Below are 56,409 nucleotides of genomic sequence, written 5' to 3'. Positions count from 1 at the left end.
GGGCGCACACCAGCAGGCCGATCGCGACGATCCATGCCGACTGCCGCACGATCGCGCCGTTCACGTCGCTCGCCGGATAGGCCGCGACCAGGGTGAAGCCCCAACCCGGGACCGCCTGGCTGCGGATCACCCAGTCGCCAGGCCGCTCCTTCACGATGCGATCGATGTCGGCAGGGCGCGTGGTGGCGCCGGTTCGCGAATGGAAACGCAGCGTGCCGCGGGCATCGAACAGCGCGACGAAGCCGGAATCGAGCAGCCGACTGTTGCCGATCACCCGGTCCAGCGCTTCCAGGTCGGTCTTGTAGCCGACGTACCAGATGCCGATCGCGCGGCCGCCATCGCCCGGCACGATCGGTTCGTAGCCGGTCACGTACGGATTGCCGAGGATGTCGACGACACCGTAGTAGCTCTCGTTCCGGCGGATCCGTTCGATCACCGGTCCATGCGGATCGAGCACGGTGCCGATGGCGCGGCTGCCGTCCTCCCGGCGCACGTTGGTGGCGATGCGGACGAACTCGTCGCCGCTGCGCGAGAAGATCGTCGCGGTGCCTTCCATGATGGACGTGACGCTGTCCACCAGCGCGAAGCGGTCGCCCTGCGGGGTGCTGCCCAGCAGCAGGTCGTTCGCCGGTTGCGATCGCCCCGGCAGGGCGATCGGGCCACCGGGATGCGGTGCGCCGAGCGCGGCGCCCTAGCTTCGCAGCAGCCGCATGCCGTCGTGCACGCGGTCGAGCATGACCGTGCGGGTGACGGCCAGCAGGCTCTGCAGCGCGCCGGTTTCGCGATCCATGGCGATGGTCGCATCGCGGCGCACGCGTCCGGCTTCGACCGTGGCCAGCACGACGGTGACCGCCACGGTGGCCAGCAGCACGAGCGCCAGGACGGGAAGCAGCAGGCGGACCCGCAGCGAGTGTCGAAGCATGGCGTCCCCCCGGGTCGCAGCGTCGGACCGGCTGCCGCAGCATACCCACGACGTGCCCCGGTGCGAAGCGCGCGCACTGGCCTGGTCCGGCCATACGGCGTAAGGTGCGGGGCTCCGGCAGGAAGGCCTCGACGACAGGAGTCTCCGCGCATGGCTTCCCACTCATTCCCGAGATTTCTTGCGTTTGCGTGCCTCATGCCACTGGCGGCGGTTGGCCAGACCAGCCTGCCCGGGGTGACGGTCACCGCACCCTATACGCGCACCCACGGCGGCTATCTCATCTCCGGCAATTTCCGGGTGGATCCACGGATGCCCACCGTGGTGTTCCCGGCCAAGGCGCTGGTGAAGGACGACATCCTGAGCGTGCAGCCGGTGCACCTGAACGACGACGAGTACCTGGTGCTGCAGGAGTGCGCCACGGCGGACTGCCGCACCGCACATGTGGTGCGGGTATGGAACGCCGATGGCGCGGTGGGCCCGATCCGGCACAGCGAGTCGCGCGTGTGGATACGGCACGAGAACAAGTACTTCATCTGGATGCAGCGGATGCCGGTGATCCAGGGGGGCTGCATGGGCTGCGCCTCGCACTTCGTCGCGTTCAAGCCGTTCAGTCCACCGATGACGCTGGTGCCGGTCGGCCTGGAAGTGGCCAACAACCGCACCACGCTCGACTCCACGCCACCGCAGGCCGTGCCGGTGGTCAAGGAGGTGCACGAGGGGGCGACGTTCGTCGTGCGTTTCAAGGGCGGGTCCGCGGTGCGCATCAAGCGCATGCACGCAGCCAATTGAGTCGGCGGCCCACGACAGATCGGACGAGGCAGTGGCCGGTGCGCTTGCGTAGACTGCACGGCTGAACGGAGTGGCGAGGGCCGCTCCGGCCCACTCCGTTTGCTGCGAGTTTCCTGCATGTCTGCCAAGTGCCACGTCACCCGTCGTCGGGCCTTTCACCTGTGGAGCCGGAAGGCATGACGGCGGAGCAGGGCGGGCCGGGCGACGCCGACAACGGCTGCGTGCGTGTGCGCGGCGCGCGCGAGCACAACCTGAAGAACCTCAGCGTGGACATCCCGCGCGATGCGTTGGTGGTGTTCACCGGCGTGTCCGGCTCGGGCAAGTCATCGCTGGCCTTCGGCACCATCTATGCGGAGGCGCAGCGGCGCTATTTCGAGTCGGTGGCGCCGTACGCGCGGCGGTTGATCGAGCAGGCCGGTGTGCCCGCGGTGGACCGCATCGACGGCCTGCCGCCGGCGGTCGCCCTGCAGCAGAGCCGCGGCGGCACCAGCACGCGCTCCACCGTCGGCAGCCTGAGCACGCTCTCCAACGCGCTGCGCATGCTGTACTCGCGCGCCGGCGATTACCCGCCGGGGCTGGCGCTGCTGGAGTCCGATGCGTTCTCGCCGAACACACCGGCCGGTGCGTGCCCGGACTGCCACGGCCTGGGCCGGGTGTTCGAAGCCACCGAGGACTCGATGGTGCCGGACCCGTCATTGACCATCCGCGAGCGCGCCGTCGCCTGCTGGCCGCAGGGCTGGCAGGGCAAGAACTACCGCGACATCCTCACCACGCTGGGCTACGACGTGGACCGGCCGTGGCGCGAGCTGCCGCAGGACCAGCGCGACTGGATCCTGTTCACCGACGAGCAGCCGGTGGTGCCGGTCTACCGCGACGTGGCGCCGGAGGTGGCGCAGGCCGCCTATGCGCGCGGCGAACCGGGCAACTACAAGGGCACCTACGTCAGCGCGCGCGCCTACGTGATGCACAGCTTCGCGCAGAGCGAGAGCGCGGCGATCAAGCAGCGCGTGGCGCGTTACATGGTGGCGCATCCGTGCCCGGCCTGCGGCGGCCGGCGGCTGCGGCCCGAGGCGTTGTCGGTCACCTTCGGCGGACACGACATCGCCCACGCCTCCGGCCTGCCGCTGCGCGAGCTGGCGCGGCACCTGCGCGCCACGCAGGACGCGCTGTCCTCGCGCGACGACGGGCATCCGGAACGGGTGCTGGTCGCCGGACGCATCGTCGCCGACGTCGGTGCGCGCATCGACACCCTGGTCGAGCTCGGCCTCGGTTATCTCTCGCTGGAGCGCAGCACGCCCACGCTGTCGCCGGGCGAGCTGCAGCGGCTGCGGCTGGCCACGCAGCTGCAGGCGCAGTTGTTCGGCGTGGTCTACGTGCTGGACGAGCCGTCGGCCGGCCTGCACCCGGCCGATACCGAAGCCCTGCTGCGCGCGCTGGCGCGGCTGAAGGCGGGCGGCAATTCGGTGTTCGTGGTGGAGCACGAGCTGGACGTGATCCGCGCGGCGGACTGGGTGATCGACATCGGTCCCGGCGCCGGCACCCAGGGCGGCGAGGTGCTGCATGCCGGTCCGCTGGCGGGGCTGGCCGAGTGCGCGGCCTCGGCGACACGCCGCTACGTGTTCGAGGACGCCGACCTGCCGCCCCGCACGCCGCGCGAGCCGTCCGGCTGGCTGCGGCTGGAGGCGATCACGCGCAACAACGTCGACGCGCTGGACGTGGCGTTCCCGCTGGGCGTGATGACCGCGGTCACCGGCGTCTCCGGCGCGGGCAAGTCCAGCCTGGTGAGCCAGGCGCTGGTCGAACTGGTCGGTCGTGCGCTGGGCACGGCGCCGACAGTGGAAGAAGAGGGCGACGAGCTGCCCGGCGATACCCCCGCGCCGGCCGGCGGCCGCATCGTCGAGGGCATGGACACGCTGACCCGCCTGGTCACCGTCGACCAGCGTCCGATCGGCCGCACGCCGCGCTCCAACCTGGCGACCTACACCGGCCTGTTCGACCAGGTGCGCAAGCTGTTCGCCGCCACGCCGGAAGCGCGCAAGCGCAAGTTCGACGCCGGCCGCTTCTCCTTCAACGTGGCGAAAGGGCGTTGTGCCACCTGCGAGGGCGAGGGCTTCGTCTCGGTCGGCCTGCTGTTCCTGCCGTCGGTCTACGCGCCTTGCCCCACCTGCCACGGCAGCCGCTACAACGAGGACACGCTGGCGGTGCGCTGGAACGGCCGCCACATCGCCGAGGTGCTGGCGCTGACCGTGGACGACGCGGTGGCGTTCTTCGGCGACGCCGTGCCGGCGCTGACGCGTTCGCTCGCCACGTTGCGCGACGTCGGCCTGGGCTACCTGCGACTCGGCCAGCCGGCGACGGAACTCTCCGGCGGCGAGGCACAGCGCATCAAGCTGGCCACCGAGCTGCAGCGCCAGGCGCGCGGCCACACGCTGTACGTGCTGGACGAACCCACCACCGGCCTGCACCCGGCCGACGTCGACCGCCTGATGACGCAGTTGCACGGGCTGGTCGAGACCGGCCACAGCGTGATCGTGGTCGAGCACGATCGCCGTGTGATCACCGCCTGCGACTGGATGATCGACCTCGGTCCCGGCGCGGGCGACGAGGGCGGTCGCATCGTGGCGCAGGGTACGCCAGTCGCGGTGGCGTCCGCGGGCATCGGCGTCACCGCGCGTCATCTCGCCGGCTGACGCCCGACGTTTTCGCTCCATCGGGGCCCGGTTTCGTCGCCGATGCGGTGTGTCCGTCGCGCAGCGCTCGCGCCCGGCGTGTGGTGCGCACAGGATCAGCCTCGTGCCCCGCACCGGCGTTGCCGGGCCGGCACGGGACCCGGCCGTATCGTCGCCGGGTGATTCATGACGTCATCCACGCATGCCCGCAGGCGCGGGCGTGACGGGCGCCTGCACGCCATGCGCGGATGGCCGAGCGGAGGGAACGAGCCATGTGGGACATGCGTCGGGCGATCAAGCTGGGTGTGCTGGTGTGGGCGGTACTGCTGCCCTGGCAGGTGCGGGCGGAAGCGCCGGTGGTGGTGGCCCATGCCACGGTGCACGGGCACGACGTGCCGGTGTATCGGATCGGTGAACTGCATGCGCCGGACACATCGGCCGGCATGGATGGCTTTGCCGTGCGCGTCGCCTACGTGCTTCGCGCGTGGACGCGCGAGCACGGTGTGGAGGCGATCGGCAATCTCTGTCGCACGCCCGATGGCTCCGCATGGGGCACGGTGCTGCTGACCGTCGGTGCGCATGTCGCCAGCCCGGTGACCAACGCGTGTCCGCCCGGCATGCTCGCCACCGGCGTGGACATCCACAGCCACCCGCAGCGCCAGCATTACCGTGCCAATGCGGTGGACCAGATTTTCCTCGGACGCCTGCCGTGCCGCGAGGTGACGACGCAGCCGGACACCTTCGGTCCGGACGACTATGGGCGTCCCGGTTACATGGTCGGCCGCCTCGGCCTGCACTTCCAGCACGGACTGGACCGGGTGCGCCTGGTGCGCGACATGCGCCTGTCGCCACCTGTCACGCCGTCCGACGAGTCGCGTCGCATCGCTGCGGTGGCATCGCCGAATGCGCTGCCCGGCACGGCATCGCACCCGGGCTCCTGACCGGAGCGGGTTCCACGCGCGCCACGACGGTGGCCGTTCTGGCAGGCTGTCGGTTCCCGTCCCCAGGAGAGCCCCATGTCGCGCCTCGCCGAATTCCCGATCACCCGACGTTGGCCCGCGCAGCACCCGGATCGACTGCAGCTGTATTCGCTGGCCACGCCGAATGGCGTGAAGGTGTCGATCATGCTGGAGGAGACCGGTCTGCCGTACGAGGCGCACCGCATCGACATCATGAAGAACGAGAGCCAGCTGCCGGAGTTCCTCGCGCTCAATCCGAACGGCAAGATCCCGGCGATCCTCGATCCGGACGGCCCGGGCGGCGAGCCGCTGGCATTGTTCGAGTCCGGCGCGATCCTGCTGTATCTCGCCGAGAAAAGCGGCCGTTTCCTGCCCGCCGATCCGGCGCGCCGCTGGGAGACGATCCAGTGGGTGTTCTTCCAGATGGCGGCGATCGGGCCGATGTTCGGCCAGGTGGGGTTCTTCCACAAATTCGCCGGGCGCGAGTACGAGGACAAGCGGCCGCTCGAGCGCTACGTGGCCGAGTCGCAGCGCCTGCTCGGCGTGCTCGACGCGCGACTGGACGACCGCACCTGGCTGATGGGCGACGACTACACCATCGCCGACATCGCCACGGCCGGCTGGGTGCGCAACCTGATCGGTTTCTACGAGGCGCGCGAGCTGGTGCAGTTCCATCGCTATGCCCACGTGGCAGCGTGGCTGGACCGGGTGCTGGCGCGGCCGGCGGTGCAGCGCGGGCTGGCGATCCCCGCCTAGGCGGGCGCACGGGCGTAGGAACCTCGTAGGATGGGAGCCTTCGCGCCCGGGGGAGGCGCGTCCGCCGAGGGATCCGCCATGTCCAGCTCCGTCCGTCTCCGCGCCGCGTGCTTTCGCGCGCCGGCCATCGTCGCGTGCCTCCTGTGCTGTGCCGCACCGGCCGCCGCGACGGTATCGACGCTTTCGCGCGCCACGCAGGCTTTTGTCAGCGTGCCGGCGGGTGACATCGCCATCGAGCACGTGCGCGTGATCGACGGCACCGGCGCCGCGCCGCGCGAGAACCAGACCGTGCTGCTGCATGACGACCGCATCGTGGCCCTGGGGGCCCATGTCGAAACACCGAAGGGCACGAAAGTGATCGACGGCCGCGGCATGAGCCTGATCCCCGGCCTGGTCGGCATGCACGACCACATGTTCTACCCGGCGCCGAAGGTGAACCCGGCGGCCAAGGACGCGCTGTATCCGGAGCAGGGCTCGAGCTTTCCCAAGTTCTACCTGGCCGGCGGCGTCACCACCATCCGCACCACCGGCAGCACCGAGCCGTACACCGATCTCGAGTTGAAGAAGGCGATCGACGCCGGCCTGATTCCGGGTCCGAAGATGCACACCACCGGGCCGTACCTGGAGGGCAAGGGCAGCTTCACCTCGCAGATGCACGAGCTCACCGGCGCCGACGACGCGCGCGCCACGGTGGAGTACTGGATGGACGAGGGCGCCACCTCGTTCAAGGCCTACATGCACATCACCCGCGCCGAGCTGTCGGCGGCGATCGCCGTGGCGCATGCGCGGCACATCATCGTCACCGGGCATCTGTGCTCGATCGGTTTCACCGAGGCGGCCGACCTGGGCATCGACGACCTCGAGCACGGCCTGGTGGTGGATACCGAATTCACCCCGGGCAAGCAGCCCGACGTGTGCCCCGACACCCGCAAGGCCACCGCCAACCTGGCAAAGATGCGGATCGGCGATACGCGGATCCAGGCGCTGATCCGTCACCTGGTCGACAGGCACGTGGCGGTGACCTCCACCCTGCCGGTGTTCGAGACCTTCGTGCCGGGGCGCGCCCCGGTCGATACCCGCGTGCTCGATGCGATGCTGCCGCAGACCCGGGTGGAATACCTGAAGACCCGCGAGCGCATCGCCGCGCAGAAGGACTCGCCGTGGCCGGCGCTGTTCGCGCTGGAGATGCAGTTCGAGCGCGCCTTCGTGAAGGCCGGCGGCACCCTGCTGGCCGGACTGGACCCGACCGGCTTCGGCGGCGTGATCGCCGGCTATGGCGACCAGCGCGAGGTGGAGCTGCTGGTCGAGGCCGGCTTCACTCCGGTGGAGGCGATCCGCATCGCCACGCTCAACGGCGCGCGCTACCTCGGCGAGGGCGACCGTATCGGTTCCATCGAGCCGGGCAAGGTGGCCGACCTGGTGCTGGTCAACGGCAATCCTGCCGCCGACATCAAGGCGATCGAGAACGTGGTGACCGTGTTCAAGGACGGCGTCGGCTACGACCCCGCCAGGCTGGTGAAGGCCGCCAACGGCACCGTCGGCGTGCGCTGAACGCGATGCCCTGATCGCGCCCGCGACCGGTCATGGTTTTGCCATGGCCGGTCGCGTCATGCTGGCGTCTTTACCCGCACGGAAAGGACGCCCATGCAACGACTCCCCGGCCTGGACACGCTGCGCGCGTTGGCCATCGTCTCGGTGATGCTGTTCCACTCCTGGGTGGTCGGCGGCATGGGACCGCACTTCGATCCGCTGGTGCGTTACGGCTGGGTCGGCGTGGACATCTTCTTCGTGCTCAGCGGTTTCCTCATCGGTGGCCAGGTGCTGGCGCCGCTGGCACGCGGCGAGCGCCTTGCGCTGGGCGAGTTCTACCGGCGCCGGGCCTATCGCATCCTGCCGGCATTCGCGGTGGTGCTGGCGCTGTACCAGTGCGCGCCGGCGCTGCGCGAATTGCCCGGCATCGCGCCGTGGTGGCAGTTCGCCACCTTCACCGTGAACCTCTTGATCGACTACCGCAGCCAGCCGGCGTTCTCGCACGCGTGGTCGCTGTGCGTGGAGGAGCATTTCTACCTGCTGTTCCCGCTGCTGGCGATCGGCCTGGCGCGGTGGCATTCGGGCCGTGCGGTGGCCGCGGTCGCGCTGCTGGTGGTGCTCGGCGGCGTCGTGCTGCGCGCCGGGGTGTGGTGGCACGACACGGCGCTGCAGCCGGACCGCAACTGGTACATCGAGGATCTCTATTTCCCGACCTGGTGCCGGCTGGACGGGTTGTTCGTCGGCGTGATGCTGGCCGCGTTGAAGACCTTCCGGTTGAAGCTCTGGATCCGTGCCCAGGCCCACGCACAGGCGGCGATGTGGCTGGGCGTTCTGGTAACCGGCGCGGCCCTGCTGCTGTTCCGCGACCGGGCCGGGCTGTGGGCCAACGCGATCGGCTGGCCGCTGCTGTCCGCGGGCCTCGGCCTGCTGGTGTTCGCCGCGGCCGGGCAGAACAGCACGCTCGGCCGCTGGCGTGTGCCCGGCGCCGGCTGGCTGGCGGGCATCTCCTACAGCCTGTATCTCAGCCACAAGATCGCCTATCACCTGGTGCAGGTGACTTTGGGCGAACGCCTGCACGGGGTGGCGATCTTCGTGGTCTACGCCGCCGCGGCGCTGGCCCTCGGCAGCGTGCTGCACCTGGCGGTGGAGCGGCCGTTCCTGCGGCTGCGCGAGCGGCGTGCGACGCGCAGGGAGTTGCCCGCCGCCGCCTGAGTATCAGGCCCGCATGCTGCCGGTATCGAGGAAGCGCTGGTGCCAGGACAGCGCCTCGGGCAGCAGATGCGGCGTGTGCAGCGCCTTGCTGTGCACCCAGGCGCGGTCGACGTAGTCCTGCAGCATCGGGCGGAAGTCCGGGTGCGCGCAGTGCTCGATGATGGCGTGCGCACGCTGGCGCGGAGACAGTCCACGCAGGTCCGCCAGCCCCTGTTCGGTGACCACCACCGACACGTCGTGCTCGGTGTGGTCGACGTGGCTGACCATCGGCACGATCGCCGAGATGGCGCCGCCCTTGGCGGTGCTCGGGGTGAGGAAGCAGGCGAGGTGGCCGTTGCGGGCGAAGTCGCCGGAGCCGCCGATGCCGTTGATGATGCGGGTGCCGGCGACGTGGGTGGAATTGACGTTGCCGTAGATGTCCGCCTCCACCATGCCGTTGAGCGCGATGCAGCCGAGCCGGCGAATCAGCTCGGCATGGTTGGAGATCTCCTGCGGGCGCAGCACGATGCGGTGGCGGTAGGCGTCGATGTGCTTCACGAAGTCGGCCACGCCGTCCGGGCTGAGCGACAGGGCGGTGGCCGAGGCGATGGTGATCAGGCCGTCGCGCACCAGGCCGAGCATCGCGTCCTGGATCACCTCGGTGTAGGCGGTCATCTGCTCGAAGCCGCCCTCGCGCAGGCCGTCCAGCACCGCGTTGGCGATGTTGCCGACGCCGGACTGCAGCGGCAGCAGGTTCGTCGGCAGCCGCCCGCGAGCCACCTCGTGGCGGAAGAACTCCACCAGATGGCCGGCAATGCGGCGACTGGTTTCATCCGGCGGCGCGAACGGGCTGAGCCGGTCGGGGCCACGGGTCTCGACCACCGCCACCACCCTGGCCGGATCCACCCGCAGCGTCGCCTCGCCGATGCGCTGGCCGGGTTCGACCAGCGGCAGCGGCGCGCGGTGCGGTGGCGCGGCGCAGGAATGGATGTCGTGCATGCCCTCCAGCCCGGCCGGCTGTTCGGCGTTGACCTCCAGGATCACCGTGTCGGCCAGTTCCAGCCAGGTGGCGTTGTTGCCCACCGAGGTGGATGGCACCAGCCGCCCGTCGGGCAGGATCGCGGTGACCTCGACCACCGCCACGTCGATCCTGCCGAAGAAGCCCGAGCGCGCGTACTGCGCCACATGCCCCAGATGGATGTCCATGTAGTCGATCTCGCCGCGATTGATGCGTTCGCGCAGCTCGGGATCGGACTGGTAGGGCAGGCGGAAGTCGATGCCGCCGGTGCGGGCCAGCACGCCGTCCAGTTCCGGAGCCGTGGACGCGCCGGTGAGCATGCGGATGCCGAAGCGCTCGCCGCGCTCGTGCGCCGCGCCGATGCGTGCGGCCAGTGCCTGCGGCACCTGCTTGGGATAGCCTGCGCCGGTGAAGCCGCTCATGCCCACGGTCATGCCGGGGCGGATGTGCGTGGCCGCCTGTTCGGCGGTGGTGACGCGGGCGGCGAGGGTCGGGCAGGCGATACGGGATGTCATGGTGGTTCCGGGGGGAGGGGGTGCCTCGCGATGATGCGAGCCGTCCCCGGGGCTGTCGACCGGGCGCGGCAGCGCACCGCAGCCCCGCCCGACCTGCGAACGGGTTTATGGGGGGAGTACGTGATGAACGGGATGATTCGCCATGCGTTGCTGCTGCTTGGCCTGCTGCTGGCGGGGGTGCCGGGTCGCGTCGACGCGATGCCGGCGCCGGCGCAGGTCGAGGTGCTCGATACCTGGCCACAGGGCGATGACATAGCGCTCGGCCAAAGCGGGCACTTCTACCTGCGGCTGGCGTATCGCACCGACCACCCCGTGGGCATCTGGGTGCAGGGCTATTTCCACGGCAAGCCGGCACCGGTCGGCACCAGCCCGTCGATTCGCTACGACGGCAAGGGCGAGGCGCTGGGCTGGCTGTTCTTCCTGAAACCGGACGCGCAGGTGGACGAGATCCGCATCACCGCCGGTGACGGCAGCCTGGGCGGCACTCCGGTGGTGGCGACGCTGCCGGTGCACCTGTCCGCCGGCGCCGATGCGGCGGGCAACGAGACCGGCAAGCCGGCCTGGGTGGACGATCTGCTGGCCAGGCAGCGCGACGCGCAGCGTGCCGCCGCGGCGCGGAACGCCGCCACGCCGGTGAGCGCAGGCGAGACGATACTGTTCAGCGGCTTCATGCTGCTGATGTTCGCCATCGCGCTCGGCGGCCTGGCGCTGCCGGCCTGGGCGTGCTGGCGCTGGCGCGGCGGCTGGCGCCTGGCTGCCGCGGTGCCGGCGGCGCTGATGGTGCTGGTGGTGGGGCGGATCGTGACGGGGGTGGCCGCCGATCCCACCTCGCACAACCTGTGGCCGTTCGAACTGCTGCAGGCCGGCGTGCCGGCCATGCTGGCGATCGGCGTGATGGCGCTGCTGCGCCGTTCGCGCGGGACGCGCGGCTAGGCGTCGTCCCGCGTGCTGCCGGGGCTCACTGGCCCGGGTGGTAGACGCGTTCGGTGTGGCCCTTCAGCTGCTCCGGCCAGAAATACACCTCGCGCAGGTTGCCGGTGGTGTAGCGCTCGGCCTCGTCGTTGAAGTGCTTTGAGCCCGGGTGGCCACTCTCGCCGCCGGCGGTGATCGCGCGGGCGCTCACCTTCGGTCCGAACTCCACCACCGCGACGAAGCTGTTGCCGCTGGTGCCGTAGTAGCGCTTGGTGCCCGGCCAGCGGTGCGCACCGAACGAGGCCAGCGAGCCCCAGCGCGAGGAGGTGAACGGCACCGGGATGCTCGGCTTGTTGTCGTCGAACGGCTGCTCGATGGCGCCGTTGATGCGCTGGAAGCGGTTCACCTCGCCCCACGGCACGCCCCAGTGGCCGAAGTCCTGCTGCAGCCGGTCCACTGCTTCCGAAAGCGCGTGCAGGCGCTCCTTTGATCCGGCCTTCTCGGCCATCACGTCGTAGATCGACAGGCCTTCGGCGGTGTCCGCCTTGCTCACCTCGTCCCACAGCGTGTCGCCCCAGAACACCGCCAGCGTGGTCGGCATCGAGGCGATGCCCCAGCGGTAGTCCCAGCCGCGCAGCAGGGCGATCGGGCCGCGCAGTTTGCCTTTCAGCGGATCGCCGGCGGGCAGCGCGTCGTAGTCGTGGATCAGCACCGGCAGCTGGCGCGCGAAGGCCGGCAGATACGAGTCGAAGGCCATGGTGATCAGCGAGGCGCGCGTGACCTCCTTCGCGCCGGTGAGCAGGCGGGTGGCGTGCAGGCCGCGCGGGTTCTCGCCGAAGGTGTCCATGTAGCGCGGAAAGTCGGCCTGCTTCGGGCTGTACGGGCCGGCGGCGGAGTACGGCCAGTCGTTGGTGTTGAAGGCCCAGCCGTTCGGCGGGTTCACCACCTGCGGCAGCTGGTTCAGCGGGGTGAGGCCGTGCCAGTCGGTGGCCGGGTTCGCGCCGTCCACCGGTTGGGTGTAGTCGAAACGGTTGTCGCGCTTGGGCACGAACTGCGGCATCAGGAAGGCGATCTCACCCTTGTCGTCGGCGAACAGCGTGTTGTTGGACGAGTTGGCCTTCAGCTCGGCCACCTTCATGTAGCTGGCGTAGTCGTGCGTTTTCGTGCGCAGCCAGCTCTGCTCCAGCGCCGGGATCGGCGTGTTCATCAGCGCCTCGGCGATCCACTTGTCGCCGTCCCTGCGCACGATCGGGCCGTGGTGGGTGAAGTACGCGGTGAAGGTGCGGCGAGCCATCGTGCCGTCCTGGGTCTTGTACGGCACGGTGATCTGGCGCGAGGTCACGGGCCGCAGCGCCTTGCCGTAGCGGTAATAGAGCTTGCCGACCTTGCGCACGATCGTCTCGGCGAACTCGTCCACCGCGTCGACGCCGGTGGAGGTGTGCATCCAGCCGACGTGCCGGTTGAAGCCCTGGTAGATGAAGAACTGGCCCCAGGTCACCGCACCGTAGGCGTCCAGCCCCTGGTCGCTGGACATCTGCAGCTCGGAGCGGAAGAAGAACGAGGTGTGCGGGTTGATCAGCAGCAGCGCGTGGCCGTCGGCGGTGAGCTTCGGCGCGAGCGCGATGCCATTGGAGCCGGTCGGCTCGACCCAGCTCGGCTTCATCTCCACCGTCGCCAGCGGCGCGTCGCCGGGCTCGCCGTAGAAGGCCTTCAGCTGCTCGAGGTCGACCCGCTCGATGTCGCCGCCGATGCTGCCCTCGGTGAAGGACAGCGCCATCCACGGTTCGAAATGGGTGATCACCTCCGGGTGCACGTCCGGATGGGTGGCGAGGTAGTAGTTCAGGCCGTCCGCCCAGGCGTCCATCAGCTGGCGCAGCCAGCCCGGGCTCTGCGCGTAGAGCTGCTTGAGCTTCACCGGGTCGATGAACAGCTTCTGCCGCAGGTCCAGCCAGATCGACGATTCGCCCTTGGCCTCGGCCATGCGGCCGAGCGAGAGCAGGTAGTTGGTCTCGACGCGGTGGAAGTCGTCCTCGGCCTGCGCGTAGGCCATGCCGAACACCGCACCGGCGTCGGTCTTGCCGTGCACGTGGGCGATGCCCCAGTCGTCGCGGGTGATCGTCACCGCCTGCGCCTCGCGCTCGAGACGTGGCGGGAGGTTGGTCGTTGACGCCGCAACGGGTGCGGCCAGTCCCGGCAGGAGCAGGGCGGATACGGCAAGCGACTTGAGCATGTTCCTGGCCTCGATGCGGCGGTGACGATGGGCGGTCCGGCGCACCACGCCCCGTGCAACGCTGGCCCCGGTGCCGACTCGCCGGCCAGCATAGCGGCTCCGGCGATGGCGTCGGCATGCGCTGCGGAAATCGTCAGGGGGCCGCGTGGCGTGTCGTCCGGGCACGCGGGCTTCGCGGGCGCTTCACGCGACTTTGCGCGGCGTCTGCCTAGGGTCGTGCGGCGATGCCGCGCCTTGCCGCGGTTTCGGCAAGGCGACCTTCGGCGGCGGCCCGACTCGCCGTCGATCCAGCGAGGAACTCAGGTGCAGCACACAGCGACGGAAGGCCACGCGAAGCGCAGCGCGTCGCGCGTCGGGCTGGCGGCGATGCCGGCCCGGGCAGCGATCTTCGCGGTCGCTGCCGGGCCCGTCGCCGCCGCCGAACGGCAGCTGCTGGTCCAGGCAGCCGTGTTGATGCTCTTCGTGGTCGTCCCGGTGATCGTGCTCACGCCCTGGGTCGCCTGGCGGTTCCGTCGCCGCAACCGGCGCAGTGCCTATCGACCCGGCTGGGACTTTTCCCGGGTGCTGGAAGTGCTGATCTGGGGCGTGCCCGCGCTGCTGGTGGCGTTTCTGGCGGTGCGGGTCTGGACGCAGTCGCGCGCGCTCGACCCGTATCGGGCGATCGACGCCGGGCAGGCCTCGGCCGCCGCGCCGCTGGACGTGCAGGTGGTGGGCCTGGACTGGAAATGGCTCTTCATCTATCCCGACCAGCACATCGCCACGCTGAACACCCTGGTGCTGCCGGTGGGAAGGGCGGTACACCTGCACCTGACCAGCGACACGGTGATGGAGTCGCTGCTGGTGCCGCGCCTTGCCGGACAGATCTACGCGATGCCCGGGATGATCACGCAACTGTGGCTGCGTGCCGATCGACCGGGAGACTTCGTCGGGGAGAACACCCAGTACAACGGCAGCGGCTTCGCGCAGCAGAAGTTCGTGGTGCACGCGGTCGACGCCGGCGACTTCAACCGCTGGATCGGCAAGGTGCGTGCAGACGGGGACGTGCTCGATGCGCGTCGTTACCGCGAGCTCGCACGGCGCGGCGTGCCGGCCGCGCCCGAACGCTTCGGGCAAGTCGACGCCGACCTGTTCGGACGCATCGTGGCGAAGTACCACGCATCGGCACAGGTGCGCGCATCCACCATGGCCTCACGCGCCACCGGGAGGACGAACGATGCGCATTGAGGCGCTCGCGGGGCCGTGGCTGGGCCGGCTGAGCCTGTCGGCGCTGCCGACCGACAGCCCGGTGGCCATGGGCGCTGCACTGGTTGCGGTTCTCGGCGTACTCGGCGTGGCCGGCTACATCACCGGCAAGGGCAAGTGGCGCTACCTGTGGCGGGAGTGGTTCACCAGCGTGGACCACAAGCGCATCGGCATCATGTACGTGGTGCTGGCGCTGGTGATGCTGGCCCGCGCCGTGATCGAGGCGCTGGTGATGCGGCTGCAGCAGGCCGATGCGGTCAACCGGTCCGGTTTCATCTCGGCCGAGCACTTCGGCCAGCTGTTCTCCACCCACGGCAGCATCATGATCTTCTTCATGGCGATGCCGTTCCTCACCGGGGTGATCAACTACGTCATGCCGCTGCAGATCGGTGCGCGCGACGTGTCGTTCCCGGTGCTCAACTCGATCAGCCTGATGCTGACCGCCGCCGGCGCCGCGCTGGTGATGATCTCGCTGGTGCTGGCGCCGTTCTCAACCGGCGGCTGGTCCGGCTACGCACCGTTCACCGAGCTGCGCTTCAGTCCCGGCGTCGGCGTGGACTACTGGATCTGGGCGGTGACGCTGAGCTCGATCGGCTCCACCCTCACCGGCATCAACTTCGCGGTGACGATCTACAAGAAGCGCGCACCAGGCATGCACCTGTTCCGCATGCCGCTGTTCTGCTGGACGGCATTGTGCACCAGCATCCTGATGATCTTTGCGATGCCGGCGCTCACCGTGGCGACGGCCCTGCTGGCGCTGGACCGCTACCTGGGCATGCATTTCTTCACCAGCGGCGGTGGCGGCAACATGATGGTCTACGCCAACCTGTTCTGGCTGTTCGGCCACCCCGAGGTGTACATCGTGGTGCTGCCCTCGTTCGGCGTGTTCTCGGAGCTGTTCTCCACCTTCTCGGCGAAAAAGCTGTACGGCTACACCTCGCTGGTGCTCGCGACCATGACCATCGCGGTGCTGTCGTTCACCGTATGGCTGCACCACTTCTTCACCATGGGGCAATCGGCGAACATCAACGCGGCGTTCGGCATCGCCACCATGCTGATCGGCATCCCCACCGGCGTGAAGGTGTACGACTGGATCCTCACCATGTTCCGCGGCCGCGTGCGCTTCACCACGCCGCTGCTGTGGGGGCTGGCGTTCCTGGTCACTTTCGTGATCGGCGGCCTGTCCGGCATCCTGCTGGCGATCCCGCCGGTGGATTTCCTGGTCCACAACACCACGTTCCTGGTGGCGCACTTCCACAACATGCTGATCCCCGGCACGTTGTTCGGCATGATCGCGGCGTACCAGTTCTGGTTTCCGAAGGCGTTCGGGTTCCGGCTGGAAGAGCGCTGGGGGCGCGTGGCATTCGGGTGCTGGGTGATCGGTTTCTATCTCGCCTTCATGCCGCTGTACGTGCTCGGCCTGGAGGGCATGCCGCGGCGCAGTGCCGAGGTGTTCGACGAGGCGTTCCGGCCCTGGCTGCTGGTGGCTGCCGGCGGCGCGGTGCTGATCGTGCTGGGGATGGCCGCGCTGGCGATGCAGCTGGCCATGAGCATCCGGCACCGCGACCGCAACCGGGTGCGGGCGGGCGACCCCTGGGATGGCCGCAGCCTGGAGTGGTCGACTTCCTCGCCGCCGCCGGAATACAACTTCGCGAAGCTGCCGGCGGTTCAGGGGCGCGACGCGTTCTGGACGATGAAACGGTCCGGTCGCGCCTATCCGCCGCTGGAGCGCTATGCGCCGATCATGCTGCCGGAGAACAGCGCGATCGGTCCGCTGCTGGGGGCGCTCGGCCTGGCCACTGCGTTCGGCCTGGTCTGGCGGATCGGCTGGATGGCCGGGCTGGGCACGGCCGGCGTGCTGGTCGCGGTGATCGGCTGGAGTTTCGTGCGCCGGCCGGGTCGCACCGTCGACGAACGACAGGTCGAGCGCACGGAGACGCGCTGGCACGCGGTGCTGGTCGCCGCCGTGCCGGTATCGCGCGAGCATGAATGCGATCCACGCAATCGCGGCCTGGCGGACGTGGCGGCATGAGCGCCGGATCGGCCAGCGAAAGACGCCGGCACCCCGGGCTCAACCTGCACGAGTCCGATGCGCATCCCTCCGACGGCGAGGTGGTGTTCGGCTTCTGGGTCTTCATGATGATCGACGCGGTGCTGTTCGCGCTGCTGTTCGCCGTGTATGCCAGCCTGGGAGCCAATACCGCGGGCGGCCCCGGGCCGCACGAGGTGTTCGAGCTGCGTCCGGCGGCGATGGAGACGCTGCTGCTGCTGCTGAGCAGCTTCACCTTCGGCATCGCCTCGCTGGCCATGAAGTACCAGCGGGGCATGGCCCTGCTGCAGGGCATGCTCGCGCTGACCCTGCTGCTGGGACTGGGCTTTCTCGGGCTGGAGGTTCACGACTTCGTCGGCATGGCGGACAAGGGCGCGCTGCCGCAGGTCAGCGCGTTTCTCTCGGCGTTCTACGCGCTGGTGCCGACCCATTTCCTGCACGTATCGCTGGGTTGCGTGTGGATCGTGGTGATGATGGTGCAGCTGCGCATGTCCGGCCTGGACCGCATCACCCGCACGCGGCTGCTGCGGTTGGGCCTGTTCTGGCATTTCCTGGACATCGTGTGGGTGATGATCTTTTCCTTCGTCTTTCTGCGGGGACTGCTGTGATGGGCGGCGATGGCGGCTTCCGTCGCGAGCTTCGCGACTACGTGGTCGGGCTGGTGCTGGCGCTCGGACTGAGCGGCGCGGCGTTCGCACTGGTCGCCTGGGACCCGTGGGCCGCCCGCACGATGCTCGGCGTGGTCGCTGCGCTGGCAGTGCTGCAGCTGGTGGCGCATTTCCGATGCTTCCTGCATATCGACCTGAAGCAGTCGCATCGCGACGACCTGCAGCTGATCCTGTTCACGGCGGTGATCATCGGCCTGATGGTCGCCGGCTCGCTGTGGATCATCCTCAACCAGAACCAGCGCATGATGTGACCGGCCCGGTGGTGCAGGGATCTGCGCGGCGAGGTGCGGCTTCTTCACGCGACGGCGCGATCGACTCTCCTAGGCTGCATGGTCGTGGCAGATGCCGGACCCAACCCGCAGATCCCGGAGGCACGTGATGACTGACCAGCACGACGAGTCGATCCAGCATGAAGGCCCGGCCGGTGGCTGGGGATCGCTCAAGGGCATCGGGGACGTTTTCGCCCGCGAGCTGTCCACGCCCGCCGTGCTCGAAACGCTGATGCGCCAGAACAAGGCCGGCGGCTACATGTGCAGCTCCTGCGCGTGGGGCAAGCCGACCCATCCGCATGCGTTCGAGTTCTGCGAAAACGGCGCAAAGGCGACGTTGTGGGATCTCACCCGCGATCGCTGCACGCCCGAGTTCTTCGCCGAGCATACGGTCACCGAGCTGCTCGGTTGGTCCGATTACGACCTGGAAATGCAGGGCCGCCTGACCGCGCCCCTGCGCTACGACCCGGCCACCGATCGCTACGTGGCCTGCAGTTGGGAAGAGGCGTTCACCGGCATTGCCCGCGAGCTCAACGCGCTCGATCCCAAGTCGGTGGTGTTCTACGCCTCGGGCAAGGCGTCGCTGGAAACCTCCTATCTGTACGGGCTGTTTGCGCGGATGTACGGCAACAACAACCTGCCGGACAGCTCCAACATGTGCCACGAGACCACCTCGGTGGGCCTGAAGAAGGTGATTGGTTCGCCGGTCGGCACCTGCGTGATGGAAGATTTCGAGCACTGCGACGCGATCTTCTACTTCGGCCAGAACCCGGGCACCAACAGCCCGCGCTTCCTGCATCCGTTGCAGGCGGCTGTGAAACGCGGCTGCAGGATCATCGTGTTCAATCCGGTGCGCGAGCAGGGGCTGGTGCGCTTCATCAATCCGCAGAACCCGCTGCAGATGCTCACCGGCGACGCCACCGAGCTGGCGCACATGTACCTGCAGGTGAAGCCCGGCGGCGACATCGCCGCATTGACCGGCCTGTGCAAGCGCGTGCTGGAAGCCGACGATGCGGCGCGCGCGGCGGGCCAGGTCGACGTGCTGGATCGCGACTTCATCAAGCAGCACACACACGGATTCGAGGCATTTGTCGAAACGGCGCGCTACACCGGCTGGGACGAGATCGAGCGCGTCAGCGGCCTGGCGCGTGCCGACCTGGAGGCGGCCGCCGACGTCTACGTGGAGGCGAAGAACGTGATCGGCGTGTACGGCATGGGGCTGACCCAGCACGTGCACGGCTCGCAGAGCATCGGCATGCTGGTGAACCTGATGCTGATGCGCGGGAACATCGGTCGGCCGGGGGCCGGCATGTCGCCGGTGCGCGGGCACTCCAACGTGCAGGGCCAGCGCACGGTGGGCATCTCCGAGAAGCCCGAGCTGGTGCCGCTGGACAAGCTGGCGGCGATGTTCGATTTCGAGCCGCCGCGCGAGAAGGGGCTGACCACGGTCGATGCCTGCGAAGGCATCCGCAACGGCACGGTGAAAGGCTTCGTCAGCCTGGGCGGCAATTTCGTGCGGGCGATTCCCGATCGCGACGTGATGGAGCCGGCCTGGCGCGAGCAGGCGCTCACCGTCTACATCGCCACCAGGCTCAACCGCAGTCATCTGGTGCACGGGCGCGCCTCGTACCTGCTGCCGTGCCTGGTGCGCGCGGAGGAGGACATGCAGGCCAGCGGGCCGCAGTCGGTGTCGATCGAGGACAGCTTCAGCCACATCTACGGCTCGATCGGCAAACGCAAGCCGGCCGACGAGGGGTTGCTGTCCGAACTGGCGATCGTCGCCGGCATCGCCAAGGCGACCCTGCCGGCGCATCCGAAATGGCGCTGGGACGAGTGGACCGCCGACTACGGCATCGTGCGCGACCTGATCGCCGAGACCTATCCGCACGACTTCCACGACTTCAACGCCCGCATGTTCCAGCCGGGCGGCTTCTACCGTGGCAATCCGGCGCACGAGCGGATCTGGAAGACCGACAGCGGCAAGGCCGAGTTCACCAACCCGACCGTGATGTCGGCGCTCGGCATCGGCGATGCCCCGGGTCGCTATCACCTGATCACCATGCGCTCGAACGACCAGTTCAACACCACCATCTACGGCCACAGCGATCGTCTGCGAGGACTGGAAGGCTCGCGCGAGATCCTGCTGATCAATCCCGCCGAGATGGAGCGCGCCGGGCTGAAGGAGGGCGACGTGGTCAGCCTGGTGGGCGATGCCGGCGACGATGTGGTGCGCGAAGTGAAGGGCCTCACGGTCACCCCGTTCAACCTGCCCGATGGCTGCCTGGGCGGCTACTACCCGGAAATGAACGCGCTGGTGCCGCTGTGGTACCACGACGAGGCATCGAAGACGCCGGCATCCAAGGGGGTGCCGGTGCGCATCCGCAGATAGTCCCGCAGGGCGATGGGCAGGAGCGGCTAGGATGATGCGACTCCCGCTGCCCATGGACTCCTGCCGATGCCGCCTCCCGTCGCCATGCCGCTGCCGCCGCGTCCCGCCTGCACCGACGCGCAGCGTATCGCCGCAGCCACGGCATTCGCGCAGGACATGGCCAGCCGCCGCACGGTGCGCGACTTCGCCGATACGCCGGTGCCGCGCGCGGTGATCGAGCAGGCGCTGCGCGCGGCGGGCAGCGCGCCCAGTGGAGCCAACCAGCAGCCATGGCGGTTCGTGGCGGTGGGGCGGGGGCCGCTGCGCCAGCGTATCCGCGAGGCGGCCGAGGCGGAGGAGCGCGAGTTCTACGAACGGCGCGCGCCGGACGAATGGCTTGAGGCGCTCGCACCGCTGGGCACCGACGCGGACAAGCCGTTCCTGGAGACCGCGCCGTGGCTGATCGGCATCTTCTACGAACGCTTCGGCCTCGATGCCGAGGGCAACAAGCACAAGCGCTACTACCCGCAGGAGTCGGTCGGTATCGCCACCGGCCTGCTGATCGCCGCGCTGCACCGCGCGGGGCTGGCCACGCTCACCCACACACCAAGCCCGATGGGCTTCCTCAACGAGCTGCTGGAGCGTCCGCGCAACGAGATGCCGTTCCTGCTGCTGGTGGTGGGGCATCCGGCCGAGGGCTGCCAGGTGCCGGCGATCGAGCGGCTGCCGCTGGAGGCCTACGCGAACTTCATCGACTGAGCGGGGCGGTCATGGTGTGTCCGCCGCGCGCACCGGCTCGACCACGGTGGCCAGCTCTTCCAGCAGGGTGCGCAGCCGCTTCATCCTGGCCACCCCCAGTCGCGCGGCGAGCCGTTGCTCGAAGTCTGCGCTGAGCTCGAGCAGGGCGGTCATCGCCTGCTCGCCGCGGCGGGTCAGCCGCACGCGCCGGGCCCGGCCATCGTGCGGATCGGGCGTGGTGGCGAGGTAGCCGGCCTGGGAGAGCGCATCCACCAGGTAGGCCATGCTCTGCTTGGTCATGCCCGCACGCTCGGCGAGCACGGTCAGCCGGGTGCCGTCGGCGTCGATGTGGCGGAACACGGCGCTGTGCGCGGCGCGGATGTCGTCGAAGCCGCGTTCGGCAAGGGCTCCGTACACGGTGTCCTGCATTGCCTGGTAGGGCAGCCGCAGCAGGCTGCCGAGCGTACGCTGACGATCGGGAAAGGTCGTGGCCATAAGTCATGTTGACGCATGGTCAGATTGTCTGTCCAATTTAGTCAGCAAGACTGACTAACTGGAGATGTCCATGAACGCCCAGCTTCACCCCGTTTCCGACCCGATCGCCCGCAACCTGGAGGTGGTCGACCGGCACATGCGCGACGAGGCGCGCGATCCGGACAGCGTGCTCGCGCTGTATACCGAGGACGCCGTGCTGGAGATCCCCGGCCGCGGCCAGCGCTTCGATTCGCTCGAGGCGATCCGCGGCAACTACGTGCGCATGTTCGCCTCGATGGCCGAGATCGAGATCCAGCCGCTGGACCGTTTCGCCACCGCCGACCGGGTGGTGGACGAGTGCCTGGTGCGCCTGCGCGTCACGGGCGACGGGCTGGTCAACGTGCCGGTGCCGATCGGCTCACGCGCCGAGCTTCGCCTGCTGCACGTGTTCCACATGCGCGACGGCCGCATTGCGCGCGAGGAAGTCTTCGAGGGCTGGCGCCGCCTCGACGGCTGACCGGGCGGCGCCGGGCATGCCGCCGGCGGCCGGTTTGTGCGACAGTCGTCCCCTGCCGTCCGAACGGCAAGTCCGCTGCGCCGGCTGCCCGGTGCCGGCGCAAGTGACAGGGGACGCTGATGGTCGAGCTGGAAGTGCAGATCCTTGCCCTCGAACGCGAGGGTCTGCTGTTGGATATCGGTCGGATCGTTGCTGCGAACGGGTTCGTGTTGCAGCGGCACCGGCTGGTCGACGACCGCAACGGCGTGCTGCTTTCCCTGCTGGTGCGCGGGCACCGGCGCTCCCGGCGGGCGCTCGATGCGGCCCTGGGCAAGCTCGAGCGCGTGGTGAGCTTCACGATCGAGCCCGCCGACGGCGAGGACATGCGCCCCCACTTCGCCGCTGCGCGCCAGTTCGACTACGTGCCGCCGCCACCCCCGGCCCCACCGCCCGTGCCGGGCAAGCGCTCGCTGACCGGGCCGCCGATGCCGCCACCACCGCGCGTGCCCGACGCCGAGGCGATGGCGTTTTTCGACCGGGCCCCCGAGCGCACCGCCCAAGCCGAAGCCATCGAGCCACTGCCCGTGCTGGATATCGATGCCGATCCCCCGTGGGCAGCCTGGCCGGCGGAGATGACCCGAATCCCGTCGGCGCGCGAGGTTCGGGATGAGGCCGCGCTGGCGCCGCCCGCGCCCGCGCCCGCACCGGTCCCCGCGGCAGCGCCGATGTCCGACGCGGCCACGCCGCTGGATGCCGACCCGGTGGCGGTGGAGCGCCTGATGCGGGCGCTGCCCGGGGCCTATCCGGCGATGCTGCCGCTGGTCAGGGCGATGGAGCAGGCCGTGGTTCCCGGGGCCCGGGTGGCGACGCTGGAGCTGGCCGGTGTCCATGTGGGGCGCTGGATCGCCACCCGGCAGGGAACCCGCGGCCTGCCGTTGAGTCCGGACGAGGCATTGGCCAGGCGTGGTCTGCCCGCGCTGGGCGAGCTGCTCGACGTGAAGCTGCAGGGCGGCCAGGTGCACCTCGGGGCCAGCCCGTTGTGCGGCAAGACGGACCATTCCGGCTGCACCTTCTTCGCCGGCCTGCTGCAGGGCGCGATGGAGCCGATGAAGGGAGATGGCTCCGCACACGTGATCGGCCTGTGCTGTCGGGCACTGGGGGCCGACGAGTGCGTGCTGATGGTGGTCGACTGAGCCGGTCGCCCCGGCGCAGCGGCTATGCTTCGTGTCCCGCCGGAACGACGCGCTCGGCCGGGCTGCCGAACTAGCGCGTCCGGGCCGGGCAGGGGGAGCCCCATCGCATGTGCGGGATAGCAGGATTCGTCGGAGGGCAGGACACGCCGGAAGCGGCGCGCGGAACGCTGGAGCGGATGATCCGGACGTTGCGCCATCGCGGTCCGGACGGGTTCGGCTATCACCTGGGCGAGGGCGTCGGGCTGGCCCACGCGCGACTGGCGATCATCGACCTGGCCACCGGCCAGCAGCCGATCCGCAATGAGCGCGGCACCGTGTGGACGGTGCTCAACGGCGAGATCTTCAACTACCGCGAGCTGCGCCGGACGCTGGAGGCGCAGGGGCACGCGTTCTACACGCACTCCGACACCGAGGTCATCGTCCACCTGTACGAGCAGTACGGGGACGATTTCGTCGATCACCTCAACGGTCAGTTCGCCATCGCGCTGTGGGACGCCGAGCGCCGACGGCTGCTGCTGGCACGCGATCGCACCGGCATCCGCCCGCTGTTCCATGCCAGCGAGGGGGGGCGGTTGTGGTTCGGCTCGGAGGTGAAGGCGCTGCTGGCCGTGCAGCCGCAACTGGGCGTACTCGATCCGCACGGCGTGGCGCAGGCGCTGACCTACTGGGGGGCGATCGATCCCGGTACGGTGTTCCGCGATGTCTCGAGCGTGCCGCCGGGGCATGTGCTGGCGCTGGAGGCTGACGGTCGCCGCACACTGCGGCGCTACTGGGACTGGGAGTTTCCCGAGCTCCAGGATGGCCGCCAGCAGCGACCGTTCGGCTCCATCGACGAGGCCGCCGGCGCGCTGCGCGAACTGCTGGTGGACGCCGTGCGGCTGCAACTGCGGGCCGACGTGCCGGTGGGCGCCTACCTCAGCGGCGGGCTGGATTCCTCCGGCGTGGTCGCCCTGATCCGCCACTACACGAACAACCCGCTGCGCACCTTCTCGGTGGCCTTCGAGGACGCCGAGTTCGACGAGAGCGATTTCCAGGCGCGGATGGTCGCCCACCTGGGCACCGAGCACACCACGCTGCGTTGCACCCGACGCGACATCGGCGAAGCGTTCCCGCAGCTGATCGAGCACACCGAGGCGCCGGTGCTGCGCACCGCCGGCGTGCCGCTGATGCTGCTGGCCGGCGACGTGCAGCGGCATGGCTTCCGGGTGGTGCTGACCGGCGAGGGAGCGGACGAGGTATTCGGCGGCTACGACCTGTTCAAGGAGGCCAAGGTGCGTCGGTTCTGGGCGCGCCAGCCCGGATCGACCTGGCGCCCGCGCCTGTTCGAGCGTCTGTACGGCTATCTGGCACATTCGCCGGTGGCGAATGCGGCGATGGCCCAGTCGTTCTTCGGTCGCGGCATGGAGCATCGCGATCGTGCGGTGTTCGCTCACCTGCCGCGCTGGACCACCTCGCAGCGCGCGCTGGCCTTTTTCTCGCCGGAGTGGCGGGCCCAGGTGGACGGCTGGGACCCGCTGGCCACCTTCGAGGCCACGCTGCCGCCGGCGATCGGGCACTGGAGCCCGCTGGCCCGCGACCAGTACGTGGAGGCGCATTCGCTGCTGGCGTCCTACCTGCTGCCGATGCAGGGCGACCGGCCGGCCATGGCGCACTCGGTCGAGGGGCGCTACCCGTTCCTCGACCATCGCGTGGTGGAGTTCGGCAACCGCCTGCCGGACCACTGGAAGATCCGCGGCCTGACCGAGAAGGACGTGCTGCGCCGCGCCCTGGCCGGCCTGCTGCCGGAGGATATCCGCCGGCGCACCAAGCAGCCCTATCGGGCGCCGGACCACGGCAGCTTTTTCTTCGACGGCGAGCCGCTGGACTATGTGGCCGATGTGTTGAGCGGCGACAGCCTGCGCGAGGCCGGCTATTTCGACCCGGACCGGGTCGGGCGGCTGTTCGACAAGTGCCGCCGTGGCCAGGCGATCGGTTTCGCCGACAACCAGGCCTTCGTCGGCATCCTGTCGACCATGCTGGTGCATCGCCAGCGGGTCAGGTACGGATCGGGGGCCTGACCGCCGGTCGAGCAGACAAGCCGAAAATGTGATGCAATTCACAAAACAGGGGGTGGTGAGTGAGTGCAGAACTGGCACGGATTACGACCGATATCCGGGCGTACATCCTGGAGAACCTGATGTTCAGCGATGACGGTTCCGTCCTCGCCAACGACGCGTCGCTGCTCGAGAAGGGCGTGATCGACTCCACCGGCGTGCTGGAGCTGGCGATGTTCCTGGAGACGCAGTTCGGCATCTCGGTGAAGGCGGACGACCTGCTGCCGCAGAACTTCGACTCGGTGGACAGCATGGCCGGATTCGTCCATCGCGCCATCAACGGCAAGGTCGCGGCTGCGGCCGCGATATGACGGCGCGCGAGATCCGCCGGCTGCACGACAGCCTGCTGCAGCACGCCGCCGATCCGGCCACGGCGGACAAGCCGGTGGTGATCGCCGAGGGCCAGCGGTACAGCTACCGCGAACTGTTCGAGGCGGCACGGCGCCTGGCCGGGACCCTGCAGGCGCGCGGCGTCCGCCGCGGCGACCGGGTGGCGATCTACCTCGACAACGGCTGGCCCGCGGTGGTGGCGATCTACGCGGTGCTGATCGCCGGTGGCGTGTTCCTGGTCGTCAACCCGCAGACCAAGTCGGACAAGCTCGCCTTCATCCTCGATGACTGCAGCGCGCGGGTGCTGGTCACCGACGCGCACATCGGCGAGCAGTTCCTGCCGCTGCTGGACGGCTCGCGCCTGCCCGGCGGGGTGATCTGCTCCGGCGAATGCCCGGAGCACCGGGCGATATCGCCCTTCGATGCGGCCACCTGCGCCGCCGCGCCGGAGCCGGTGGAGCCGACCGTGATCGGCCCGGACCTGGCCGCGCTGATCTATACCTCGGGCAGTACCGGCACGCCGAAGGGCGTGATGCAGACGCACCAGTCGATGGTGTTCGCCGGCGGCAGCCTGGTCGAATACCTGCGGCTGTCGTCCGACGACCGCATCCTGTGCGCGCTGCCGCTGGCCTTCGACTACGGCCTGTACCAGCTGCTGATGGCGGTGAGGCTCGGCGCCACGCTGGTGCTCGAGCGTTCGTTCACCTTCCCGGCGCAGGTCTTCGCGCGGATGCAGGCCGAGGGCGTCACGGTGTTCCCGGGCGTACCGACCATGTTCGCCATGCTGCTGGCCGCGCACCGCAAGTCGCCGCTGCGTTTCGACGGCGTGACGCGGGTGACCAACACCGCCGCGGCGCTGTCCGACGACAGTGCCGCGCGCCTGCGCGAAATCTTCCCCCAGGCGCTGGTCTACAAGATGTACGGCCTGACCGAGTGCAAGCGGGTCAGCTACCTGGAGCCGGAGCTGGTCGACCAGCGCCCCGGCTCGGTGGGCAAGGCGATACCGGGGACCGAGGTGTACCTGCTCTCACCCTCCGGCGAGCCGACCCCGGCGGGCGAGATCGGCGTGCTGCACGTGCGCGGCCCGCACGTGATGCTCGGCTACTGGAACCGTCCGGACCTGTCCGAGCACATGCTGCGTCCGGGACGGCTGCCGGGCGAGCGGGTGCTGTGCACGCACGACCTGTTCCGCATGGACGAGGATGGCTTTCTCTACTTCGTCGGTCGCAGCGACGACATCATCAAGACCCGCGGCGAGAAGGTCAGTCCGGTCGAGGTGGAGAACGCGATGAGCGCCATCGACGGTATCCGCGAGGTGGCGGTGGTCGGTGTCGAGGACGAGCTGCTCGGCCAGGCGATCCGTGCCTACGTGGTGCTGCAGGACGATGCCTGCCTCAGCGTCGGGCAGATCCGTGCGCTGTGCCTGCGGCGACTGGAGAGCTTCATGGTGCCGCAGCAGGTGGTTTTCGTGCAGGAGTTGCCGCGCACGCCTTCGGGCAAGGTCAGCAAGCGCGCGCTGCTGGAGTCGCTCGCATCGTGAGGTCGCATCGATGAGTGTGTTGTTCGAGGGCATGCTGTCCCGTCTCACCGACGGCCTGCAGGTGCTGCCCGACAAGCCGGAAGAAACGCCCGAGAGCGCCCTGCGCGCGCTTTGGCACACCGCGGCGGGGCGTCCGTGTTCCGCACACGTGGCGATGCGCCGGCCGCTGCCCGCGATCGAGGCCAGCCCGGCCGCGGTCACCGTGCTGGAGCGACTGGTGCAGCGTCGACTGCTCGGCGAGCCGCTGGCCTATATCACCGGGCGGCAGAACTTCATGGGCCTGGAGATGCTCAGCGCGCCGGGTGCGTTGATTCCCCGCGCCGAAACCGAGTTGATGGCGCGGGCGGCGGTCGACCTGCTCGACGGTGTGCCCGGCGAACCGCTGGCGCTGGATGTCTGCACCGGGTCGGGCAACGTGGCCTATGCGATGGCCTGGGGCGTGCCGCGGGCGCGCGTGATGGGGGGCGACATCAGTGAAGAGGCGCTGGCACTGGCCGGGGAGAACGGGCGCCTGCTCGGCATGCAGGAGCGGCTGGAGTTCCGCCGCGGCGACCTGCTGGCGCCATTCGACGAGCCGGACCTGACCGGCCGGGTCGACCTGATCACCTCCGCGCCGCCGTACATCCAGAGCGGCAAGGTGGGCGTGATGGCCCCGGAGATCGCCAGCCACGAACCGCGCGAAGCGTTCGATGGCGGCCCGCTCGGGGTGACCCTGCTGATACGCCTGGTGGAGGAGTCCCCGCGCATGCTGCGACCCGGCGGCTGGCTGGCATTCGAGGTCGGCAAGGGGCAGGGGCCGGCGATGTCGCGCCGGTTGCAGCGCGACACGAACTACGCCGAGGTGCGCGAACTGCCCGATGCCGAGGGCGTGGTGCGCGCGCTGCTGGCGCGCCGGGCGTGAACGGGCGGATGGCGGGGGAGGCGACGGCATGACGGCCACGCTGGACTGGAACGTGCTGGACATCGACCCGGCCGCCGAGGTGGAGCGCATCGTCGCGTGGATCCGCGCCGCGCTGGCGCAGACGCTGCATCGGCGCGGGCTGGTGGTGGCCATCTCCGGGGGCGTGGACAGCTCGGTCTGCGCCGCGCTGGCAGTGCGTGCGGTGGGGGCGGCCCGCGTGTACTCGCTGATCCTGCCCGAGCGGGATTCATCCGGACGCAGCGCACGCGATGCCGGCGAGCTGGCCGCGCATCTGGGCGTGCGGGTCCAGACGCAGGACATCGCGCCGGCGCTGGAGGCGATCGGCTGCTACCGCTCGCGCGACGAGGCGGTGCGCCGCGTGCTGCCGGACTACCGCGAGGACTGGCGCATCAAGGTGGTGATCGCCGGCGGGCGCGAAGGCGGCATCAACCACTTCCGGCTGGTCGCCGAGGCGCCGGACGGGCGCCACTTCGACGTGCCGATGGCGCTGCCGGAATACCTGCAGATCGTCGCCGCCACCAACTACAAGCAGCGCCTGCGCAAGACCATCGAATACCACCACGCCGACCGCCTGAACTACGCCGTGGTCGGCACGCCGAACCGGCTGGAATACGACCAGGGCTTCTTCGTGAAGAACGGCGACGGCTCGGCCGATCTCAAGCCGATCGCGCATCTGTACAAGTCGCAGGTCTACGCACTGGCACGCTACCTCGAGTTGCCCGAGTGCGTGGCCACGGCCGAGCCGACCACCGATACCTACAGCCTGGCCCAGGGCCAGGACGAGTTCTATTTCGCCTTGCCCTGGCGCTCGATGGACCTGGCGCTGTGGGCGCTGGAGCACGACCTGCCATCGGCCGCGCTGTGCGGGCCGTTGGGCCTGTCGCCCGGGGCCGCCGAAGCGGTGTACGCCGATATCCGCGCCAAGCGGCGCACCACGCGCTATCTTCATCTGCCCCCGCTGAGCCTGACCTCGCCCCCCGCCATGCCATGAACGCCGCGCCGTCCTCCCCCGCGTACACGATCGAGCCGGCACGGCTGCCGGGCGATGCGGCGGATATCGTCCGGATCTGGGGTGTCAGCCGGCTGGGTCGGCCGGAGGCGCACCGTCCCAAGATCGACTGGTTCTACCAGCAGTGTCCGTTCGGCGAGCCGACGGTGTGCCTGCTGCGCGACCAGGCCAGCGGTGAGCGGGTGGGGGTCAGTTCGGCGGGACCGCGACGCATGGTGGCTGGTGGACGGGTGCTGGAAGCCGGCGTGCTGGTCGATTTCGCGGTACATCCGAAACACCGCAGCCTCGGGCCGGCGATGATCCTGCAGGCGGCCCTGATGGAGGCATCCGCCGGGCGGTTCGATCTTCTTTACGGCGTGCCCAATCCGAAGTCGCTCGCCGTGGTGAAGCGACTCGGCTACGCGGTGCTCGGCGAGATGCGCCGGCACGCGCGGGTGTTGCGCAGTCGTCGCTACCTGGCGCGGCGCATGCCCGGCTGGCTGGCGGCGCTCGCCGCGCTGCCGGTCGATGCGGCCGTCGCCTTGACGCTGTTCGCGCGCAGTGCGTGGACGCGGTCGCTCACGGCCGGATGGAGCGACCGGGTCGATCCCCGGATGGACGTCCTGTGGCAGGCATCCCGGCTCGGCGATACGGCCCTGGCCGCGCGCGACTGCGTCTTCCTGCGGTGGCGTTTCGACGCGTGGCCGATGGTGGCGACGCGCTACCTGCTGGTGTCCGCCCGCGACGGCACGCTGCACGCATGGTTCGCCTGCCAGGTCGAGGGCGGCGTCCTGCACGTGCGCGACTTCTGGTCGGCCGGCGCGATCGACGGCGTGCCGCGCGCTTGCCTGGACCTGCTGCTCCATGCGGCGTGGCGCGAGGGCCTGGCCGCGGTCTCGATGGAGTGCATGGCCACCGCGGCCTGCCATGCGGCCTGGCAGCAGGCCGGGTTCCGCGAACGCGGCCGCCGTCCGGTCATCGGTCGCTGGCAGCGAGGCTTCGCGGCGGGGACACCGCCGGCTCTGCACCTGACCGCCGCCGACGAAGACCAGTAGCCGGGAACCGCTCAGCGCAAGGCCAGCATGCCTTCGCTGCGCATCCATGCCAGCGTGTCGCCGAGCAGGGCATCCAGCGGCGTCTCCACGTAGTCCAGCTCGCGAATGGCCCTGGACGAATCCACCCGCAGGTGATGCGAGGTCAGCGCCGCGCCTTCCGGTGTCACGTCCGGCTCGCGCCCGCTGAACCGGGCGATCGTGTCCAGCACGCGGGCGTAGGCCATCAGCGCCCAGGCCGGCGAGGCGCCCCGCGGCGTGCGGCGTCCGAGGGCGGCGCCGACGCGGTGCACGAAGTCGACGAAACTGGCCTGCTCGCCGCCGAGCAGGTAGCACTGGCCGTAACGCTGTCGCTGCCATGCCCGCAGCTGTGCACGTGCGATCTCGCGCACGTCGGCGAAGGCACCGATGCCGGGCGGGATGCCGGGGAGTTTCTGCGCATCGACCAGGCGAATCAGTCGCGACCAGTTGTGCCGGTCGCCGGGCCCGAGGATGTGCGAGGGATTGAACACGATCCACGGCAGTGCGCTGTCGCGTACCGCCTGTTCGGCGAGGTACTTGCTGCGCTCGTAGTTGATCCAGCTCTCGCCGCCGCGCTGCGGTGTGGTCTCGGTGATCGTGCCGTGCACGAGATGCGAGTACGCCGAGACCGAGGAGGTGTGCAGGAAGGCACCGATGCCCGCGCGTTCGGCGGCGGCCAGCAGGTGCCGGGTACCGTCGACATTGGTGGCCGTCTGCCGCGCGGCGTTCCGCCGCCACATGCTGGTGTCGGCCGCGGCATGGAAAACCGCATCGCAGCCGGCGAGTGCGGCGGCGAGCGCATCCGCATCGTCCAGCCTGGCCCGCACCGGCCGACCACCCAGCGCGGCGATCGCCGCATCGGACGCTTCGCTGCGCGACAGCGCGCGGACGTCATGGCCGGCATCGACCAGTTCATGCAGCAGGTGGCTGCCGAGGAAACCGCTGGCGCCGGTGAGGAAGATCGTGCTCACGCGTGCACCGCGCGATGGTCGGGGGATGGCATCATCGTCGAACCGCTCCTCGGGATCATGGGGTGGCGGGCGGAACGGCAAGGACCGCGTCGCACCCGCTGCGACGTTCGCGCGCCAGCATGCCGGAGGCGGCAGCGCGCCGCCATGGACACGACCGGAAACGGAGGCATCCTCTCATGCTCGGCACGCTGGCGATCGCCAATTACCGCTCGCTGCGCTCGCTGGTGCTGCCACTGGGGGCGCTGACCCTGGTGACCGGCGCCAACGGCAGCGGCAAGTCCAATCTCTATCGCGCGCTGCGCCTGCTTGCCGATACGGCGCAGGGGCGCGTGGTGCATGCGCTGGCCCGCGAGGGCGGGCTGGGTTCCACGCTGTGGGCCGGGCCGGAGGAGATCACCCGGGCGATGCGTCGGGGTGAGGTGCCGGTGCAGGGCGGGCCGCGACGCGAGGTGGTGGCGCTGCGCATGGGCTTCGCCGGGGACGATTTCGGCTATGCGATCGACCTCGGGCTGCCCGAGCCGTCCTCATCACGGTTCGCCTCCGATCCGCAGATCAAGGCCGAGGCGATCTGGGCCGGACCGTTCCTGCGCCCGGCCAACCTGCTGGTGTCTCGCCGCGGCGCGCTGGTGCGCATCCGCGAGGGGCGCAACTGGCGGGTGCTGGCCGACGACCTCGACCCGTTCGACAGCCTGTTCACCCAGGTCGCCGATCCCGAGCGCGCGCCGGAGGTGCTGCGCCTTCGAGAGACGGTGCGCGGCTGGCGCTTCTACGACCATTTCCGTTCCGATGCCGAAGCGCCGGCACGCTGGCCCCAACTCGGTACGCGCACGCCGGTGCTGAGCCATGACGGGCATGACCTGGCCGCGGCATGGCAGACGATCCGCGAGATCGGCGATCCGCGCGCGCTGGATGCCGCGGTCGAGGATGCCTTTCCCGGCGCCAGCGTCGAGGTGACGGTGAGCGATGGCCGCTTCGGTCTGGCCTTCCGCCAGCACGGCCTGTTGCGTCCGTTGTCGGCCGCCGAACTGTCCGACGGCACGCTGCGCTACCTGCTGTGGATCGCTGCCCTGCACACGCCGCGACCGCCGCCGCTGATGGTGCTCAACGAGCCGGAGACCAGCCTGCATCCCGACCTGCTGCCGGCGCTGGCACGGCTGATCGTGCAGGCTTCCGCGCGCAGCCAGGTGTGGGTGGTCTCGCACGCCGCCCGGCTGATCGCCGCACTGGAACAGACGCCGGCCTGCCACATGCTGCGGCTGGAGAAGGAACTCAGCGAGACCCGCGTGGTGGGGCAGGGCATGCTCGACGAACCGCCCTGGCACTGGCCGGAACGCTGAAGTAACGCCCACCTCGCACGACCGCCGGCTCATGCGGCGGCCGTGTCGAAGTACAGCATCGTCATGCCTTCGCCGGGCACGGTCTGCCGTCCGGTCAGCGTGGCGATGCCGTTGGTGGACAGGCGCAGGATCCAGGCCATCACCCAGGGCGGCCGGTCCTGCTGCAGGCCGAGCATGCAGCGCACTTCGCCGAACAACGGCTGGCCGGTCTGCGGATGCGTGCCGATCGGTGTCTGGCGGAAGCGGTTCTGCACGATCCACTGGCGCGGCGTGGGCAGGGCGGCGAGCTGCTCGGGGGTCGGTGCCAGCAGCAGGCCGCTGCCGGAGTGGCCGCCCACGGCCTTGGCCACCCAGCGGTCGGCCGCCTGCCAGCCGTTGGCGCACAGCGGGCTGGTTTCCACCCAGTGGCAGGCCTCGTGCTCGGCCAGCGTCACGTCGGCCAGGCTGCCCTTGTGGATGCCCTCGTACCACGCCGGGTGGCTGTGCCAGCTCACCCGGTCGGCGGCCATCAGCGTGCCCTCGGCACGACGCCGGTCGAAGCGGTCCAGGTCGGACAGGATCAGCCGGTTCCAGACGTGGCCGAAGTGGCGCGCGGTGCCCGGGTGGTAGAGCAGCCCGTGCGCGGGCAGCAGCTCGCTCCAGTCGTGCACGGCCACCTGCCACCAGTGCCGCGCCGCGTCGAGGTCGGGCCAGGTGGGGCGCTGCCGCGGGCGATCCTCGATCAGCACCGTCGCCGGTTTCGGCGCGACCCAGCGGCGCAGGTGTCCGACCCAGTCGTTGCCCGGCGGCACCGGATCGTGCGGCAGCCAGCGGCGGTCCAGTCCGTGCAGGCGACGCTGCGCCTGGTGCAGGGTGTGGAAGGTCGGCAGCATCGAGGTGAAGGCCTGGATCTCCACCCAGGCCAGCTCGAACGGCTGCCGGGGGTGTTCGACGAAGGCCAGGTCCAGCGCCAGCACGTCCGCCTTCGCACCGTGCCAGTGCGGGCGCGGCGTGCGCAGCTGCGGGCCGAGCGCTTCGACCAGATGGGACACCTTCGCCTGCAGCGTGTCGTGCAGGGCGCGGTTGCCGATCGCGTACTGGTCGGACATCTGGCTCTGCGGCAGGTGCGGGGCTCGCACGTCGGCCAGCGCCTGGCGCAGCGGCTCGGCTCCCATCGGATGCAGGGCGATCTGCGGATGCTCGCTCATGACCAGCCCTCCGCGCGGGCCAGCAGCATCTCGTCGTCCTCGCCCTGAGCGATCATCCAGGCCAGCGTGCTGGACCAGCGCGCGTCGTGTTCGGCGCGCTGGCGCACGCGGTCGGCGAAGCTGCCTTTGGCCAGTGCGTCGGCCAGCTCGCGTTCCCAGTAGTGCCGCTCGGCGGCGTGGGCCGCGCGCGGGGCGATGCGCGACCACCAGCGTTCGAAACGGGTGGGCGTGTCGATCACCTCGTCGCGGTCCCAGTCGATCCAGCGGGCGGCCATGCCGTGGCGGCGGGCGCGCCACTTGTTCTCGTCGATGCACGCGCGTTCCCACGGTGGCCCGGCGCGGCCGTGGCGCAGTTCGATCTGCAGCGTCTCGGCCTCCCACTTGAGCAGGGTGGCGATCAGCCCGATGCGTGCCAGGTCCGGATGGGTGTCCATGATGCGCACTTCCAGCGTGCCGTAGCGGTGGTGCAGGCGCAGGTCCTGCCACAGGCCTTGCTCGGGGCCGATGCAGCCGGTGCGGCGCAGCCGCTGCACGTGCGCGGTGTAGTCGTCCTCGCTGGCCCATACGTCGGGCGTGCCCATGCGCGGGTAGCGATCGAGCAGGCTGTGCCGCCACGACTGCAGGCCGGTGTCGCGGCCTTCGAAGAACGGCGAACTGGCCGACAGCGCCAGCGCTTCGGGCAGCACGTGGCGCAGCCGGTTCATGATCGCCATGCGTGGCGCGTCCGGCTCGAATCCCAGGTGCAGGTGCATGCCGAAGCTGAAGGCGCTGCGGGCGATGTCCTGGTACTCGTCGACCAACGCGGTGTAGTGCGGGAACGCCGGCCCCAGGTGCATGGCCTGATCCTGCCAGCGCGCGGTGGGATGCACGCCGGCGATCAGGATCTGCTGGCCCTGCAGCGCGGCGCGATGCCGGGCCTGTCCGCGCAGCGTGGCCAGGGCGGCGACCAGGTCCGGCACGCTGTGGCAGATCCGGGTCTTCAGCTCGATCACGCAGCGGTGGATCTCCCGGTCCATCGCCCCGTCGCCGCCGTGGGCGGCCATCTCCCCGGTGAAGTCGTGCGGCACCAGCTGGCCGCGTGCATCCACTACCTGTACTTCCTCTTCCAGACCCAAAGTGATCATGGCGGCTCTCCTGTGTTGGGAAAGCGCATCAGACACCTTTGCAAGGGCCGGCGTCGCGGTCTCCGTCATGCGGCGCCGCGGAGTTCCTGGTGGATGGATCGGTTTCGGCCGTCTGGACGGCCGCTGCAGATCGGTCAGGCCGTGGCGGCGGCTTGCTCCGTGGCGCGCGAGGCGAGCCAGGCGTGAATCTGCGCCACCACGGTGGCGCCCTCGCCGATGGCGCCGCCCACGCGCTTGACCGACCCGGCGCGCACGTCGCCGATGGCAAATACGCCCGGCCGGCTGGTGGCCAGCGGATAGGCGGGATCGCCGCCGCACAGCACGAAGCCGTTGCGGTCGGTGTCCAGCCTGCAGCTGTGCAGCCACCCGGTCGCCGGTTCGGCGCCGATGAACAGGAACACGTGACGGATCGGCGCGCGCGCTTCGGACTGGTCCGCGCGCCGACGCCAGCGCACCGACTGCAGGCCGCGCGCATCGCCCTCCAGCGCCACCAGCTCGGTTCCGGTCATCAGCTCGATCGCCGGGTTCGCCTCGATGCGGTCGATCAGGTAGCGCGACATGGTCGCGGCCAGCCCGGCACCGCGCACCATCATCCGCACCCGGCAGCCGTGGCTGGCCAGGTAGACCGCGGCCTGGCCGGCGGAATTGCCGCCGCCGACCAGCGCCACCTCCTGCCCCTGGCACAGCTGGATCTCCATCGGCGAGGCCCAGTACCACACGCCGCGGCCCTCGAAGCGGGCCAGATCGTCCAGCGGCGGCCGGCGATAACGGGCGCCGCTGGCGATCACCACGGTGCGCGCGCACCAGCTGCGGCCGTCCTCGGTGCGTAGCCGGTGGATGCCGTCGGCGGCCTCGCAGTCGAGCGATTCCACGCAGGCGGGAATCGCGATTTCCGCACCGAACTTCTGCGCCTGCACGAAGCCGCGCGCGGTCAGTGCCTGGCCGGTGATGCCGGTGGGGAAGCCGAAGTAGTTCTCGATGCGCGCGCTGGCGCCGGCCTGGCCACCGAAGCCGCGCGCGTCCAGCACCAGCACGCTCAGGCCTTCGGAAGCGGCGTAGACGGCGGCGGACAGCCCGGCCGGTCCGGCGCCGACCACGGCCACGTCGTAGACGCGGTCCGAGGCGGTCTCGCCGATCATGCCCAGCGCGTGCGCCACGTCGGTGTCGCTGGGGTTGCGCAGCAGGCGGCCGTCGGCCAACAGCAGCAACGGCCAGCTGTTCGGGCACTCGCGGTAGGCAGCGACCATCTCGGCCACGGCGGGGTCTTCGGTCGGGGTGAGGGCGCGGAACGGAAAGCCGTTGCGGCGCAGAAAATTGCCGATGCGCGCGCGGCCGCTGTCGTCCGGCTCGGCGATCAGCAGCGGGCCGGCCGCGCAGGATTCGATCAGGCTGGCCCGGCGCAGGATCAGCGCGCGCATCAGGCGTTCGCCGAGATCGGCTTCGGCGACGATCAGCCGGCGCAGTTGTTCGGGAGAGAGGAACACCGCCTCGACATCTTCCGCGGCGACGCCGTCGACCAGCGCGGGTTTGCCGCTGAGGCCGCTCACCTCGCCGATGAACTGGCCCGGACCGTGATGGGCCACGCCCACCGCGTGGCCGGTACCGTCGTGCTGGTGGATGTCCACCGCACCGGACAGCACCAGGATCAGCCCGATGTCGCGCTCGCCGGTGTGGAACAACACTTCGCCGGCGACGTAACGGCGGGGTTCGCCGAACTGCCGCACGCGTGCGACATCGCCGGGATCCAGCACCGGGAACATCTGGTCGGCGCGGTTCCGCGCCGTGTTGCTGCTGCCCATGGCGATGTCTCCCCGATGCAATGCGGCCACAGGCGATCCTCGCACTGCCGGGGGCATCGCTGCCACCGCGCCGCGACCGGTCGGCTCAGTCCAGCAGCAGCCGGTGCAGGGCGTCCAGCGACGGCACTTCGTGATGCGGTGCGATCCCCTCGGGCGCGGCGTGGCCGTGGACGTTGACCCAGCAGGTAACTAGGCCGGCGTCGAGCCCACCGCGGATGTCCGAGTGCGGATTGTCGCCCACCATCAGCACCTGCCCGCGCGGCGGCTGGCCCATGCGCTCCAGCGCGTGCTCGAAGATGCGCACGTCCGGCTTGGCCACGCCGACCTCTTCGGAGATCACCAGCAGTTCGAAGTGGTCGGCCAGCCCAGTGCGATGCAGCCGGGCCCGCTGCAGCGCGGTGAAGCCGTTGGTGATCACGCCCATGCGCACGCGACCGGCCAGCGCATCGACCAGCGCGCGGGCGCCGGGCAGCAGGGTGCAGATCTCGGCCATGGCAAGCAGGAAGGCATCGTTGAGGTCGGCTGCCGATACGCCGATCCGGCGCGACCAGCCGTCGAAGCGGGTGGTCTGCAGCTCGGTCGCGCCGATGCGCCCCTCCTGGTAGGCCACCCACAGCGGCTTGTTGAGTTCCTGGTACTGCGCGTAGTCAGCTTCGGTGAAGTCCACCGCGTGGCCGGCGAACATCCGGCGCAGGCCCTGGAAGGCGTCGAAGTGGAACAGCGTGTCGTCGGCGTCGAAGAGGATCCAGCGGTAGTTCACGGGCGTATCTGTCGGGGAATGGTGGGTAGACGATACCCGTCCCCGATCCGGCCTGCTGCCGCCGGCTTTGTCCGACAGACCCAGGGTGTAGGAAGACATGACGATCGAACTGAAGATGCTGGCGTGGGCGGTGGTGCTCGGGCTGATCCACGTGGCGATCGCCGCCACGCTCTCGACCCGGCAGCGGGGGCTGCGCTGGAACGCCGGCAGTCGCGATGGCGAGGTGGCTGCACTGACCGGGGCGGCGGCCCGCGCCACGCGGGCCAGCGCGAATTTCCTGGAGACCTTCCCGTTCTTCGCCGCCGCGGTGCTGGCCGTGCTGATTGCCCAGCGGGCCGACGCACACACCGCGCTCGGTGCGCAGATCTACCTGTGGGCCCGCGTGGCCTATCTTCCGGTCTATCTGGCGGGCATTCCCTACCTGCGCACGGTGGTCTGGGCAGCGGCGCTGGCCGGGTTGCTGATGGTGCTCGGCGGCCTGCTCTGAGCAGGCCACCGCCACGGGCTCAACGGGCGGGCACGTCGATCCGCGCCAGCAGGGTGTTGCCGCTGGTTTCGCGCAGATCGTAGTGCAGCACGCGGGCGACGATGCTGCCGCCGCCGGGACCGGGCAGGACCTTGTCGATCTTCACCGTGAGATCCAGTTGCACGCCGCTCCGGCTGATCCGGTCGCGGATGCCCTGGGCATCCGCCGCCGGGACGTGCCAGCTCTGTGCGTCGAGCGCGTTGTCGAAGCTCAGCTCGACCTTCTGCCGGAACGCTTCGAACTCCACCTGCGAACTGGGCGACAGCGCGCGGATGGTGAACTCGTTGTAGCTGGGGTCGTAGTCGCTCAGGTTGGCCTGCATGGTCAGGTGCAGCACGCCGACGTTCCTCACCGCGCGCAGGCCGGCGACCAGTTCGGCGCGGACCTCGGCGCGGCGTGCGGCCTTCTCGGGGCCGGCCGCGCTGTCCACCCGGGTGTCCTGCTCGACCCACGCGTCCAGCGGCGGCGGCAACCCGGCCAGGTCGTAGTAGAGAAACACCATGGTGGGGTTGTCGGGGTTGTCGAGTGTGCCGGTACGCGCGGCGACGTCGCCGGGGTCGGCCGTGTCGGCGGGGTCGCTGTCCGCACGCTCGGCAGGGGCTGCGGCAGGCGCATTGGCCGGAGCCGTTGCGGTGCCGGACCGGTGTGGCTCAGGGGTGGTCGACGAGGCGTCTGCCTCATGGGCGCTGCCGCCGCAGCCGCCGAGCAGGCAAGCGGCGAAAGCGAAGGCGAAAGCGTGCGAGCGGCGAGGGCGGGGCGAGGTCATGGCGTGGGCTCCTACAGACTCGGCGCCTGGGCGTTCTTGCTGGCGTCCTGGACCTGTCGGGCACGGCGCTGCGCGTCGAGCGCGGCCAGGCCCTGCTCGGTGGCGCTGACCGCGGCGTAGCCGCCGGCCTGGTCGACCACGCCGACCTGCATGCGCTGCGCCAGCGCGAGGTTGTCGCGCTGGCCGTACAGGTAGGCCTGGATCACCACGCCGCAATCGGGCGACAGGTTCACCGAGCCATCGGGATCGGCGATGCCGCTGCACTGGTCGTACAGCGGCGAGGTCTCGCTGGCCTGCCGGCCGCGCGGGTCGAAGATCCACACCAGCCGGCGGTAGTTGCTGCTGCCGTCCTGCCTGCTGGGCGCGCCGTACTTGCCGACCAGCGCCTGCTGCACGCTGTCCATGGTCGGGTTGCGTCCGGCGTCGAACCACTCTTCGCGGGCCACCGCGATCACCTTCTCCTGCCCCGGCATGCCCATGGTGGAGACGAACCACTTGGACTGGCCCGGCTTCATGTCGTGGCGCACGGCGTTCATGCCGCGCGCGGTGGCGTCGCGCTCCATCTCCTGGATGATCTGCCGCGAGGTCTTCTGCACGCGCGGTTCGGCGAAGCGGGCGGTGAACGCCTGGCGCAGCTTCTGGCCATAGGTGGGAAAGTTGAAGCCGCGGTCGTTTTCCTCGCTGATCACCAGCAGCGGGTTGGCGCACAGCACGAGGTGCGCCGCCTGCTCGTAGGTGAGGCCGGGGCGAACGCCGAGCACGTCGTCGACCGGCGTGCCGGCCGGAGCGGTGGGCTTGTCGGCGGGACAGTCGACGTCGCCGCGCTTCTCGGCAGCCACCTCCTCGGCACTGGCATTGCCGGTGGGTGCGCGGGCGGGGGTGCGGTCGGCGCGCGGGCTGCCGCCGGCCGGCGTCGGTGCGTGGCCCGAGCTGCAGGCGGCGAGCAGCACCGACAGCGCGACCGCGCCGGCGCGAAGCGTTGTGCGGAGATCATCGTGGATGTTCATGGCAGGCTCCTGGCCGGGGAAGAGAGAGAGGTGAACCGGATCAGCCGCCGACGCGGGTGGTCTGGTACCAGACCGGCCCACGCTTGAGCCGCCAGGCACAGAACAGCGCGACCGGCACCAGCAGCAGGCCGGCCGGTGGAAACACCGCGGTGATCACCAGCGGCAGCACGAGGCCGAAGGCGATCACCGAGCCCTTGCCCATCACGCCGTAGGCATTGGTCGCGTAGCCCTTGCGGGCACGGCAGCCGGGGCAGATCGAGGCCTGTGCGTCGACCACGCTCATGCACCAGGGGCACTGCTCCTGGCCCTGCTTGAGCGTGACCGGGAGCGGTGCACCGCAGCGTGGGCAGGCCGCAGCCGCGTCGGATACATCGGTGTGGCAATCGGAGCATTGGATCAGGGCCATGACGGGACTCCTGCGGGATCGCGTGGAAAGGAGGGCGACGCTCAGCCGGCACCCGGCGGCGGCTCGTCGCGGCGTACGGCGGTATCCGGCGCGGGGGGCTGGGCGCGTGCCGCGCTCTCGCGGGCGAGCCGGGTGGCCTTGTCCTGGGCGGCGCGCGCACCCTGGCGGGCGCGTTCGGCCTGGGCGCGCAACCGGGCTTCCAGCGCGCGCGGGTCCAGGTCCTGCACGGTCTCCTCGAAGATCACCACCCAGCCTGCCGCCAGCACCACCAGGCCCAGGCTGATCGCCAGGAAGTACAGCACCGAGGCGGAGGCGGCCACGTTGCGCAGGCCCGCCGTCATGGCCATCAGCCCGGCGGCCGGACCGCCGAACCCCGGATCGCCCATGCCGTCGTCGCCGTATCCGCCGTAGTGGCCGGCATAGGCCGGCGCGGCATGGCCGATGTGCACCGCATGCTGCACGGCGGAGGCGGACAGCACCCCGGCGGTGACGATGCCGGTCGCCAGCGCGATCACCGCCAGCGCGACCAGGTTCAGCAGCATGCCGCGCAGCGCGGTGTCGAACAGCCGCTTGCGCACCACCAGCAGCACGGTGGCGACGATGCCGGTGATCGAGCGTCCGTCGCAGGCCGCGACGGTGGCCAGCGGCGCGGCGATGAAGCCCAGCGCATACAGCGCGATGCCCATCACCACCGCCACCAGCGGGAACACGAGGTGGTCCAGCGCCGGCCCGATCCCCGGGATCTGGGTCAGCAGGAACAGCAGGCAGGCAGCGAGCACCACCACCAGCACCGCGACGAACAGCAGAATCAGGGCCAGCAGTACCTTCACGGCCAGGGGGAAACCTCCGGTCACCGCGGCCAGCAGTCCCGGCGCGTTGCCACCGTGGCGGCGTCGCCACTGTCGCAGCGAAACCGCGCAGTAGGCGGTGGTGCCGACCAGCCAGGCCAGCAGCAGGGCGATCAGCACGGTCAGCCGGCCGCCGTGCACGGCGCTGCCGACGGCCATGGCCATGAGCAGGCCGGCGGCCGCCCCACCGACGGCCATCAGCAGCAGGTTGCCGGGGCCGCGCAGGGCGTCAAGTGCGCCGAGCAGCGAGGTGGGGGCAGAGGGCGTATCGGAGGTGTTCATGGCTTCACCTGGGCGGGTTGGGCGCCGGGCCGCGACAGCCGACCTGGAGCGTGTGGTGGTGACAGCGCATGACGTCCGCGTTGGCCGGTGCGCCGTTGAGCGCACAGACCGCGGCCATCCGCTGCACCGTGTCGGGGTCGTGGTTCATCACCTGCACCGAGGCCTCGCTGCAGCCGGTGGCGTCCACGTCCACCCACACGGTGCGGGTGCAGCCGCTGGCGGCTGCGGCCCATGCGACGGCCAGGCACAGTCGAGCGAGACGGTGGCGGCAGGGCAGGTCCATCGATGTTCCCCGAAGCCTCCGGCGGGAGGCGTGGCCGGATTGCGCCACGGGGCGGGGCGGGAAGTCCTCTCGGCGCTCTAACGGATCGCTAACGGCGGTGTCCGGCAAGCGTGTGGTCCCGCGCCCCGACTCGCACCGGCGTGCGCAGTGGCGCATAGTTCCGCAGAGGAGAGGCATGCATGGATCAGGGCGCGGCCACCGACGATCCACCGCTTTACTGCTACGGCTTCGGCGGTGCGCAGTTCGACGAGGCGCGTGCCGAGCTGCGCGTGGGGGGGCTGGCCGTGGACCTCGAGCAGCGTCCGCTGCAGGTGCTGGCGCTGTTGCTGCGCCACGCCGACGAGGTGGTGACCCGCGAGGAACTGTTCGACACCGTCTGGGCCGGCCGGCCGACGGTGGACAACGTGCTGGCCAATGCGGTGGCCAAGCTGCGCAAGGCGCTGGGACCGGGCGAGGCCGGGCGGGTCGTCAACGTGCCGCGGGTCGGTTACCGGCTGGTCGGCCCGGTCCAGCGCACGGTCGCCGGCCGTCGGCTGCGCAGCCAGCTAGCCCTCCGGGTTGGGGAGCCGGTGCCCGGCCGCGGCCACTTCCGCCTGCGCGAACAGTTGGCCCCGGCCCACGGCAGCGAAGTCTGGCTGGCCCGCCACGACAAGACCGGCGAAGCGCGCGTCTACAAGTTCGCCACCGCCGGCGACCGGTTGGCGGCGCTCAAGCGCGAGGCCACGCTGTATCGCGTGCTGCACGAGGGGCTCGGCGACCGGGACGACTTCGTGCGGGTGATCGACTGGAATTTCGAGGACGCGCCGTTCTTTCTCGAATGCGCCTGGGCCGGTGTCAGCCTGGCGCACTGGGCCGAGGATCCGGCCGGCCTGCCGGCGCTGGACGGTCCGGCCCGGCTGGCGGTCTTCCTGCAGATCGCCGACGCGGTGGCCGCGGCGCATCGCGTCGGCGTGCTGCACAAGGATCTCAAGCCGTCCAACGTGCTGGTGATGCCCGAAGGCGCGGGCTGGCGCCTGCGCGTGGGCGACTTCGGCAGCGGCCGCCTGATGGAGCCCGAGCGCCTCGACCAGCTCGGCATCACCGCGCTGGGCCTGACCGTGACCCAGGCGCTCGCCGACGACGCCAGCGGCACGCCGCTGTACCTGGCGCCGGAACTGCTGGGGGGGCAGGCGCCGACGGTGCAGAGCGACGTCTACGCGCTCGGCCTGATCCTCTACCAGCTGTGGGTCGGCGACCTGCGCCGGCCGCTGGCGCCGGGCTGGGAGTCTGCGGTCGACGACGAGCTGCTGCGCGAGGACATCGCCCTGGCCACGGCCGGCGACCCGGCCCAGCGCCTGTCCAGCGTGGCCGAGCTGGCCGACCGCCTGCGTCGGCGCGACCTGCGCCGGCTGGAGCAAGCCCGGCTGCGCGAGGCCGAGGCCCGTGCGGTACGCGCGGAGCGGCGGCTCGAGCGCAGCCGGGCGCGGCGGCCGTGGATCGTCGCGGCGGTGGTGGTATTGATGCTCGGTCTGGGCGTGAGCCTGTGGCAGTACCGCCGGGCCGGACTGGCGCGTGACGAGGCGCAACGCCAGGCGGCCATCGCCAACGCCACCAACCGGTTCCTCAACGAGGATCTGCTCGGTGCCGGCATCGGTGGCGATTCCCCGGCCTGGTACGAGAAGAACCCCAGCCTGCGCGAGATCCTCGATGCGGCCGCCCATCGGCTCGACGCCCGCTACAGCAAGGCGCCGCTGCTGGCGGCAAGCCTGCACCAGACCCTGGGGCGCGCCTACCGGGCCACCGGCGACTTCGCCAGCGCCAGCACGCAGCTGGGCAAAGCGGTCGAGCTGATGCAGGGGGCGGTCGGCACCGGTGACGACCGCGTGCTGCTGGCGCGCTACGAGCTGGCGGTGATGCAGGCGCACCTGTCGCACTTCGACCAGGCGACGGCCGGGCTGGACCGGGCCGACCGCGATGCCGGCGTGCGGCGGCAGTCGGTGTCGGAGATCGGGCTGCGCTCGCACCTCTCGCGCGGCGACGTCGAGTACCAGCGCATGCAGGTAAAGGCGGCCTACGAAAACTACCGGGCGGCGCAGACCATCCAGCGCATCCTGCATCCGGACGACGTGCCGATGGCGGCGCACATCCTGCTCAGCCTGGCCGGCTGCGACCTGCGCCTGGGACGGGCTGCCGACGCCGAGCGGATTGCCCGCCAGGTGCTGGGCGGGACGCCGTTCACCCGCGGGCGGATCGGCCGGGCGGTGCTCGGGATGGCCCGCTCGCGGCTGGGCGATGCGCTGCGCGCGCAGGGCCGCTACGCCGAGGCGCTTCCGGTGGTCAGCGCGGCGCTGGCGGACTTTGCCTCGGTGCAGGGGCCGGACGGGCAGGGCACGATCAGTACGCTGAGTACGCTGGGTTACCTCTACTCGCTCAGCGGCGACAATCGCCGCGCGCTGGCGATCGAGCGCGATGTCTACCAGCGCACCCTGCGCCGCTGGGGGCCGGACAGCCAGTACACCCTGGTCGAGCGGCTGAATCTGGGCACCCAGGAACAGGATGCCGGCGACCTGACCGCGGCACTGGCGGACATCCGCGCCGCCGGGCAGGGCCTGGCGAAGACCTCGGGCGAGCACAGTCCGGTGCTGCAGGCCGCGCGGGTGGCCGAGGCCGGCGTGCTCAGCGCGCTGGGCCAGCAGGCGCAGGCGCTGGCGCTGATCGACCAGGTCGATCCGGCGGCCTACCAGAGCACCACCTCCGATCCCGGCCGCGCCGCCGTGTTGAGCGCGCTGCGCGCGCAGATCCTGTGGCGGATGGGGCGGATCGGGGAGGCCCGGCCCCGCCTGCGGCAGGCGCTGGCGGACATGCAGCGCGAAGGTGTGGCCGAGGCCGAGCAGGCTCCGTTCCGCGCCCTGCTGGCGAAGGGACCGGGAACCGCGCCCTGATCGCCGAGGTTCCGCCGGGCCGGCTTCCCACACGTCCCGTCGCATCTTTGCGCGTGCTCGCGGTGACTCCATCCATGCGGTATCAATCCGCTTTCACCCGGGCAGCGGCAGGGAGGCTGGGCACCATAACTGAACGGCTGGAAGGCACATGCACCACAGGATGCGAACCGGATCGCATCATGCGCCGAGGCCTATCCACAGGATCTTCCCCGGGAGGAATACGCGCCGGTCGATGCGGCGGCGCAGCGGTCTCCTCCTCCCTTGAGACGGCTTTTCCGCTCCGGCCCGGCCCTGCAAGGGACCGGAGCGACGTTTTCCGGGATCGATGCTGCCCGATCACCGGACATCCGGCCGATACGCCGGACCAGCCGGCAGCCACAGTCCGTCAAAGGCACTAGAGGAGTTCCGCATGAACAAGCATTTCGAACGCACCGGCCCGCTCACCGAATTGTCCAGCTACCCGCAATGGGCGCAGGACATGATCGCCGACTGCGAGAGCACCAAGGCCCGCGTTCTCGACCACGAGATCTGGAAGCTGATGATGGACCTGCGCCTGGACGAGGAGTCCACGGCGAACTTCATGCTGGGCCTGTGGCCCTTCATCGAGCGCTTTCCCAGCTTCATGGCGCTGAGCCTGCTCAAGACCCGCTACGGACGCAGTCCCGGCGACAACCTGGCCCGGCGCTGGCTGGTGCGCAACATCCGGGTGGAGCAGAACCATGCCGAGTACTGGATCCACTGGTCCGAAGGCGCCGGCGTGCCACGCGAGCGGCTGCTCGGCGAGGCGCCCCCGCACGGTACCGACGGACTGTCCCGCTGGTGCGAGGACATCTGCGCCCGCGGCAGCCTGGCGGCCGGTATCGTGGCCACCAATTACGCCATCGAGGGGGTGACCGGGGAGTGGTCGCAGATGATCTACGACAGCACGAAGTATCGGGAAAGCTTTGATCCTTCGATAAGAACTTCCGCGCTAAAGTGGTTGCACCTTCATGCCGCTTATGACGACACTCACCCGTGGGAAGCGCTGGAGATCGTCTGCACGCTGATGGGCATGGACCCTTCGGCCGACGACGTGGCGCATCTCGCCGAGTGCATCAAGCGCAGCTACACCAGCATGATCCTGCTGGGGGACCGGTGCATCCAGAATTGCCCGGACCGGTTGTTGCTTAGCGAGGCCGCGGCCTAAAGGATTGTCGCGGAAGGAGAAAACAGGGGAAGGGCGCCCAGTCCGGTGCCCTCCGGCGTAAAGGCGGGCGATGCGGTTTGCGGGTAACAGTCTGAGCGTACAGCGGTCGCTGACACGGCGACTGATGCCGCTCGCCTACGCGCTGGCCCTGGCCATCGTGCTGATCATGGCGATGACCTGGGGCGTCCTGCAGATCCAGGTGACTCTCGCTGGTTTCCTGAACAGCGAGAGCATCTGGTCCAAGGCGCAGAAGCAGGCCGTGATCGACCTGGACAACTACGCGCTGAGCGGGTCCCCGGACGACCTTGCCCATTTCCAGCGCCATTACGACCTGCTGGAGAGCGACCGCTGGGGCCGCGATGCGATCGCATCCGGCCACTACCGCAAGCAGGACATCGACGAGGTGTTCCGCAAGGGCAACATCATGCCGGCCTCCAAGCCCGGCATGATCTTCATGCTGCGCCACTTCACCGGAGCGCCGCACCTCCGGGCATCGCTGGACGCCTGGCGCTCCACCGACGCATCGATCGACGAGCTGGGCCGCATGGCCGTCCAGATCCAGCAGCTCTATGCGAAGGGGACGCCGGCGGCTGACGAGATCACCCGCATCCGCCAGCGCATCAACACCCTCAACGCCTTCATGGAGCCGCGCACCAACCTGTTTTCGGTGGAGATGGTCAAGGGCGCCATCTGGGCCGGTCAGATGCTCTTCTGGTGCGTGATCGGTGCGTTCTGCCTCGCCGCCGGCCTGTGGCTGTGGATGGCCCGACGGATCGTCGAGAGCATCCGCGGCAGCGAGGAGCGCTATCGCCTGCTGTTCGACAGCGCCGGCGATGCCATCGTCATGGTCGACCGGCGTTCCGGCCGGGTGCTGGACGCCAACCGCACCGCGTCGGCCTGGACCGGATGCAACGAGCGCGAGCTGGTCGGGCGGGACTTCACGTCGCTGTTCGCCCACGACCCCCTCGACCTCGAAAACGGACTGCCTCCGGTCGGCAGCCGCGAGGGCGATATCGCGCTGACCTCGCTGCTCGGCCGCGGGGGAGCGGTAAGGCCGGTGGAAACACGCAGCAGCCTCGCGCGCTGGGGCGATACCGAGGTCAGCCAGGCGATCGTCCGCGACGTGTCCGACCGCGTGGCGATGGAGCACGAGCGGCGCATCGCCGCCAAGGCGCTGGGCAGCATCGCCGAGGGCGTGATCATCGCCGACGCCGACCGCCGCGTGGTCACGGTCAATGCCGCCCACGTCGAAATCACCGGCTTCACCGCGCAGGCGCTGCAGGGCGTGCGCTTCGACGAAACCCGATGCCTGGCCGACGACCGTCCGCTGCCGGACAGCGTCTGGCGCTCGATCGAGCTGGGCGGCAACTGGCGCGGCGAGGTGAAGAGCCGTCGTCGCGACGGCAGCACCTATCCCGAACTGCTCAGCATCAGAGCGATCCGCGACGATGCCGGCCAGGTACTGCACTACGTGGCGGTATTCACCAACATCACCACCACCAAGGCGGACCAGCGCCGGCTGGAGCACCTGGCCACCCACGACCTGCTGACCGGGCTGGCCAATCGCACCGAGTTCGAGCGCCGCTGCGGCGACGCGCTGGAGCTCGCCTCGCGCAGCCGCAGCTGCGTGGCGGTGCTGTTCATCGACCTGGATGCCTTCAAGATCGTCAACGACAGCTACAGCCACGCCATCGGCGACCGGCTGCTGGCGCGGGTGGCCGAGCGCATCCTGGCCGAGCTGGGGCCGAACGACCTGGCCGGGCGCATCGGCGGCGACGAATTCACCGCCCTGGTCACCGGGCTGGACACCCGCGACGAGGCTGCGCACGTCGCCAGCCGCTTGCTGGCCGCGCTGGCCGCGCCGATCCCGGTGGACGAATACGACATCGTGCTCAGCGCCAGCATCGGTATCGCCAGCTACCCGCTGGACGGCGAGACCCCGTCGGCGCTGATCACCAACGCCGACGCGGCGATGTATGCGGCCAAGAGCGAGGAGCGCAACGCGTTCCGCTTCTACTCGCCGATCATGCAGGCCGATGCGCGCAAGCGCCTGCAGCTGGCGTCCGAGTTGCGCCAGGCACTGGCCAACGACGAGTTCCGGCTGGTGTTCCAGCCCAGCCTGGACCTGCGAACCGGGCGCGTGGTGGCCGCCGAGGCGCTGCTGCGCTGGCAGCATCCGAAGCGCGGACTGGTGATGCCGGACAACTTCATCCCGATGGCCGAGAGCCTGGGCCTGATCCGCCGCATCGACGAGTGGGTACTGCGCGCGGCCTGCGCCTGGATCAAGCAGTGGGAGCACGAGCGGGTCGCGCCGATCCGCATCGCGGTGAACGTCTCGGCCAGCTGGTTCGGCCACCCGGCCTTCATCGAGGGGCTGCAGAGGGCGCTGCGCGACTACCAGGTCGATCCGAAGCGCCTGCTGCTGGAGATCACCGAGAGCGCGATCCTGCGCCTGGGCGAAGGCACCCACCGCACCATGTACGCGCTGCACACCATGGGCGTGGGCGTGGCGATCGACGACTTCGGCACCGGTTACTCCTCGCTGGCCTACCTCAAGCTGCCGGCGGTGGTCTGCCTGAAGATCGACCGCACCTTCATCACCGGCATCCCGCGCAACGCGGACGACGTGGCCATCGTCGAGGCGATCCTGGCGATGGCGCGCAGCCTCAGGCTCTACGCCATCGCCGAAGGCATCGAGGACGAGGAGCAGCACGAGTTCCTGCTGCGCGCCGGCTGCGAGGAAGGGCAGGGCTACCTCTATGCCCGCCCGCTGGAGGTGCCGGATCTCATGCGCATGCTCAAGTCAGGCGGCAACCAGCCGCCGACCCGCCTGCGCCTGGTGCCGCCGCCGCGGGCCGGATGATCATGGACCGCCAGCGCGTCGCCCAGTGCCAGGGTGGGGGCCGGTCAGCGTCCACCGTCGGCGTTGCCGGTCTCGGTCCGGTACAACTGCGGCATCAGCCGGCTCAGCGCGGCGACTTTCGGCGCGTCGTTGTAGACGATGTACGGGTCGTTGGCATGCGTGCGGTAGTAGTCTTGGTGGTAGCCCTCGGCCATGTAGAACGCCGGCAGAGGCTCCACCCGGGTGACGATCGGTGCGTCGAACGCGTGCGCCGCGCCCAGCTGGCGGATATAGGCCTGAGCCACCTCGCGCTGCTGCGGCGTGGTGGTGAAGATCTCCGAACGATACTGGGTGCCGTGGTCCGGCCCCTGCCGGTTGAGTTCGGTCGGGTCGTGCGCCACCGAGAAGAACACCTGCAGCAGGGTGCCGTAGCTGACCTGGGCCGGGTCGTAGACGATCTTCACCGATTCGGCGTGTCCGGTGTCGCCTTCGGCCACGCGGAAATAGTGCGCGGTGTCCGCCGCGCCACCGGCGTAGCCGGCCCACACGTGGCGGACGCCTTTCACGTGCTCGAACACTGCCTGCAGGCCCCAGAAGCAGCCGCCGGCCAGCACGGCCACCTGGTCGCCGGCCGCCGCTGGCGCCGGGTCGAGTTTCGGCGGTGGCACCACGGCCTGGCTGGCTGGCGCGGCGCTGCAGGCACCGACGGTCAGGAACAGCGCGGCGGCACCGATGCGGGCGAGCAGCGCGAGACGGGAATTCCGGGGCATGGGGAGGCTTCCTGGAGTGGCAGGGGGGAAGGCCGCCGATCCGCGACAGCATCCTCTACGCAGCGGTCGCGGAAAAGGATGCGTCGCCAGGCGTCCGCCCGTCACTTCGCCGCCGGTCGCCCGGCGGTTACGCCGCGGCAACTGCCCGCGGGGAGCGCCTGAGGCCATGGGCGCGTGCATGCATCCGGTCATCGACCTCGGCGCCTATGCACGCCGCATCGGTTTTCTCGACCCGATGCGCGCGGATCTGGCGACCGTGCAGGGCATCGTGCGGGCGCACGTGGCAGCGATCGCCTTCGAGAACCTCGATGCGTTGATGGGCAAGCCGATCGACCTCGATCCGCTGGGCATCGAGGACAAGCTGGTCCATCGCGGCCGCGGTGGTTACTGCTTCGAGCACAACCGATTGCTCGCCGAAGTGCTGCGCTCGCTGGACCTGCCGGTGGACTGCCTGCTGGCCCGGGTGCTGTGGAATCGCCCCGAGGGCGCCCCCGCTGCGCAAAGCCACATGGTGCTGCGCGTGGTCATCGACGACGAGCCGTGGCTGGTCGATGCCGGCTTCGGCGGGCTCAGCCTGTCCAGCGCCCTTCGACTGACCAGCGGCCTGGAGCAGCTCACCCCCCACGAGCCCTGCCGCCTGCTCGAGCGCGACGACGAATGGCTGCTGCAGGCGCAGGTGTCGGGCCAGTGGCGCAGCCTGTACCGGTTCCGCCAGCAGCCGTGCGAGGAGATCGACCTGGCCGTGGCCAACCACTACGTGTCGACCCATCACGATTCGCCGTTCACCCACCAGCTGATCGTGGCGCGCACCATCGCCGACCAGCGACTGACCCTGCGCAACCACGAGTTCACCATCCATCATCGCGGCGGGCCGAGCGAGCGCTACCCGCTGCCGACCACCACCGACATCCGTCGGGTGCTGGAGCGCCACTTCATGCTGGTGCTGCCGGCGCATGCCGGGCTGGACCGCCGGCTGGCGATGTTGCCACGCTGAGCGCGGCGGCTCAGTCCGCCGCGTGGACGAGGATCGTCACCTCGTCGTCCACCACCACGCGCTGTCCTGCGTGGATCTTGCAGGTCTTGCGAAGCTCCAGCGTGCCGTCCACGGCGACCACCCCGGCGGCAACGATGGCCTTGCCCGCACCGCCGCTGTCGCACAGACCAGCCAGCTTGAGCAGCTGGTTCAGCTCCACGTAGTCGTGCGGCGGTTCCAGGGCGAAGTCGATGTGTTCCATGGCAGTTCAGTCGTCGGTGGCGGGCAGGGGGAAGAAGGCAAAGAAGGGCCGGTCGTGCTCCAGCGCGAACGTGGCCGCGTCGTCGAGCACGCCGCGCAGGATCGCGAAGTCGTGCGGTGCACCCCGGCGCAGCGGGTCGACGTGTTCGAACAGCAGCACGTGGCCCCAGGCCGGCTGCCAGCCCGGGTCACGCAGGCAGTCGGCCAGCGCATCCCAGTTGAAGCCGAAGTCCTCCGGCAACTGCAGCGTATCGGCGATGCGCGCCAGCAGCGCGGCCTTGCCGGTGCAGTCGGCGAGGTCGATCCGGCGCAGTGCCAGTTCGTGCCGGCGCGCCTGCGCCGCGAGCGCGGGGTAGTCGCGCGCGTCCACGTCGTAGATGCCGGAAAGCAGCGGCCGGCTGAGGTCGAGGTGGCCTCCGGCGTGGCTCATCGCGCTCCCTCGATGCGGCGGAAACTGCGGTAGTGGTCGTCGGTGTAGTAGTAAACCGCTGGTGGATTGCCGCCGGTGATGATGCGCCGCGCACCGCGGGTGCGCGCGCCGGGAGTCTCCACGGTGTATTCGTGGTAGTAGCCGCGCGGCTGCGCTGGCAGCAGGCCTTCGTAGTTGCCGAACACCGTGCCGTCCTGCGCGTGCGGGAACGGTCCGCCCCGGGCGATCAGGGCCAGCGTCCGGCGCGCTTCCGGCGGCAGCTGGCCGTTCTCGCTGGCGCGTGGCCCGGCCATCGACGAACGATGCGCGGGCGGTGCCGGATCCGGCAGCGGGGCATGCGGCTGCTGTCGCCAGATCAGCAGGGCGACGACCAGCACGATCACGAGGCCGAGCAGTTTGCGCATGGCGGGCGGGGTCCGGGACGGGCGCGCAGTGTAGCGCCCGTGGCCGGATGGCGTTGACCGCCCGTTGAGCCGCGCCGCGGGACGATGCATGGTCGGTGCCCCGCTTCAGGAGTCTTCGCCATGCCGCCCCGTCCCCGCGCCGTACCCTCCTTTCTCCGCCCGGCGGCGGCTGATCCCGCGCCGCTGTGCGGGCGCCTGGTGCTGGTGACCGGAGGCGCCCAGGGCATCGGCCGCGGCATCGCCCAGGCCGTCCTGGCGGCGGGCGGACGCGTGCTGATCGGCGATGTCGACGGCGAGGCCGGCCGGGCCTGCCTGGAGGAGTGGCAGGCGGGCGATGCCGCGGCGTTCCTGCGCCTGGACGCAAGTCGCGAGGCCAGCGTGCAGCGCTTCGTCGCGGGGGCGCTGCGACGCTTCGGGCGGATCGACGGTCTGGTCAACAACGCCGGCATCGCCGATCCGCATACCGGACCGCTGGAGCGGCTCGACCTGCGCGAGTGGCGCCGCCGCCTGGGCGTGAACCTGGACGGTGCCTTCCTGTGCGCCAAGCACGCGCTGCCAGCCCTGCGGCAGGCGCCAGGCGGCGGTGCGATCGTCAACGTCGCCTCCAGCCGCGCCCTGCAGTCCGAACCGGATACCGAGGCCTACGCGGCCAGCAAGGGTGGCCTGCTGGCCTTCACCCATGCGCTGGCGATCAGCGCCGGCCCGGCGGTGCGGGTCAATGCGATCAGCCCGGGCTGGATCGCCACCGACGCCTGGCGCAAGCCGACCACGCGCCGCACGCCGAAGCTGAGCCGGGCCGACCATGCCCAGCACCCCGCCGGTCGGGTCGGCACGCCGGAGGACATCGGTGCACTGGCGGCTTTCCTGCTCTCGCCGCAGTCCGGTTTCATCACGGGCGAGAACTTCGTCGCCGATGGGGGTATGGTTCGCAGAATGCAGTACCAGTAGCCGACCGCAGCGGACGCGCGGCCCCACGTCACCGTCTCGCGTCGCACCCCTCATGCAGAAACCCGCACGTCCCGCCACCGAGGCGGCCCGCCTCGACGAACTGCACCGCTACCAAATCCTCGACACCCTGCCCGAGCAGGCCTACGACGACCTGCTGGCGGTCGCCGCGGGCATCTGTGGTACGCCGATGGGTTCGGTCAGCCTGGTCGATGCCGAGCGCGAGTGGTACAAGGCCGCGCTCGGCGTGGATGCGAGGGAGGGGCCGCGGGACGTCTCGTTCTGCGGCCACGCCATTCTGGACGCCTCGCGCCTGATGGTGGTGGAGGACGCACTGGACGATCCGCGTTTCCGCGACAACCCCCGCGTACTGGGTACCCCGCATATCCGCTTCTACGCGGGTGCGCCGCTGGTCAGCCCCTCCGGGCACGTTGCCGGCACGCTGTGCGTGATGGATCGTCAGCCGCGGGAGCTCAGCCCGTTCCAGCGCGAGTCGCTGACCCGGCTGTCTCGCCAGGTGGTAACCCTGATGGAGCTGCGCCGGGTGAACCGCCAGCTGCGCCAGCACCTGGAGGAGCGCGAGTGGTACGAGCAGCAGATGCAGGATTACCAGCGCCTGCTCGAGCTGCACAACGAGGAGCTGTCGACCCAGCTCGGGGTGGATCCGCTCACCGGCCTGAGCAGCCGTCGCGCCTTCACCGTGGCGCTGGAAAAGGCGCTCAGCCATGCGGCGATGGAACAGCAGCCGGTGTCGCTGGCGCTGATCGATATCGACCATTTCAAGGCGATCAACGACGTGCATGGCCATCCGGTCGGCGACCAGGTGCTGGCCGAATTCGGCCAGTTGCTGCGGCGGCTGGTGGCACCGGCCACGATTCCCGCCAGGCACGGCGGCGAAGAATTCGTCCTGCTGCTGTCGGGCATGGATCGCGCCCGCGCGACGCGCGAGGCCGAGGCGCTGTGCCGCGCGGTGCGCGAGGCGCGGCTGAGCCAGCCGTTGACGGTGAGCATCGGCGTGGCGGCCTGGCGCGTCGGCGAATCCACCGCCGAGCTGTATGCCCGCGCCGATGCGGCGCTGTATGCCGCCAAACGCGGCGGACGCGATCGGGTGATGGTGGCCGACTAGCTGTGATCTCTCGGTAGGTTGTTCACCCGTCGCTGCAGGGCCATGGCTGCGGCCGGGTTGCGGGCCTTGTCGGCACTGATGAAGTAGACGAATACATCGCGCGCACGACCGTTGCCGGCGGCCGGGCCGACGTGCGGCAGCGACGGCGGGTCGCCGCCATCGCGCCACTGCGCGGCGTGTCCCGCCCATGCATCGAGTTCGCCGGGCGGGTAGCCCTCCGCTTCGCCGGCACGGCTGCGCATCAGCCGGGCATAGGCGAAATCTCCGGTGAGGTCGGCCAGCGAGGGATAGTCCGGGGAGTCGGTGAATACCGTCGCCACGCCGTGCGCCCGGGCCAGCTCGACATAGGCCGGGCTGAGGAAGCTGGCGTGACGCACCTCCAGCGCGTGCCGCAGCGGCCGGCCATTGAGCGTGCGCGGCAGGCGCTCGAGGAAGGCCGCCAGGTCGTCCGCGTCGAATTCACGGGCCGGGGTGAACTGCCACACGATCGGTCCGAGCCGGTCGCCCAGCGCATCCAGGTCGTCGACGAAGGGCTGGATCATCCGCGCCGCGCCGGCCAGCCGGCGCTGCAGCACGATCAGCTTGGGCGCCTTGAGCGAAAACACGAAGCCATCCGGCACCTGCCTGGCCCAGTTGGCGTAGGTGGCCGGCTCCGGCGCGCGGTAGTAGGTGCTGTTGATCTCGATGCTGCGCAGCTGGCGGCTGGCGTATTCCAGCTCGCGCCGCTGCACCAGCCCGGCCGGATAGAAGTTGTTGCGCCAGGCGGAAAACACCCAGCCGCCGATGCCGCAGCGGATCGCCGGGCCGGTAACGGCCGCTGTCGCGGGAGCGCCGAAGAGATCGTCGGTGGCAGTCATGGCGGGCGTGGCGTCGGGCGGGGCCGGCATCTTGGCACAGGCCAGCACCCATGACCTTCGGACTAGGCGGCACGATGGCTTTGCCGCGATAGTGGGGCGATCCGTTCCGCAAACGATGGGGAATCCCGCATGTCCTTCCGTCCCTCCCTGCGCGCGGCGATCGCCGCGGCGCTGTTCGTTGCCGCTTCCGGCGCGATGGCCCAGGGCGCACCGCAGGCGGCCACGCCGCCGCCGGCCCGCGTCGACGACACCGCCCGCCCGGCACTGCCGCCGGACCTGTCCGACTTCGCCGCCTACGTCGACAGCGCCCGCAAGACCTTCGACGTGCCCGGCATCGCCGTGGCGATCGTCAAGGACGGCAAGGTGGTGATGGAGCAGGGCTTCGGCGACAAGTCGCTGGACCCGAAGCAGCCGGTGGACGCGCACACGCTGTTCGCCATCGCCTCGAACACCAAGGCGTTCACCGCCGCGGCGCTGCAGCAGCTGGACGAGGCCGGCAAGCTGAAGATGGACGACCGGGTCATCGACCACCTGCCGTGGTTCCGCATGTCCGACCCGTACGTGACCCACGAGATGCGCATCCGCGACCTGCTCGCGCACCGCAGCGGCCTCTCGCTGGGCGCCGGCGACCTGCTGTACTGGCCGCCGACCTCGTACACCACCCGCGACGTGGTCGAGCGCCTGAAGAACGTGCCGATCAAGAACGGTTTCCGCAGCGGCTACGCCTACGACAACATCCTGTTCGCGGTGGCGACGCTGGTGATCGAGCAGGCCTCGGGGCAGAAGTACGCCGACTACATCCGCCAGCACATCTTCCAGCCGGTCGGCATGGACGAGTCGCTGATCGACGAGACCTACATCAAGCCGGGCATGGACGTGGCCACCGGCTACGCGCCGGAGAACTTCAAGGATCTGAAGCCGGTGCCGCCGATGGCCTGGCTCAACGACCCGGGCGCCGGCGGCATCTACGCCAGCGTGCACGACCTGGCCAAGTGGATGAACGTGCAGCTCGCCGGCGGCGCGCTGCCGCAGACCGGTGCCGACGGCAAGCCGCAGCGGATCTTCTCCGAAGACAGCCAGCGCCAGATGTGGACCATGCTCACCCCGATCAAGGTGGGCAAGCCGCCGCTGCCGGAGTTCAAGCCGGTGGTGCCGAACTTCTATGGCTACGGCGAAAGCTGGTTCCTGTCCGACTACCGCGGCCACCGGCTGGCCTGGCACACCGGCGGCTGGCCGGGCTTCGTCTCGCGCCTGACCCTGGTGCCGGACCAGCACCTGGGCGTGGTGGTGCTGACCAACGCGCAATCAGGCGCCGCCTTCAACGCGGTGACCTACCGCGTGCTCGACGCCTATCTGCATCCGGGCCAGAAGACCGACTGGGTCGCCGTCTACGACAAGCTGGTGAAGAAGGGCGAAGCGCATGCGGACGACAGCTGGGCCAAGCACCTCGCCGCGCGCGAGAAGCACCCCAAGCTGGACCTGCCGCAGGCCAGGTACGCCGGTACGTTCCAGGATCCCTGGTACGGCGACGTGATCGTCAGCAACGAGGGCGGCAAGCTGCGCATGCGCTTCGCCCATACCAAGCAGCTGATCGGCACCATGACCCCGTGGCAGCACAGCACCTTCGTGGTGAAGTGGGACGACCGCACGCTCAACGCCGACGCCTTCGCCACCTACACGCTCGATGCCGACGGCAGGATCACCGAACTGCGCATGCAGCCGATCTCGCCGCTGACCGACTTCAGCTTCGACTTCCAGGACCTGCGCCTGAAGCCGGCAAAGGCGGACAAGGCGTCCGAAGACTGACCGACCGGCGCCGCCGAACCCGGCGGCGCCCTCCATCGATGAGGGGAGATCCGCATGCGCCGTTATGCATCGTTCCTGCTCGCCGGCCTGTGTGGGCTGGCGATCGCTTCCTCGGTCCCGGCGCGTGACAGCGCACCGGCGGCCCCGGCGCTGTTCCGCGTCGACCTGGGTACGGCTTCAGGCAAGCCGGTGTCCGGGCGCCTGCTGCTGTTCGCGGTCGACGCGGCCACGGCCCGCGTCCAGGCCAAGGACGGCAAGGTGGAGGAGGTGGACAGCAACATGCTCGATCCCACCCAGACCGCCATCGCCGCGCGCGAGGTGACCCACCTGGTGCCAGGGCAGGGCGTCACGCTCGATGGCGATGCCGTGGCCTTCCCCAAGGCGTTCTCGCAGCTTCCGCCGGGCGACTACCTGCTGCAGGCGGTGCTGGATACGAACCACGACTACAACTACTCCGGCCGCGATGCCGGCGACCTGATCAGCCCGGTGGTGGAAGTCCACCTGCCCGCCGTCATGCCGCGACTGGTGCTGGACAAGGTGGTGCCAGGGCATGACCTGTGGGACATCCCCGAGCACGCGCTCAGTCCGACCACCAGGCAGCATCTGGCCGAGGCGAAGGCCCACCTCAAGCCGATCGACTTCGTCAGTCCGGTGCTC

The 56,409-nt window shown here is 70.1% G+C and carries 49 protein-coding genes and 1 pseudogene (2 of these 50 running past the window's edge); 31 read left to right on the top strand and 19 right to left on the bottom strand.

The window, feature by feature from the left end; translation table 11 throughout:
• Positions 1–922: pseudogene (locus tag C693_RS21595) on the bottom strand (Cache 3/Cache 2 fusion domain-containing protein); it reaches 212 nt to the left of the window's first position.
• Positions 923–1,072: 150 nt separating this feature from the next.
• Between C693_RS21595 and C693_RS0111245 the strand changes: the two are divergent.
• The 6 genes from C693_RS0111245 (at position 1,073) to C693_RS0111220 (ending at position 8,837) form a co-directional block, all read left to right on the top strand.
• Positions 1,073–1,711, top strand: coding sequence for a hypothetical protein (locus C693_RS0111245; RefSeq protein ID WP_157798603.1), 639 nt, complete (start codon positions 1,073–1,075; stop codon positions 1,709–1,711).
• Positions 1,712–1,887: 176 nt separating this feature from the next.
• Positions 1,888–4,401 (top strand): excinuclease ABC subunit UvrA, encoded by a 2,514-nt coding sequence (locus C693_RS0111240; protein WP_017462377.1) that lies wholly within the window; start codon positions 1,888–1,890, stop codon positions 4,399–4,401.
• Between the two features lie 251 nt (positions 4,402–4,652).
• Positions 4,653–5,321 (top strand): hypothetical protein, encoded by a 669-nt coding sequence (locus C693_RS0111235; RefSeq protein WP_017462376.1) that lies wholly within the window; start codon positions 4,653–4,655, stop codon positions 5,319–5,321.
• A 75-nt stretch (positions 5,322–5,396) separates the two neighbouring features.
• Positions 5,397–6,095, top strand: coding sequence for a glutathione S-transferase N-terminal domain-containing protein (locus tag C693_RS0111230; RefSeq protein ID WP_017462375.1), 699 nt, complete (start codon positions 5,397–5,399; stop codon positions 6,093–6,095).
• 78 nt (positions 6,096–6,173) lie between these two features.
• Positions 6,174–7,646, top strand: a complete 1,473-nt coding sequence (locus C693_RS0111225; RefSeq protein ID WP_017462374.1) for an amidohydrolase family protein — start codon at positions 6,174–6,176, stop codon at positions 7,644–7,646.
• A gap of 93 nt (positions 7,647–7,739) precedes the next feature.
• Entirely contained in the window at positions 7,740–8,837 is a 1,098-nt protein-coding gene (locus C693_RS0111220; protein WP_017462373.1) for an acyltransferase family protein, read from the top strand.
• A 3-nt stretch (positions 8,838–8,840) separates the two neighbouring features.
• On the opposite strand, the gene C693_RS0111215 is transcribed toward C693_RS0111220, so the two are convergent.
• Positions 8,841–10,349, bottom strand: coding sequence for an acetyl-CoA hydrolase/transferase family protein (locus C693_RS0111215; protein ID WP_017462372.1), 1,509 nt, complete (start codon positions 10,347–10,349; stop codon positions 8,841–8,843).
• 123 nt (positions 10,350–10,472) lie between these two features.
• On the opposite strand from C693_RS0111215, the gene C693_RS21590 reads away from it, so the two are divergent.
• Positions 10,473–11,282: a hypothetical protein gene (locus C693_RS21590; RefSeq protein WP_017462371.1), complete on the top strand. Its 810-nt coding sequence runs from the start codon at positions 10,473–10,475 to the stop codon at positions 11,280–11,282.
• Positions 11,283–11,307: 25 nt separating this feature from the next.
• Here the strand turns inward: C693_RS21590 and C693_RS0111205 are convergent, their stop codons facing one another.
• Positions 11,308–13,491: a penicillin acylase family protein gene (locus C693_RS0111205; RefSeq protein ID WP_017462370.1), complete on the bottom strand. Its 2,184-nt coding sequence runs from the start codon at positions 13,489–13,491 to the stop codon at positions 11,308–11,310.
• Positions 13,492–13,794: 303 nt separating this feature from the next.
• Here C693_RS0111205 and C693_RS0111200 point away from each other — a divergent pair, with 303 nt between their 5' ends.
• The 6 genes from C693_RS0111200 to C693_RS0111175 all read left to right on the top strand — a co-directional run bounded on the left by C693_RS0111200 (position 13,795) and on the right by C693_RS0111175 (position 20,847).
• Positions 13,795–14,715: a ubiquinol oxidase subunit II gene (locus tag C693_RS0111200; protein ID WP_017462369.1), complete on the top strand. Its 921-nt coding sequence runs from the start codon at positions 13,795–13,797 to the stop codon at positions 14,713–14,715.
• Positions 14,705–16,765, top strand: coding sequence for a cbb3-type cytochrome c oxidase subunit I (locus tag C693_RS21585; RefSeq protein WP_017462368.1), 2,061 nt, complete (start codon positions 14,705–14,707; stop codon positions 16,763–16,765). Before C693_RS0111200 ends, C693_RS21585 begins: the two co-directional genes overlap by 11 nt.
• Entirely contained in the window at positions 16,762–17,391 is a 630-nt protein-coding gene (locus C693_RS0111190; protein ID WP_017462367.1) for a cytochrome c oxidase subunit 3, read from the top strand. Before C693_RS21585 ends, C693_RS0111190 begins: the two co-directional genes overlap by 4 nt.
• Positions 17,391–17,702: a cytochrome o ubiquinol oxidase subunit IV gene (locus C693_RS0111185; RefSeq protein WP_017462366.1), complete on the top strand. Its 312-nt coding sequence runs from the start codon at positions 17,391–17,393 to the stop codon at positions 17,700–17,702. The genes C693_RS0111190 and C693_RS0111185 overlap by 1 nt, the downstream gene beginning before the upstream one ends.
• 127 nt (positions 17,703–17,829) lie before the next feature.
• On the top strand, positions 17,830–20,109 hold the full coding sequence (locus C693_RS0111180) for an FdhF/YdeP family oxidoreductase (RefSeq protein ID WP_017462365.1): 2,280 nt from the start codon (positions 17,830–17,832) through the stop codon (positions 20,107–20,109).
• 66 nt (positions 20,110–20,175) lie between these two features.
• A complete protein-coding gene (locus C693_RS0111175; protein ID WP_017462364.1) occupies positions 20,176–20,847 on the top strand; it encodes a nitroreductase family protein in 672 nt (223 codons plus the stop codon).
• Positions 20,848–20,856: 9 nt separating this feature from the next.
• Here C693_RS0111175 and C693_RS0111170 read toward each other — a convergent pair whose 3' ends face one another.
• Positions 20,857–21,321 carry a MarR family winged helix-turn-helix transcriptional regulator gene (locus C693_RS0111170; RefSeq protein ID WP_017462363.1) on the bottom strand — a complete coding sequence of 155 codons (465 nt, stop codon included), beginning with the start codon at positions 21,319–21,321 and terminating at the stop codon, positions 20,857–20,859.
• Positions 21,322–21,391: 70 nt separating this feature from the next.
• Here C693_RS0111170 and C693_RS0111165 point away from each other — a divergent pair, with 70 nt between their 5' ends.
• From C693_RS0111165 to C693_RS21575, 8 genes are all read left to right on the top strand, one after another.
• Complete coding sequence (locus tag C693_RS0111165) at positions 21,392–21,817, top strand: nuclear transport factor 2 family protein (RefSeq protein WP_017462362.1); 426 nt, start codon at positions 21,392–21,394, stop codon at positions 21,815–21,817.
• Positions 21,818–21,936: 119 nt separating this feature from the next.
• A complete protein-coding gene (locus tag C693_RS22655; protein WP_026107352.1) occupies positions 21,937–22,989 on the top strand; it encodes a hypothetical protein in 1,053 nt (350 codons plus the stop codon).
• A gap of 107 nt (positions 22,990–23,096) precedes the next feature.
• Positions 23,097–25,046 (top strand): asparagine synthase (glutamine-hydrolyzing), encoded by a 1,950-nt coding sequence (gene asnB, locus C693_RS0111155; RefSeq protein WP_026107351.1) that lies wholly within the window; start codon positions 23,097–23,099, stop codon positions 25,044–25,046.
• Between the two features lie 59 nt (positions 25,047–25,105).
• Complete coding sequence (locus C693_RS0111150; RefSeq protein ID WP_241762663.1) at positions 25,106–25,393, top strand: phosphopantetheine-binding protein; 288 nt, start codon at positions 25,106–25,108, stop codon at positions 25,391–25,393.
• Entirely contained in the window at positions 25,390–26,952 is a 1,563-nt protein-coding gene (locus C693_RS0111145) for a class I adenylate-forming enzyme family protein (RefSeq protein WP_017462359.1), read from the top strand. Before C693_RS0111150 ends, C693_RS0111145 begins: the two co-directional genes overlap by 4 nt.
• A gap of 10 nt (positions 26,953–26,962) precedes the next feature.
• The gene (locus C693_RS0111140; RefSeq protein WP_017462358.1) at positions 26,963–27,853 is read left to right on the top strand and encodes a HemK family protein methyltransferase; all 891 of its coding nucleotides are present in this window, start codon (positions 26,963–26,965) and stop codon (positions 27,851–27,853) included.
• A 28-nt stretch (positions 27,854–27,881) separates the two neighbouring features.
• Positions 27,882–28,865, top strand: a complete 984-nt coding sequence (gene nadE / locus C693_RS0111135; RefSeq protein ID WP_017462357.1) for an NAD(+) synthase — start codon at positions 27,882–27,884, stop codon at positions 28,863–28,865.
• On the top strand, positions 28,862–29,917 hold the full coding sequence (locus C693_RS21575) for a GNAT family N-acetyltransferase (RefSeq protein WP_017462356.1): 1,056 nt from the start codon (positions 28,862–28,864) through the stop codon (positions 29,915–29,917). The genes nadE and C693_RS21575 overlap by 4 nt, the downstream gene beginning before the upstream one ends.
• A gap of 11 nt (positions 29,918–29,928) precedes the next feature.
• On the opposite strand, the gene C693_RS0111125 is transcribed toward C693_RS21575, so the two are convergent.
• Entirely contained in the window at positions 29,929–30,906 is a 978-nt protein-coding gene (locus C693_RS0111125; protein WP_017462355.1) for an NAD-dependent epimerase/dehydratase family protein, read from the bottom strand.
• A gap of 176 nt (positions 30,907–31,082) precedes the next feature.
• Here C693_RS0111125 and C693_RS0111120 point away from each other — a divergent pair, with 176 nt between their 5' ends.
• Positions 31,083–32,243 (top strand): AAA family ATPase, encoded by a 1,161-nt coding sequence (locus C693_RS0111120; RefSeq protein WP_017462354.1) that lies wholly within the window; start codon positions 31,083–31,085, stop codon positions 32,241–32,243.
• Positions 32,244–32,272: 29 nt separating this feature from the next.
• On the opposite strand, the gene C693_RS0111115 is transcribed toward C693_RS0111120, so the two are convergent.
• The 4 genes from C693_RS0111115 to yjjG form a co-directional block, all read right to left on the bottom strand.
• Entirely contained in the window at positions 32,273–33,430 is a 1,158-nt protein-coding gene (locus C693_RS0111115; RefSeq protein WP_017462353.1) for a hypothetical protein, read from the bottom strand.
• Positions 33,427–34,554: a carboxylate-amine ligase gene (locus C693_RS0111110; protein ID WP_017462352.1), complete on the bottom strand. Its 1,128-nt coding sequence runs from the start codon at positions 34,552–34,554 to the stop codon at positions 33,427–33,429. Before C693_RS0111110 ends, C693_RS0111115 begins: the two co-directional genes overlap by 4 nt.
• Before the next feature lie 134 nt (positions 34,555–34,688).
• Positions 34,689–36,353, bottom strand: coding sequence for an FAD-dependent oxidoreductase (locus C693_RS21570; protein ID WP_017462351.1), 1,665 nt, complete (start codon positions 36,351–36,353; stop codon positions 34,689–34,691).
• Positions 36,354–36,438: 85 nt separating this feature from the next.
• The gene (gene yjjG, locus C693_RS0111100) at positions 36,439–37,113 is read right to left on the bottom strand and encodes a pyrimidine 5'-nucleotidase (RefSeq protein ID WP_017462350.1); all 675 of its coding nucleotides are present in this window, start codon (positions 37,111–37,113) and stop codon (positions 36,439–36,441) included.
• Between the two features lie 97 nt (positions 37,114–37,210).
• On the opposite strand from yjjG, the gene C693_RS0111095 reads away from it, so the two are divergent.
• Complete coding sequence (locus C693_RS0111095) at positions 37,211–37,600, top strand: MAPEG family protein (RefSeq protein ID WP_017462349.1); 390 nt, start codon at positions 37,211–37,213, stop codon at positions 37,598–37,600.
• A gap of 19 nt (positions 37,601–37,619) precedes the next feature.
• Here the strand turns inward: C693_RS0111095 and C693_RS0111090 are convergent, their stop codons facing one another.
• Genes C693_RS0111090 through C693_RS0111070 form a run of 5 tightly spaced genes read right to left on the bottom strand, consistent with a single transcriptional unit; the run spans position 37,620 to position 41,231 of the window.
• On the bottom strand, positions 37,620–38,405 hold the full coding sequence (locus tag C693_RS0111090; protein ID WP_017462348.1) for a hypothetical protein: 786 nt from the start codon (positions 38,403–38,405) through the stop codon (positions 37,620–37,622).
• Between the two features lie 11 nt (positions 38,406–38,416).
• Positions 38,417–39,412 carry a hypothetical protein gene (locus C693_RS0111085; protein ID WP_017462347.1) on the bottom strand — a complete coding sequence of 332 codons (996 nt, stop codon included), beginning with the start codon at positions 39,410–39,412 and terminating at the stop codon, positions 38,417–38,419.
• A gap of 40 nt (positions 39,413–39,452) precedes the next feature.
• Positions 39,453–39,818, bottom strand: a complete 366-nt coding sequence (locus C693_RS0111080; protein ID WP_017462346.1) for a zinc ribbon domain-containing protein — start codon at positions 39,816–39,818, stop codon at positions 39,453–39,455.
• Between the two features lie 41 nt (positions 39,819–39,859).
• Positions 39,860–40,948: a hypothetical protein gene (locus C693_RS0111075; protein WP_017462345.1), complete on the bottom strand. Its 1,089-nt coding sequence runs from the start codon at positions 40,946–40,948 to the stop codon at positions 39,860–39,862.
• A 4-nt stretch (positions 40,949–40,952) separates the two neighbouring features.
• Positions 40,953–41,231: a hypothetical protein gene (locus C693_RS0111070; protein ID WP_017462344.1), complete on the bottom strand. Its 279-nt coding sequence runs from the start codon at positions 41,229–41,231 to the stop codon at positions 40,953–40,955.
• A gap of 179 nt (positions 41,232–41,410) precedes the next feature.
• On the opposite strand from C693_RS0111070, the gene C693_RS0111065 reads away from it, so the two are divergent.
• The 3 genes from C693_RS0111065 (at position 41,411) to C693_RS0111055 (ending at position 48,201) form a co-directional block, all read left to right on the top strand.
• Positions 41,411–44,152, top strand: a complete 2,742-nt coding sequence (locus C693_RS0111065; RefSeq protein WP_017462343.1) for a tetratricopeptide repeat protein — start codon at positions 41,411–41,413, stop codon at positions 44,150–44,152.
• Positions 44,153–44,561: 409 nt separating this feature from the next.
• Positions 44,562–45,338 (top strand): TenA family transcriptional regulator, encoded by a 777-nt coding sequence (locus C693_RS0111060; RefSeq protein ID WP_017462342.1) that lies wholly within the window; start codon positions 44,562–44,564, stop codon positions 45,336–45,338.
• A 124-nt stretch (positions 45,339–45,462) separates the two neighbouring features.
• Complete coding sequence (locus tag C693_RS0111055) at positions 45,463–48,201, top strand: putative bifunctional diguanylate cyclase/phosphodiesterase (RefSeq protein ID WP_017462341.1); 2,739 nt, start codon at positions 45,463–45,465, stop codon at positions 48,199–48,201.
• 44 nt (positions 48,202–48,245) lie between these two features.
• On the opposite strand, the gene msrA is transcribed toward C693_RS0111055, so the two are convergent.
• Positions 48,246–48,950 carry a peptide-methionine (S)-S-oxide reductase MsrA gene (gene msrA, locus C693_RS0111050; protein WP_017462340.1) on the bottom strand — a complete coding sequence of 235 codons (705 nt, stop codon included), beginning with the start codon at positions 48,948–48,950 and terminating at the stop codon, positions 48,246–48,248.
• A 178-nt stretch (positions 48,951–49,128) separates the two neighbouring features.
• Between msrA and C693_RS0111045 the strand changes: the two genes are divergently transcribed.
• A complete protein-coding gene (locus C693_RS0111045; RefSeq protein WP_026107349.1) occupies positions 49,129–49,944 on the top strand; it encodes an arylamine N-acetyltransferase family protein in 816 nt (271 codons plus the stop codon).
• 10 nt (positions 49,945–49,954) lie between these two features.
• Here C693_RS0111045 and C693_RS0111040 read toward each other — a convergent pair whose 3' ends face one another.
• Genes C693_RS0111040 through C693_RS0111030 form a run of 3 tightly spaced genes read right to left on the bottom strand, consistent with a single transcriptional unit; the run spans position 49,955 to position 51,018 of the window.
• Positions 49,955–50,185 carry an RNA-binding S4 domain-containing protein gene (locus tag C693_RS0111040; protein ID WP_017462338.1) on the bottom strand — a complete coding sequence of 77 codons (231 nt, stop codon included), beginning with the start codon at positions 50,183–50,185 and terminating at the stop codon, positions 49,955–49,957.
• A 6-nt stretch (positions 50,186–50,191) separates the two neighbouring features.
• Positions 50,192–50,614, bottom strand: coding sequence for a barstar family protein (locus C693_RS0111035; protein ID WP_017462337.1), 423 nt, complete (start codon positions 50,612–50,614; stop codon positions 50,192–50,194).
• The gene (locus C693_RS0111030; RefSeq protein ID WP_017462336.1) at positions 50,611–51,018 is read right to left on the bottom strand and encodes a ribonuclease domain-containing protein; all 408 of its coding nucleotides are present in this window, start codon (positions 51,016–51,018) and stop codon (positions 50,611–50,613) included. The genes C693_RS0111035 and C693_RS0111030 overlap by 4 nt, the downstream gene beginning before the upstream one ends.
• 120 nt (positions 51,019–51,138) lie before the next feature.
• Here C693_RS0111030 and C693_RS0111025 point away from each other — a divergent pair, with 120 nt between their 5' ends.
• On the top strand, positions 51,139–51,966 hold the full coding sequence (locus C693_RS0111025) for a glucose 1-dehydrogenase (RefSeq protein ID WP_017462335.1): 828 nt from the start codon (positions 51,139–51,141) through the stop codon (positions 51,964–51,966).
• Positions 51,967–52,018: 52 nt separating this feature from the next.
• Positions 52,019–53,089, top strand: coding sequence for a GGDEF domain-containing protein (locus tag C693_RS0111020; RefSeq protein ID WP_017462334.1), 1,071 nt, complete (start codon positions 52,019–52,021; stop codon positions 53,087–53,089).
• Here C693_RS0111020 and C693_RS0111015 read toward each other — a convergent pair.
• Positions 53,086–53,946, bottom strand: coding sequence for a DUF72 domain-containing protein (locus C693_RS0111015; RefSeq protein ID WP_026107348.1), 861 nt, complete (start codon positions 53,944–53,946; stop codon positions 53,086–53,088). The genes C693_RS0111020 and C693_RS0111015 overlap by 4 nt on opposite strands.
• Before the next feature lie 129 nt (positions 53,947–54,075).
• Here C693_RS0111015 and C693_RS0111010 point away from each other — a divergent pair, with 129 nt between their 5' ends.
• Positions 54,076–55,752, top strand: a complete 1,677-nt coding sequence (locus C693_RS0111010) for a serine hydrolase (RefSeq protein WP_017462332.1) — start codon at positions 54,076–54,078, stop codon at positions 55,750–55,752.
• A 54-nt stretch (positions 55,753–55,806) separates the two neighbouring features.
• Positions 55,807–56,409 carry the 5' portion of an alpha/beta hydrolase gene (locus tag C693_RS0111005; protein ID WP_017462331.1) on the top strand. 1,020 nt of this gene lie beyond the right edge of the window, so the window shows 603 of its 1,623 coding nt (coding positions 1–603); its start codon is at positions 55,807–55,809; its stop codon lies off the right edge, out of view.

This window comes from Dyella ginsengisoli LA-4 (genome assembly GCF_000334915.1).
Lineage (GTDB): Bacteria > Pseudomonadota > Gammaproteobacteria > Xanthomonadales > Rhodanobacteraceae > Dyella_A > Dyella_A ginsengisoli_A.
The sequence above is the reverse complement of the archived record's forward strand: the minus strand, read 5'-3'. Positions and strand labels throughout refer to the sequence as shown.

What these genes read in the sequence shown, in the direction of transcription:
- C693_RS0111245 (WP_157798603.1), top strand. Translation starts at nt 1,073, where the DNA reads ATGGCTTCCCACTCATTCCCGAGATTTCTTGCGTTTGCGTGCCTCATG.
- C693_RS0111240 (WP_017462377.1), top strand. Translation starts at nt 1,888, where the DNA reads ATGACGGCGGAGCAGGGCGGGCCGGGCGACGCCGACAACGGCTGCGTG.
- C693_RS0111235 (WP_017462376.1), top strand. Translation starts at nt 4,653, where the DNA reads ATGTGGGACATGCGTCGGGCGATCAAGCTGGGTGTGCTGGTGTGGGCG.
- C693_RS0111230 (WP_017462375.1), top strand. Translation starts at nt 5,397, where the DNA reads ATGTCGCGCCTCGCCGAATTCCCGATCACCCGACGTTGGCCCGCGCAG.
- C693_RS0111225 (WP_017462374.1), top strand. Translation starts at nt 6,174, where the DNA reads ATGTCCAGCTCCGTCCGTCTCCGCGCCGCGTGCTTTCGCGCGCCGGCC.
- C693_RS0111220 (WP_017462373.1), top strand. Translation starts at nt 7,740, where the DNA reads ATGCAACGACTCCCCGGCCTGGACACGCTGCGCGCGTTGGCCATCGTC.
- C693_RS0111215 (WP_017462372.1), bottom strand. Translation starts at nt 10,349, where the DNA reads ATGACATCCCGTATCGCCTGCCCGACCCTCGCCGCCCGCGTCACCACC.
- C693_RS21590 (WP_017462371.1), top strand. Translation starts at nt 10,473, where the DNA reads ATGAACGGGATGATTCGCCATGCGTTGCTGCTGCTTGGCCTGCTGCTG.
- C693_RS0111205 (WP_017462370.1), bottom strand. Translation starts at nt 13,491, where the DNA reads ATGCTCAAGTCGCTTGCCGTATCCGCCCTGCTCCTGCCGGGACTGGCC.
- C693_RS21585 (WP_017462368.1), top strand. Translation starts at nt 14,705, where the DNA reads ATGCGCATTGAGGCGCTCGCGGGGCCGTGGCTGGGCCGGCTGAGCCTG.
- C693_RS0111190 (WP_017462367.1), top strand. Translation starts at nt 16,762, where the DNA reads ATGAGCGCCGGATCGGCCAGCGAAAGACGCCGGCACCCCGGGCTCAAC.
- C693_RS0111185 (WP_017462366.1), top strand. Translation starts at nt 17,391, where the DNA reads ATGGGCGGCGATGGCGGCTTCCGTCGCGAGCTTCGCGACTACGTGGTC.
- C693_RS0111180 (WP_017462365.1), top strand. Translation starts at nt 17,830, where the DNA reads ATGACTGACCAGCACGACGAGTCGATCCAGCATGAAGGCCCGGCCGGT.
- C693_RS0111175 (WP_017462364.1), top strand. Translation starts at nt 20,176, where the DNA reads ATGCCGCCTCCCGTCGCCATGCCGCTGCCGCCGCGTCCCGCCTGCACC.
- C693_RS0111170 (WP_017462363.1), bottom strand. Translation starts at nt 21,321, where the DNA reads ATGGCCACGACCTTTCCCGATCGTCAGCGTACGCTCGGCAGCCTGCTG.
- C693_RS0111165 (WP_017462362.1), top strand. Translation starts at nt 21,392, where the DNA reads ATGAACGCCCAGCTTCACCCCGTTTCCGACCCGATCGCCCGCAACCTG.
- C693_RS22655 (WP_026107352.1), top strand. Translation starts at nt 21,937, where the DNA reads ATGGTCGAGCTGGAAGTGCAGATCCTTGCCCTCGAACGCGAGGGTCTG.
- asnB (WP_026107351.1), top strand. Translation starts at nt 23,097, where the DNA reads ATGTGCGGGATAGCAGGATTCGTCGGAGGGCAGGACACGCCGGAAGCG.
- C693_RS0111145 (WP_017462359.1), top strand. Translation starts at nt 25,390, where the DNA reads ATGACGGCGCGCGAGATCCGCCGGCTGCACGACAGCCTGCTGCAGCAC.
- C693_RS0111140 (WP_017462358.1), top strand. Translation starts at nt 26,963, where the DNA reads ATGAGTGTGTTGTTCGAGGGCATGCTGTCCCGTCTCACCGACGGCCTG.
- nadE (WP_017462357.1), top strand. Translation starts at nt 27,882, where the DNA reads ATGACGGCCACGCTGGACTGGAACGTGCTGGACATCGACCCGGCCGCC.
- C693_RS21575 (WP_017462356.1), top strand. Translation starts at nt 28,862, where the DNA reads ATGAACGCCGCGCCGTCCTCCCCCGCGTACACGATCGAGCCGGCACGG.
- C693_RS0111120 (WP_017462354.1), top strand. Translation starts at nt 31,083, where the DNA reads ATGCTCGGCACGCTGGCGATCGCCAATTACCGCTCGCTGCGCTCGCTG.
- C693_RS0111115 (WP_017462353.1), bottom strand. Translation starts at nt 33,430, where the DNA reads ATGAGCGAGCATCCGCAGATCGCCCTGCATCCGATGGGAGCCGAGCCG.
- C693_RS0111110 (WP_017462352.1), bottom strand. Translation starts at nt 34,554, where the DNA reads ATGATCACTTTGGGTCTGGAAGAGGAAGTACAGGTAGTGGATGCACGC.
- C693_RS21570 (WP_017462351.1), bottom strand. Translation starts at nt 36,353, where the DNA reads ATGGGCAGCAGCAACACGGCGCGGAACCGCGCCGACCAGATGTTCCCG.
- C693_RS0111095 (WP_017462349.1), top strand. Translation starts at nt 37,211, where the DNA reads ATGACGATCGAACTGAAGATGCTGGCGTGGGCGGTGGTGCTCGGGCTG.
- C693_RS0111090 (WP_017462348.1), bottom strand. Translation starts at nt 38,405, where the DNA reads ATGACCTCGCCCCGCCCTCGCCGCTCGCACGCTTTCGCCTTCGCTTTC.
- C693_RS0111085 (WP_017462347.1), bottom strand. Translation starts at nt 39,412, where the DNA reads ATGAACATCCACGATGATCTCCGCACAACGCTTCGCGCCGGCGCGGTC.
- C693_RS0111080 (WP_017462346.1), bottom strand. Translation starts at nt 39,818, where the DNA reads ATGGCCCTGATCCAATGCTCCGATTGCCACACCGATGTATCCGACGCG.
- C693_RS0111075 (WP_017462345.1), bottom strand. Translation starts at nt 40,948, where the DNA reads ATGAACACCTCCGATACGCCCTCTGCCCCCACCTCGCTGCTCGGCGCA.
- C693_RS0111070 (WP_017462344.1), bottom strand. Translation starts at nt 41,231, where the DNA reads ATGGACCTGCCCTGCCGCCACCGTCTCGCTCGACTGTGCCTGGCCGTC.
- C693_RS0111065 (WP_017462343.1), top strand. Translation starts at nt 41,411, where the DNA reads ATGGATCAGGGCGCGGCCACCGACGATCCACCGCTTTACTGCTACGGC.
- C693_RS0111060 (WP_017462342.1), top strand. Translation starts at nt 44,562, where the DNA reads ATGAACAAGCATTTCGAACGCACCGGCCCGCTCACCGAATTGTCCAGC.
- C693_RS0111055 (WP_017462341.1), top strand. Translation starts at nt 45,463, where the DNA reads ATGCCGCTCGCCTACGCGCTGGCCCTGGCCATCGTGCTGATCATGGCG.
- msrA (WP_017462340.1), bottom strand. Translation starts at nt 48,950, where the DNA reads ATGCCCCGGAATTCCCGTCTCGCGCTGCTCGCCCGCATCGGTGCCGCC.
- C693_RS0111045 (WP_026107349.1), top strand. Translation starts at nt 49,129, where the DNA reads ATGCATCCGGTCATCGACCTCGGCGCCTATGCACGCCGCATCGGTTTT.
- C693_RS0111040 (WP_017462338.1), bottom strand. Translation starts at nt 50,185, where the DNA reads ATGGAACACATCGACTTCGCCCTGGAACCGCCGCACGACTACGTGGAG.
- C693_RS0111035 (WP_017462337.1), bottom strand. Translation starts at nt 50,614, where the DNA reads ATGAGCCACGCCGGAGGCCACCTCGACCTCAGCCGGCCGCTGCTTTCC.
- C693_RS0111030 (WP_017462336.1), bottom strand. Translation starts at nt 51,018, where the DNA reads ATGCGCAAACTGCTCGGCCTCGTGATCGTGCTGGTCGTCGCCCTGCTG.
- C693_RS0111025 (WP_017462335.1), top strand. Translation starts at nt 51,139, where the DNA reads ATGCCGCCCCGTCCCCGCGCCGTACCCTCCTTTCTCCGCCCGGCGGCG.
- C693_RS0111020 (WP_017462334.1), top strand. Translation starts at nt 52,019, where the DNA reads ATGCAGAAACCCGCACGTCCCGCCACCGAGGCGGCCCGCCTCGACGAA.
- C693_RS0111015 (WP_026107348.1), bottom strand. Translation starts at nt 53,946, where the DNA reads ATGACTGCCACCGACGATCTCTTCGGCGCTCCCGCGACAGCGGCCGTT.
- C693_RS0111010 (WP_017462332.1), top strand. Translation starts at nt 54,076, where the DNA reads ATGTCCTTCCGTCCCTCCCTGCGCGCGGCGATCGCCGCGGCGCTGTTC.